The 57,671-nt window shown below is 55.1% G+C and carries 44 protein-coding genes, 1 tRNA gene and 1 other RNA gene (2 of these 46 cut by a window edge); 40 read left to right on the top strand and 6 right to left on the bottom strand.

Annotated features, from left to right (window positions below; genetic code table 11):
- From rapZ to ACFPQ4_RS14950, 4 genes are all read left to right on the top strand, one after another.
- Positions 1-222, top strand: the end of a protein-coding gene (gene rapZ / locus ACFPQ4_RS14965) for an RNase adapter RapZ (protein ID WP_378112674.1). The gene continues 669 nt to the left of window position 1, outside the view; 222 of the gene's 891 nt are visible here — the last part of the coding sequence; its start codon lies off the left edge, out of view; it ends in the stop codon at positions 220-222.
- 9 nt (positions 223-231) lie between these two features.
- Positions 232-1,221, top strand: coding sequence for a gluconeogenesis factor YvcK family protein (locus ACFPQ4_RS14960; RefSeq protein ID WP_378112673.1), 990 nt, complete (start codon positions 232-234; stop codon positions 1,219-1,221).
- 3 nt (positions 1,222-1,224) lie between these two features.
- Positions 1,225-2,160 (top strand): DNA-binding protein WhiA, encoded by a 936-nt coding sequence (gene whiA / locus ACFPQ4_RS14955; protein ID WP_378112672.1) that lies wholly within the window; start codon positions 1,225-1,227, stop codon positions 2,158-2,160.
- 100 nt (positions 2,161-2,260) lie between these two features.
- On the top strand, positions 2,261-2,530 hold the full coding sequence (locus tag ACFPQ4_RS14950; protein WP_027086334.1) for an HPr family phosphocarrier protein: 270 nt from the start codon (positions 2,261-2,263) through the stop codon (positions 2,528-2,530).
- Positions 2,531-2,690: 160 nt separating this feature from the next.
- Here the strand turns inward: ACFPQ4_RS14950 and sda are convergent, their stop codons facing one another.
- From sda to ACFPQ4_RS14935, 3 genes are all read right to left on the bottom strand, one after another.
- On the bottom strand, positions 2,691-2,948 hold the full coding sequence (gene sda, locus ACFPQ4_RS14945; RefSeq protein WP_378112671.1) for a sporulation histidine kinase inhibitor Sda: 258 nt from the start codon (positions 2,946-2,948) through the stop codon (positions 2,691-2,693).
- Positions 2,949-3,105: 157 nt separating this feature from the next.
- Positions 3,106-3,693 carry an ATP-dependent Clp endopeptidase proteolytic subunit ClpP gene (clpP, locus tag ACFPQ4_RS14940; protein ID WP_378112670.1) on the bottom strand — a complete coding sequence of 196 codons (588 nt, stop codon included), beginning with the start codon at positions 3,691-3,693 and terminating at the stop codon, positions 3,106-3,108.
- 154 nt (positions 3,694-3,847) lie between these two features.
- A tRNA-Arg gene (locus tag ACFPQ4_RS14935) sits at positions 3,848-3,922 on the bottom strand.
- Positions 3,923-4,183: 261 nt separating this feature from the next.
- On the opposite strand from ACFPQ4_RS14935, the gene ACFPQ4_RS14930 reads away from it, so the two are divergent.
- The 9 genes from ACFPQ4_RS14930 (at position 4,184) to ACFPQ4_RS14890 (ending at position 20,196) form a co-directional block, all read left to right on the top strand.
- Entirely contained in the window at positions 4,184-5,206 is a 1,023-nt protein-coding gene (locus ACFPQ4_RS14930) for a sugar-binding transcriptional regulator (RefSeq protein ID WP_378112669.1), read from the top strand.
- Positions 5,207-5,310: 104 nt separating this feature from the next.
- Entirely contained in the window at positions 5,311-6,315 is a 1,005-nt protein-coding gene (gene gap / locus ACFPQ4_RS14925; protein ID WP_378112668.1) for a type I glyceraldehyde-3-phosphate dehydrogenase, read from the top strand.
- Positions 6,316-6,443: 128 nt separating this feature from the next.
- Positions 6,444-7,625 (top strand): phosphoglycerate kinase, encoded by a 1,182-nt coding sequence (locus tag ACFPQ4_RS14920; RefSeq protein ID WP_378112667.1) that lies wholly within the window; start codon positions 6,444-6,446, stop codon positions 7,623-7,625.
- 12 nt (positions 7,626-7,637) lie between these two features.
- Positions 7,638-8,390: a triose-phosphate isomerase gene (gene tpiA, locus ACFPQ4_RS14915; RefSeq protein WP_378112666.1), complete on the top strand. Its 753-nt coding sequence runs from the start codon at positions 7,638-7,640 to the stop codon at positions 8,388-8,390.
- Between the two features lies 1 nt (position 8,391).
- Positions 8,392-9,924 (top strand): 2,3-bisphosphoglycerate-independent phosphoglycerate mutase, encoded by a 1,533-nt coding sequence (gpmI, locus tag ACFPQ4_RS14910; RefSeq protein WP_378112665.1) that lies wholly within the window; start codon positions 8,392-8,394, stop codon positions 9,922-9,924.
- Positions 9,925-10,111: 187 nt separating this feature from the next.
- Positions 10,112-11,404: a phosphopyruvate hydratase gene (gene eno / locus ACFPQ4_RS14905; RefSeq protein ID WP_378112664.1), complete on the top strand. Its 1,293-nt coding sequence runs from the start codon at positions 10,112-10,114 to the stop codon at positions 11,402-11,404.
- Positions 11,405-11,602: 198 nt separating this feature from the next.
- On the top strand, positions 11,603-14,716 hold the full coding sequence (locus tag ACFPQ4_RS14900; protein WP_378112663.1) for a hybrid sensor histidine kinase/response regulator: 3,114 nt from the start codon (positions 11,603-11,605) through the stop codon (positions 14,714-14,716).
- Positions 14,717-14,732: 16 nt separating this feature from the next.
- A complete protein-coding gene (locus ACFPQ4_RS14895; protein ID WP_378112662.1) occupies positions 14,733-15,863 on the top strand; it encodes a response regulator in 1,131 nt (376 codons plus the stop codon).
- A 136-nt stretch (positions 15,864-15,999) separates the two neighbouring features.
- Positions 16,000-20,196 (top strand): fibronectin type III domain-containing protein, encoded by a 4,197-nt coding sequence (locus ACFPQ4_RS14890; protein WP_378112661.1) that lies wholly within the window; start codon positions 16,000-16,002, stop codon positions 20,194-20,196.
- Positions 20,197-20,248: 52 nt separating this feature from the next.
- Here the strand turns inward: ACFPQ4_RS14890 and ACFPQ4_RS14885 are convergent, their stop codons facing one another.
- On the bottom strand, positions 20,249-21,283 hold the full coding sequence (locus ACFPQ4_RS14885) for an LCP family protein (protein ID WP_378112660.1): 1,035 nt from the start codon (positions 21,281-21,283) through the stop codon (positions 20,249-20,251).
- 211 nt (positions 21,284-21,494) lie between these two features.
- Between ACFPQ4_RS14885 and ACFPQ4_RS14880 the strand changes: the two genes are divergently transcribed.
- From ACFPQ4_RS14880 to ACFPQ4_RS14795, 18 genes are all read left to right on the top strand, one after another.
- Positions 21,495-22,259 (top strand): sugar phosphate isomerase/epimerase family protein, encoded by a 765-nt coding sequence (locus ACFPQ4_RS14880; RefSeq protein ID WP_378112659.1) that lies wholly within the window; start codon positions 21,495-21,497, stop codon positions 22,257-22,259.
- A 180-nt stretch (positions 22,260-22,439) separates the two neighbouring features.
- The gene (gene secG, locus ACFPQ4_RS14875; protein ID WP_378112658.1) at positions 22,440-22,679 is read left to right on the top strand and encodes a preprotein translocase subunit SecG; all 240 of its coding nucleotides are present in this window, start codon (positions 22,440-22,442) and stop codon (positions 22,677-22,679) included.
- 142 nt (positions 22,680-22,821) lie between these two features.
- Complete coding sequence (locus ACFPQ4_RS14870) at positions 22,822-23,577, top strand: IclR family transcriptional regulator (protein ID WP_378112657.1); 756 nt, start codon at positions 22,822-22,824, stop codon at positions 23,575-23,577.
- 136 nt (positions 23,578-23,713) lie between these two features.
- On the top strand, positions 23,714-24,487 hold the full coding sequence (locus tag ACFPQ4_RS14865; RefSeq protein WP_378112656.1) for an SDR family NAD(P)-dependent oxidoreductase: 774 nt from the start codon (positions 23,714-23,716) through the stop codon (positions 24,485-24,487).
- A 33-nt stretch (positions 24,488-24,520) separates the two neighbouring features.
- Positions 24,521-25,420 (top strand): fumarylacetoacetate hydrolase family protein, encoded by a 900-nt coding sequence (locus ACFPQ4_RS14860; protein WP_378112655.1) that lies wholly within the window; start codon positions 24,521-24,523, stop codon positions 25,418-25,420.
- 4 nt (positions 25,421-25,424) lie between these two features.
- Positions 25,425-26,840 (top strand): FAD-linked oxidase C-terminal domain-containing protein, encoded by a 1,416-nt coding sequence (locus ACFPQ4_RS14855; protein ID WP_378112654.1) that lies wholly within the window; start codon positions 25,425-25,427, stop codon positions 26,838-26,840.
- A 10-nt stretch (positions 26,841-26,850) separates the two neighbouring features.
- Positions 26,851-28,197, top strand: a complete 1,347-nt coding sequence (locus tag ACFPQ4_RS14850; RefSeq protein ID WP_378112699.1) for a (Fe-S)-binding protein — start codon at positions 26,851-26,853, stop codon at positions 28,195-28,197.
- Between the two features lie 45 nt (positions 28,198-28,242).
- Positions 28,243-29,046 carry an SDR family NAD(P)-dependent oxidoreductase gene (locus ACFPQ4_RS14845; protein ID WP_378112653.1) on the top strand — a complete coding sequence of 268 codons (804 nt, stop codon included), beginning with the start codon at positions 28,243-28,245 and terminating at the stop codon, positions 29,044-29,046.
- A gap of 18 nt (positions 29,047-29,064) precedes the next feature.
- Complete coding sequence (locus tag ACFPQ4_RS14840; protein ID WP_378112652.1) at positions 29,065-30,279, top strand: enolase C-terminal domain-like protein; 1,215 nt, start codon at positions 29,065-29,067, stop codon at positions 30,277-30,279.
- A gap of 26 nt (positions 30,280-30,305) precedes the next feature.
- Entirely contained in the window at positions 30,306-31,196 is an 891-nt protein-coding gene (locus ACFPQ4_RS14835) for an SMP-30/gluconolactonase/LRE family protein (protein ID WP_378112651.1), read from the top strand.
- Positions 31,189-32,244, top strand: coding sequence for a DUF4432 family protein (locus ACFPQ4_RS14830; protein WP_378112650.1), 1,056 nt, complete (start codon positions 31,189-31,191; stop codon positions 32,242-32,244). The genes ACFPQ4_RS14835 and ACFPQ4_RS14830 overlap by 8 nt, the downstream gene beginning before the upstream one ends.
- A gap of 325 nt (positions 32,245-32,569) precedes the next feature.
- Positions 32,570-33,406, top strand: a complete 837-nt coding sequence (locus tag ACFPQ4_RS14825; RefSeq protein ID WP_378112649.1) for a carbohydrate ABC transporter permease — start codon at positions 32,570-32,572, stop codon at positions 33,404-33,406.
- Between the two features lie 112 nt (positions 33,407-33,518).
- Positions 33,519-34,889, top strand: a complete 1,371-nt coding sequence (locus ACFPQ4_RS14820; RefSeq protein ID WP_378112648.1) for an ABC transporter substrate-binding protein — start codon at positions 33,519-33,521, stop codon at positions 34,887-34,889.
- A gap of 77 nt (positions 34,890-34,966) precedes the next feature.
- On the top strand, positions 34,967-35,872 hold the full coding sequence (locus ACFPQ4_RS14815) for a carbohydrate ABC transporter permease (RefSeq protein WP_378112647.1): 906 nt from the start codon (positions 34,967-34,969) through the stop codon (positions 35,870-35,872).
- A gap of 30 nt (positions 35,873-35,902) precedes the next feature.
- Entirely contained in the window at positions 35,903-38,257 is a 2,355-nt protein-coding gene (locus tag ACFPQ4_RS14810) for a discoidin domain-containing protein (protein ID WP_378112646.1), read from the top strand.
- Positions 38,258-38,271: 14 nt separating this feature from the next.
- Entirely contained in the window at positions 38,272-39,714 is a 1,443-nt protein-coding gene (locus tag ACFPQ4_RS14805) for a DUF4185 domain-containing protein (protein ID WP_378112645.1), read from the top strand.
- A gap of 49 nt (positions 39,715-39,763) precedes the next feature.
- Positions 39,764-40,717 (top strand): ROK family protein, encoded by a 954-nt coding sequence (locus ACFPQ4_RS14800; RefSeq protein WP_378112644.1) that lies wholly within the window; start codon positions 39,764-39,766, stop codon positions 40,715-40,717.
- Positions 40,718-40,738: 21 nt separating this feature from the next.
- Complete coding sequence (locus tag ACFPQ4_RS14795; RefSeq protein ID WP_378112643.1) at positions 40,739-43,327, top strand: glycoside hydrolase family 38 N-terminal domain-containing protein; 2,589 nt, start codon at positions 40,739-40,741, stop codon at positions 43,325-43,327.
- Positions 43,328-43,400: 73 nt separating this feature from the next.
- Here ACFPQ4_RS14795 and ACFPQ4_RS14790 read toward each other — a convergent pair whose 3' ends face one another.
- On the bottom strand, positions 43,401-44,300 hold the full coding sequence (locus ACFPQ4_RS14790; RefSeq protein WP_378112642.1) for a helix-turn-helix domain-containing protein: 900 nt from the start codon (positions 44,298-44,300) through the stop codon (positions 43,401-43,403).
- 157 nt (positions 44,301-44,457) lie between these two features.
- Between ACFPQ4_RS14790 and ACFPQ4_RS14785 the strand changes: the two genes are divergently transcribed.
- From ACFPQ4_RS14785 to ACFPQ4_RS14750, 9 genes are all read left to right on the top strand, one after another.
- Entirely contained in the window at positions 44,458-46,197 is a 1,740-nt protein-coding gene (locus ACFPQ4_RS14785) for a class I mannose-6-phosphate isomerase (RefSeq protein ID WP_378112641.1), read from the top strand.
- 24 nt (positions 46,198-46,221) lie between these two features.
- Positions 46,222-47,178, top strand: coding sequence for an ROK family protein (locus ACFPQ4_RS14780; RefSeq protein ID WP_378112640.1), 957 nt, complete (start codon positions 46,222-46,224; stop codon positions 47,176-47,178).
- Positions 47,179-47,183: 5 nt separating this feature from the next.
- Entirely contained in the window at positions 47,184-48,611 is a 1,428-nt protein-coding gene (locus tag ACFPQ4_RS14775; protein ID WP_378112639.1) for a sialate O-acetylesterase, read from the top strand.
- Between the two features lie 191 nt (positions 48,612-48,802).
- Complete coding sequence (gene rnr / locus ACFPQ4_RS14770; protein ID WP_378112698.1) at positions 48,803-51,853, top strand: ribonuclease R; 3,051 nt, start codon at positions 48,803-48,805, stop codon at positions 51,851-51,853.
- Between the two features lie 134 nt (positions 51,854-51,987).
- Positions 51,988-52,920, top strand: a complete 933-nt coding sequence (gene pyrB, locus ACFPQ4_RS14765) for an aspartate carbamoyltransferase (RefSeq protein ID WP_378112638.1) — start codon at positions 51,988-51,990, stop codon at positions 52,918-52,920.
- 103 nt (positions 52,921-53,023) lie between these two features.
- Positions 53,024-53,515 carry an SsrA-binding protein SmpB gene (gene smpB / locus ACFPQ4_RS14760; RefSeq protein WP_378112637.1) on the top strand — a complete coding sequence of 164 codons (492 nt, stop codon included), beginning with the start codon at positions 53,024-53,026 and terminating at the stop codon, positions 53,513-53,515.
- Between the two features lie 178 nt (positions 53,516-53,693).
- Positions 53,694-54,058: a transfer-messenger RNA gene (gene ssrA, locus ACFPQ4_RS14755) on the top strand.
- 374 nt (positions 54,059-54,432) lie between these two features.
- Positions 54,433-54,606 carry a hypothetical protein gene (locus ACFPQ4_RS24780; protein ID WP_465251454.1) on the top strand — a complete coding sequence of 58 codons (174 nt, stop codon included), beginning with the start codon at positions 54,433-54,435 and terminating at the stop codon, positions 54,604-54,606.
- 420 nt (positions 54,607-55,026) lie between these two features.
- The gene (locus ACFPQ4_RS14750; RefSeq protein ID WP_378112636.1) at positions 55,027-56,883 is read left to right on the top strand and encodes a DUF5050 domain-containing protein; all 1,857 of its coding nucleotides are present in this window, start codon (positions 55,027-55,029) and stop codon (positions 56,881-56,883) included.
- A gap of 492 nt (positions 56,884-57,375) precedes the next feature.
- On the opposite strand, the gene ACFPQ4_RS14745 is transcribed toward ACFPQ4_RS14750, so the two are convergent.
- Positions 57,376-57,671, bottom strand: partial view of a hypothetical protein gene (locus tag ACFPQ4_RS14745; protein ID WP_378112635.1) — the end only. Its footprint extends 565 nt past the window's final position; 296 of the gene's 861 nt are visible here — the last part of the coding sequence; the start codon falls outside the window, past its right edge; the stop codon is at positions 57,376-57,378.

Raw genomic sequence — 57,671 nt, 5'->3', positions numbered from 1 at the left:
GAGACGCAGACGTTTCTAGCAAAGCTGCTGGATATGCTGCAATATTTGATTCCGCTCTATCACAAGGAAGGCAAGAGTCAAGTCGTGATCGGTATCGGCTGTACGGGCGGCAAACATCGTTCCGTTGCGCTTGCGGAATATTTGGGGCGCAGACTAGGATCGAGCGAAACAGAGTTCGTACGAGTCAGCCATCGCGATGCAGATCGCGATCGCCAGAGTTGAGGTGGCGCGATGACTAGACATGCGAACCTTCCGCGCAAACCGCGGATTGTCGTCATCGGGGGCGGCACTGGATTGTCGGTCATGTTGCGCGGCTTAAAGCAGAAGCCGCTCGATATTACCGCGATCGTGACGGTCGCCGACGATGGCGGCAGCTCCGGCATTTTGCGGGAAGAGCTGCAGATTCCGCCACCCGGCGATATTCGTAACGTGCTGACCGCCCTAGCGGATACGGAGCCTTTGCTCGCGGAAGTACTCAAATATAGATTCAATAGCGGCACGGGGCTCGCCGGACATAGTCTGGGGAACCTGATTCTAGCCGCCATGACGGACATTACCGGAGACTTCGTGACGAGCGTGACGGAGCTTAGCCGCATCTTTGCCGTGCGGGGCCGCGTGCTTCCGGCGGCTAACCAGGCGATCGTACTGAAAGCCGAAATGGAAGACGGATCGATCGTAGTCGGCGAGTCGACCATACCGAAGTCGGGGCTGGCGATTCGCAAAGTGTTCATCGAGCCTGCCGAGGTCGAACCTTTGCCGGAGGCGGTAGAAGCGCTAGAGCAAGCGGATGCGATTCTGATCGGACCGGGGAGCCTCTATACGAGCATTATTCCGAACTTGATCGTGCCGAAGCTTGCGGAGGCTATCGTGAACTCCGACGCGGTTAAGCTGTTCGTCTGCAACGTAATGACGCAGCCGGGCGAGACCGACAACTATTCCGTCAGCGATCATTTGGTCGCGATTCATAAGCATATCGGGCATCATCTATTCGACTACGTCATCGTGAACGATGGCGAGATTCCTCCGCAAGTGCAAGACCGTTACGCTGAGAAAGGCTCGAAAGCGGTACATCTGGACTTGGAAGAGGTAACTCGCCGAGGCTACAAAGTCATTGCCGATAAGCTTGTGTTGTTCCGCACTTATTTGCGACATGATGCCGCTAGATTAAGTGATCATATCTATCATCTCGTGGAAGACTGGATGATGCGAAAGGATGAGTAAAGCATGTCATTTGCGGCGCAAACGAAAAAAGAGCTTACGATGGTCGTCGCCGATAGTTGCTGCGAGCGTGCCGAACTATCCGCGCTCATCCGGATGAACGGAACGGTGTCGTTAAACGGCAAACGCGTAGCGCTGGATATCGCTACAGAAAACGCGGCGATATCGCGCCGGATTTACACGTTGCTCAAGCGGCATTTTACCGTACCTACCGAACTGCTCGTCCGCAAGAAGATGCGGCTGAAGAAGAACAATGTGTACGTCGTTCGCATACCTGCCGGCGTTGAGGAGATTCTAAAGGAATTATCGATTACGACGGAAGGGTTCCAATTCCATCCGACTATCGAGAAGACTCTGATCAAGAAGCCGTGCTGCAAACGCGCGTACTTGCGAGGCGCCTTCTTGGCCGGAGGCTCCGTGAACAATCCGGAGGGTTCCTCGTACCACCTCGAGATCGCGTCCTTGTACGAAGATCATTGCCAGTCGCTCGTCGACTTGGCGAATAAATTCCAGCTCAACGCCAGATTCATCGAGCGGAAGAAAGGTTTCGTTCTCTATATCAAGGAAGGCGAGAAGATTATCGAATTCCTTAGCATCATCGGCGCTCACCAAGCGCTATTTAAATTCGAAGACGTCCGCATCATGAGGGACATGCGCAACTCGGTCAATCGGATCGTGAATTGCGAGACCGCCAACTTGAATAAGACGATCGGAGCCGCCGTACGGCAGATCGACAACATAAAGCTGTTGCAGAAAGAAGTCGGATTGCATAATTTGCCTGATAAATTGCGCGAAGTCGCGGAAATCCGCCTGCAGCATCCCGACATGAATTTGAAAGAAGTCGGGGATTTGCTCAAAGGCCAAGTGAGCAAGTCCGGCGTCAACCACCGATTGCGGAAATTGGATGAATGGGCTGAAAAAATCCGAAACGGCGGCGCATAAGCGTATAGCGTATTTGGTTTGTTCAATGTTATAATAGCAAAGAAACGATGCACGGGGTTCCGAAAAAGCGGGACGAACAAAGATAGGGGGTAGCCGTTCCATGACGAGACAGCCGGTGGTTGTTCGGCTAAAAACGGGGCTTCACGCCAGACCGGCGGCACTATTCGTGCAAGAAGCCAATAAATTCTCCTCTGATGTATTCGTGGAGAAGGATGACAAGAAAGTTAACGCCAAGAGCATTATGGGTATCATGAGTCTTGCGATCAGCTCGGGGACCGAGGTTGCTATCAGTGCGGAAGGTTCTGACGCAGAGCAAGCTGTAACCGCTTTAGTGCAGCTGGTAAGCAAGGAAGAGCTTGAGAATCAATAATATTACTTAGCAAAAAGCTCCCATTATGGGAGCTTTTTGCATCTTAATCCTAATATTGAACAAGGACGTAGCCGCTTCTTACATTAGCTGCGTCCTTGCTATTTGCGCACAACAAAAAACCGCCGTCCCCTAGGGGGCGGCGGTGCAGCGAGCGGTTCTCTTAAGCCTCTTGATAATCCAATTGACGTATGGATATGGCTTCTTCCAGCAACTCTATGAACTCGAGCGATAAATTCATCTTCTTGGCTTCCCGGTACACTTCCAGCAAGTGCTCATCCCGTAGCGGACGAAGCAAGGATGCTTTATCGCTTAACCGGCGTGCTGCGATCGTGTCGGTGGGTACGTGGCCGGGTTGTCGGAAATGCGTATTCGGCTCGATATGGCTGCTTACAACGTACGGATAGGACCGTTGATTCATGCAGGATCCCCCTCTTCCAGCGTTCCTAGGCGATGATAGAACTGGAGGGATATGGTATTCCCTCTTTGTGATAGCATACCATGGATCGTCCTTGTCGGAGAGGGGGCATTCAAAGATTTGAATTTGTCTTGACACAATCGCGTCGTTGTAGTATGGGTTATCCGCCGACTTTTTCGATTACTTTGTCGATGAGGCCGTATTCACGCGCCGTCTCCGCTTCCATGAAGTTATCGCGGTCGGTGTCTTTCTCGATGCGCTCGATCGGCTGACCGGTACGTTCGGAGAGAATTCCGTTAAGCTTGTCGCGCAGCTTCAAAATGCGACGAGCGCGAATTTCAATATCGCTGGCTTGGCCTTCGGCTCCGCCGAGTGGCTGATGGATCATGACTTCGCTGTTCGGCAAAGCGAAACGCTTGCCTTTGGCGCCGGCCGCGAGCAAGAACGCGCCCATCGAAGCAGCCATGCCTACGCAGATCGTGGACACGTCAGGTTTGATGAATTGCATCGTATCGTAGATGGCCATGCCGGAAGTGATGGATCCGCCGGGGCTATTAATGTAAAGGTGAATGTCTTTTTCCGGGTCTTCAGCTGCAAGGAACAGCAACTGGGCGATGATGGAGTTGGCGACTACGTCATTCACCTGCGTACCCAAAAATACGATACGATCCTTCAGCAGACGGGAATAAATATCATAGGCTCTTTCCCCGCGATTACTCTGTTCGACGACCATTGGAATGAAACTCATGTGTGACGTCCCTCCTCGTGATTGGGTTTATACATGATCATAGCGAAATCGGATGCAAAAGTCAAAGAACGTCAAAGAGGCGAAAACAAAAAACCGACCGTATGGAACGGTCGGTTATGCTGTATGCTATGGGTTGGCTTGCAAAAACGAAGATTGGCGCGCCCGTGAGGAATCGAACCTCAATCTCAGCCTTCGGAGGGCTGCGTCATATCCGTTGGACCACGGGCGCATGCTTTGATTTATAAAAGGAACCGATAGCCGCTTATGCGTGACAGCAAGAGTTATTATAGGTCATACAGGTATGAAAAGCAAGCGATTCACAATGAGTATATTTGTGCATTTCGTGGACATTGCTGTTGCAAGCGACCGCGATTTTCGATAATATAGAAGTGGGACTTAAATAGAAGTGGTGGGACAATTCGCGTCCAGCGAATCTGAATCGCATGAGTGCCGAGGATGACTGTCGGTTGCCGGGAGGAAACGCGGATACATGCGAAAAATCGTAGAAATACAAAAGAAGCTTATACCCGATATTCTTCAGACGATGGAGAAGCGGTACGACATTTTGCGGCACATCTTCGTGACGGGAACGATCGGCAGGCGAACGCTGGCTTCCAGCGTCGACTTAACGGAGCGCGTGCTGCGGTCGGAGCTTGAAGTGCTTCGTTCGCAAGGGCTTCTCGAGATCGGGACCGCCGGGATGGCGTTAAGCGATGCCGGACGGCAACTCGTCGAAGAGATGGAGCCGATCGTTAAAGAAATGTTCGGGCTATCGGATCTGGAAGAAGCGGTTCGACAAGCTTTCGGATTGAAGCGCGTGATCATAGTGCCGGGCGATTCCGACACCTCCGATCACATTAAACGCGAGATGGGGCGAGCGGGCAGCAGAGTGCTGCGCGAGAGCTTATCATCCGGCGATGTCGTCGCAGTGATGGGCGGCTCGACGATGGCTAGAATGGCTTCGCAATTCGCGGCGCCGGTCCAGCTTCGCGACAACTGGTTCGTACCCGCGCGCGGAGGGCTAGGCGAAAGCGTCGATTATCAAGCGAACACGATCGCCGCCGAACTCGCCAAACGTACGGGAGCTCGCTATAGGATGCTTCACGTACCGGATCATCTCAGCGAAGAAGCGTACCAGACGCTGATGCAAGAGCCCAACGTTCGCGAAGTCGTCGATATGATCCGCAGCGCAAGAATCGTCGTTCACGGAATCGGCGATGCGCTCACGATGGCACGCAGGCGCAAGCTGAACGACGGCACGAAGAATGAGCTGTTGAAGGACGGCGCGCTAGCGGAAGCGTTCGGTTACTACTTCGATCGCAACGGCAAAGTCGTGCATCGGATGGCGACGGCGGGCTTGCGGCTGGAAGATATCGAAGCGGCAGGCATCGTAATCGGCATCGCCGGCGGACGAAGCAAAGGCGAAGCGATCGCTTCGGTTATGAGGTTCGGTCACGACGACGTGCTGGTGACGGACGAAGCGGGCGCCGAAGAAGCGCTTAAGCACATTTGACGGTTGCAACCTTTTACAATGAAAGTGTAGAAATGTTGTCTCGGCGCCTCACGCGCTTGACATAGATCAAATTAAAGAATGGCTATTACAAGGAGGAAACCAAAATGGTAAAAATCGGTATTAATGGTTTTGGTCGTATCGGTCGTAACGTGTTCCGCGCTTCCCTGAACAACCCTAACGTTGAAGTCGTAGCAATCAACGACTTGACTGACGTAAGCACGCTGGCTCACCTGCTCAAGTATGACACTACGCATGGTCGTCTGGACGGAACCGTTGAAGTGGGCGAAGGCGCTCTTATCGTCAACGGCAAAACGATCAAAGTGTTCGCAGAGCGCGATCCTGGCAACCTCCCTTGGTCTTCCGTAGGCGCTGAAATCGTCGTTGAATCGACGGGTATTTTCACGGCTAAAGAAAAAGCCGAGCTTCACCTTAAAGGCGGCGCTAAAAAAGTCATCATCTCTGCTCCTGCAACGAACGAAGACATCACGATCGTACTTGGCGTTAACGAAGACAAATACGATGCTTCCGCTCACACGATCATCTCCAACGCATCTTGCACGACGAACTGCCTCGCGCCGTTCGCTAAAGTTATCAACGACCAATTCGGCATCGTAAAAGGCATGATGACGACGATCCATTCCTATACGAACGATCAAAGCGTTCTTGACCTTCCGCACAAAGATCTGCGCCGCGCTCGCGCTGCCGCTGAGAACATCATCCCTTCTTCGACGGGCGCTGCGAAAGCTGTTTCCCTCGTATTGCCTGAACTGAAAGGCAAGCTGAACGGTATGGCATTCCGCGTTCCTACGCCTAACGTATCCGTAACGGATCTCGTTGCTGAGCTGAAAGTTAGCGTAACGGTTGACGAAGTGAACGCAGCGTTGAAAGCTGCTGCTGACGGACCGCTTAAAGGCATCTTGAACTACTCCGACGAGCCGCTCGTATCGAGCGACTACAATAGCGATCCTGCTTCCTCCACGATCGACGCGCTGTCCACGATGGTCGTTGAAGGCAACATGGTTAAAGTCGTTTCCTGGTACGACAACGAGTGGGGCTACTCCAACCGTGTCGTTGACTTGGCTGCATTCATCGCTAGCAAAGGCCTGTAATTAAGCCATACGCAACCCCTCGGTCCCCCTCATGCAGGGGGATTTCGAGGGTGTTGCCCCCTGGACACCCTTGATGGGTGTCCTGCTTCATGGATAGGCATATAGAGCTGACCGAGGAGGAATCGTACTTGAATAAGAAAAGCGTAAGAGATGTTGAGGTAGCAGGCAAAAAGGTACTGGTGCGCGTTGATTTTAACGTGCCGCTTGAAAATGGTGCTATTACGGACGACACGCGGATTCGCGAGACGCTCCCAACGATTCGCTACTTGATCGAGAACGGCGCGAAAGTCATTTTGGCGAGCCACCTTGGCCGTCCGAAGGGCGAAGCGGTCGATAGCCTGCGCTTGACGCCTGTTGCGGCTCGTTTGTCCGAGTTGCTCGGCAAGCCGGTTGCTAAAGCCGACGAAGTCGTAGGCGCAGCGGTTAAAGCGCAAGCGGACGCGCTTCAAGCCGGCGACGTGTTGCTGCTCGAGAACGTACGTTTCGAGGCAGGCGAAGAGAGCAACGATCCGGCGCTTGCCAAAGCGTTGGCCGAGCTTGCCGACCTGTACGTGAACGACGCGTTCGGCGCGGCACACCGCGCTCACGCTTCGACCGAAGGCGTAGCGCATTTCCTCCCGGCCGTATCCGGCTTGCTGATGGAGAAAGAACTCGACGTACTCGGCAAGGCGCTTCATAATCCAGAGCGTCCTTTCACCGCGATCGTCGGCGGCTCCAAAGTTAAAGACAAGATCGATGTCATCAACAAAATGATCGAAATCGCCGACAACATCTTGATCGGCGGCGGTCTGTCCTATACGTTCTTCAAAGCGCAAGGCCACGAAATCGGCCTGTCGCTGTGCGATAACTCCAAGCTTGACCTCGTGCTTGAATTCATGGAGAAAGCGAAGAAGCTCGGCAAAAACTTCCTTTTGCCTGTCGATATCGTCATCTCGGAAGATTTCAAAGCAGCAGTCAACGCTAGAGTCGTCGGCATCGACGGCATTCCTGCTAACATGGAAGGCGTCGATATCGGACCGAAAACTCGCGAAATCTATGCGGACGTTATTAAAAACTCCAAGCTGGTCGTATGGAACGGACCGATGGGCGTATTCGAGGTCGAAGATCTTTCCCACGGTACCCGTGCGGTCGCACAAGCTTGCGCGACGACCGATGCTTATACGGTCATCGGCGGCGGAGATTCCGCTGCAGCGGCAGAGAAATTCAAGCTAGCCGATAAAATGGATCATATTTCGACGGGCGGCGGCGCATCGCTGGAGTTCATGGAAGGCAAAGCTCTTCCAGGCGTAGTCGCGCTGAACGACAAATAGGAGTTGGATACGATGAGAACACCGATTATTGCGGGCAACTGGAAAATGTTCAAAACCGTTTCCGAAGCGACTTCCTTCGTCGCCGAAGTGAAAGGCAAAGCGGAAGTAGCTGGCGTGGAGAGTGTAATTTGCGCTCCGTTCACGGCACTGCCAGCGCTTGCCTTGGCGGTTAAAGGCACGAGCATCAAGATCGGCGCGCAAAACCTGCATTTCGAAGATAACGGAGCCTACACGGGCGAGATCAGCGGCGTAATGCTGAAAGATCTCGGCGTGGATTACGTTATTATCGGACACTCGGAGCGTCGCCAATATTTCGCGGAAACGGACGAGACCGTGAACAAGAAAGTCCATGCGGCGTTCAAGCACGGTCTTACGCCGATCATCTGCGTCGGCGAGAAGCTAGAGGAGCGCGAAGCGGGACAGACGAAAGAAGTATGCCGCGTGCAGACGGAAGGCGCGCTTGTCGGCCTGTCGGCTGAACAAGTCGCTGCTTCGGTTATCGCTTACGAACCGATCTGGGCGATCGGAACGGGCAAATCTTCGACCGCGGACGACGCGAACGAAGTTACGGCTTATATCCGCGATGTAGTGTCCGGGTTGTACGGCGCTGAAGTGGCAAGCAAAGTCCGCATCCAATACGGCGGCAGCGTTAAGCCGAATACGGTAGCGGAATACATGAGCAAGTCCGACATCGACGGCGCCCTAGTGGGCGGCGCGAGCCTTGAGCCGGCGTCCTACGTGGCGCTAGTCGAAGGGGCGAAGTAAGATGTCCGCTCCTAAACCGGTTGCGCTCATTATTCTCGACGGTTTCGGTCTTCGCCAAGAGACGCACGGCAACGCCGTCGCTCAGGCGAACAAGCCTAACTACGATCGTTATTGGAACACCTACCCGCATACGACGCTTACCGCTTGCGGCGAAGCTGTCGGTTTGCCGGAGGGACAGATGGGCAACTCCGAAGTCGGCCATCTGAATATCGGCGCGGGACGTATCGTCTACCAAGACTTGACACGGATTTCCAAGTCGATTCGCGATAAAGACTTTTACGAGAACGAGACGTTGCTTGGCGCGGTTCGTCACGCTAAGACGAATGGCAAGAAGCTTCATCTGTACGGACTGCTGTCGAACGGCGGCGTTCATAGCCACATCGACCATCTGTTCGCATTGCTTGATCTGGCGAAAAAGGAAGAACTGAACGAAGTATACATTCATGCGTTCCTAGACGGACGCGATGTTGCTCCGGACAGCGGATTAGGCTTCCTCCAACAGTTGCTAGACAAGATCAAAGAAGTCGGCATCGGTACGCTGGCTACCGTGCAAGGACGTTATTACGCGATGGATCGCGACAAACGTTGGGATCGCGTCGAGAAGGCGTACCGTTCCATGGTATACGGCGACGGCCCTACGGCAACCGACGCGATCGCCGCGGTAAAGGAATCTTACGAGAACAAGGTATACGACGAGTTCTTCGTGCCGACAGTAATCGTGGGCGCGGACGGCAAACCGAATGCGCTTGTGGAATCCGAAGACGCGGTTATCTTCTTCAACTTCCGTCCTGACCGCGCCATTCAGCTGTCCAACGTATTCACGAACGAAGACTTCCGCGGTTTCGATCGCGGACCAGGCGTTCCTCGCAACTTGTACTTCGTCTGCATGACGCTGTTCGCGGAGACGGTCGGCGGGCTCGTGGCTTACAAGCCGAAAGAGCTCGACAACACGTTCGGCGAGGTGCTCGTCCAACAAGGCAAGAAGCAATTGCGCATTGCCGAGACGGAAAAGTATCCGCACGTTACGTTCTTCTTCAGCGGCGGACGCGATCACGTGCTCGACGGCGAGACTCGCATTCTTATCAATTCACCGAAGGTAGCGACTTACGACCTTCAGCCGGAGATGAGCGCGTACGAAGTTGCCGAAGCCGCGGTTAAAGAGATCGAAGCCGACAACCACGACGCGATAATCCTTAACTTCGCTAACGTCGACATGGTTGGTCACTCCGGCATGCTGGAGCCGACGATCAAAGCGGTCGAAGCGACCGACGATTGCCTCGGCAAAGTCGTCGACGCGATCATCGCCAAAGGCGGCGTAGCCGTCATTATCGCCGACCACGGCAACGGCGACATGGTCATCGACGACGACGGCCGTCCGTTCACGGCGCATACGACTAACCCGGTGCCATGCATCGTGACGCAAGCCGGTCACGGCCTACGCGACGGCGGCATCTTGGCGGACGTGGCACCAACGCTACTTAAGCTGATGCAGCTGCCACAGCCGAAGGAAATGACGGGTCAATCTTTGGTGTAATCTCGACGCAATTGGTTGCCCTAGGACAGTAGAAAAAAACACTCGGAAGAGTTTACGTCCGCCTTTCGAGTCCCTTTGCCACCTTAAATATCAATCAGGCAAAGGGGCGAGAACAGCGGCTGGAGAGTGTTTTTATTCGGATGGCCGACTGCGCAACCTCAACAAATATTAAGGAGTGTTTCCTCCAATGACGATCATTACTGATGTTTACGCACGCGAAGTCCTCGACTCCCGCGGCAACCCGACAGTCGAAGTAGAAGTGCGCCTCGAATCCGGCGCTCTCGGCCGTTCGATCGTTCCATCCGGTGCATCCACCGGCGCATACGAAGCCGTTGAGCTTCGCGATGGCGACAAGGGCCGTTACCTTGGCAAAGGCGTTCTGAAAGCAGTCGAGAACGTTAACTCCATCATTGCTCCTGAAATCATCGGCTACGACGCGCTTGATCAAGTCGAAATCGACAACAAAATGATCGCGCTCGACGGCACGCCGAACAAAGCTAAGCTGGGCGCTAACGCGATCCTCGCGGTATCCATCGCCGTTGCTCGCGCTGCTGCAGAAGCTCTTGACGTGCCTTTGTACACGTACCTGGGCGGTTTCAACTCCAAGAAGCTTCCGGTTCCGATGATGAACATCATCAACGGCGGCGCTCACGCGGACAACAACGTAGACGTGCAAGAGTTCATGGTATTGCCAGTCGGCGCACCTACGTTCGCTGAAGCTCTTCGCACGGGCGCTGAAATTTTCCACGCTCTGAAATCCGTACTTAAAGATAAAGGCCTGAACACGGCTGTAGGCGACGAAGGCGGCTTTGCTCCTAACTTCGCTTCCAACGAAGAAGCGCTTTCGACGATTATCGTCGCTATCGAAAAAGCCGGCTACAAGCCAGGCGTAGACGTATTCCTCGGTATGGACGTTGCTTCCACCGAGTTTTTCAAAGACGGCAAATACCACCTCGAAGGCGAAGGCAAGTCCTACACGCCTGCCGAGTTCGTTGACCTGCTCGCTAGCTGGGCCGACAAATATCCGATCATCACGATCGAAGACGGTTGCTCCGAAGACGACTGGGAAGGTTGGAAGCTGCTTACCGAGAAATTGGGCGGCAAAATCCAATTGGTCGGCGACGATCTGTTCGTAACGAACACCGAGCGTCTGTCCAAAGGTATCGAAGACGGCATCGGTAACTCCATCCTCGTTAAAGTTAACCAAATCGGTTCCTTGACCGAGACGTTCGACGCGATCGAGATGGCTCAACGCGCTGGCTACACGGCCGTTATCTCCCACCGTTCCGGCGAATCCGAAGACAGCACGATCGCCGACATCGCGGTTGCTACGAACGCGGGTCAAATCAAGACGGGTGCTCCTTCTCGTTCCGACCGCGTAGCGAAGTACAACCAATTGCTCCGCATCGAGGACAAGCTCGGCTCGACGGCATCTTATGCAGGCAAAAAAGCGTTCTACAACCTCAAAAACTTCAAGTAATCCGGCAACATCCTATACGGCACCACGACCGGGAAAACCGGAAGAACAAAGACCGGACCGCAGCGATCGACGCGCGGTTCGGTCTTTTTATTTTGTCATGCGGCTTGTCGAATTTCGTGCCATAATGGCGTTGAGAGTAATTTGGGAGCGGGACCGGCTAATCTGGCGGAAGCGGATTTAGCGGCGGGAGGTACTAGGGTGGATGTATTCGGAAAAACGCGAACGGGTATAAGATGGGGATTGCGGGCGACGGGCTTCGCGCTCATTCCGCTGTTATCCATCTTACTCCTATGGCTCATTAATACGTACACGGTGCCGGACGGTACAGCGCCGAAGGCGAAGCAAGGCGAGGTCGATCTCGGCGATTGGACGTTCGAGGCGCGGCATACGGTCAATCTGGATGGGGAGTGGACGTTCTATCCAGAGAAGCTGTACGAGCCGGAAGATTTTCGGGACGGAAGGGCGCCTCAGTCGTCCGCTCCCTATGCGACGATTCCGAACGCATGGTACGGGAGCGTGCCTGTGGATGAAGCGAGCCAGGCTCGTTACGGCACCTACCGGCTGATCGTCCGGGTAAGCGAAGATGACCGAAGCTACGGCATTCGGATACCGAATGTGAATTCCGCGCACCGCCTCTACATCAACGGCCACTTTGCTGGAAACGGAGGGCGCCCGGCAGAAAACCTAGAAGCCTACCAGGCAGAAAATAAGCCTTATTTGACGTTCGCGCGGGCGGACAATGGCGTGCTCGATATCGTGCTGCAAGTAGCGAATCTAGATTCAACGAACAAAGGCGGCTTCGAGGACGTACAGCTCGGGAGTCAGGCCGACATGCTGCTCATCGAGCGGATCCACTTCGGGGCGGAATTCTCGGCGATATTCATGCTGCTACTCTTCGCTGGTTATCACTTGACGATCTACGTGCTCCGGATGAAGGACAAGACCTACTTGTACAGCGCCTTGTATTTCCTCACGATGCTTACGCTCATCGTAACGGGAGGCGAGAAGCTGACGCTTCAGCTCGTGCCTGGACTTCCTTACTGGGCATCGATGAAGCTGTATGATCTGGGCGGCTTTTCGAATATTATGCTTCTCGGCGCATTCTTGCACCATCTGGACGGCAAGCTGCTAAGCCGCAAGCTTCTGTATGCGCTGCTTGCCCCGATTGCCGTCTATTTGGCAGCCGTTATCGTTTTCCCTTATCCGGATTACCGCGTACTTGGCAATATTCCATGGCATTACGTCATGCTGGTCGTTATTTTCTATTCGTACCGGGTAGTTCGATTGTTCGCGAGACGTGAAGGGCAGCTAAGCAGAAACGAGTCGATGCTGCTGATGGGAATGATGGCGTCGATAACGATGATTCTCGTGTTCGGACTGCTGTATTCCCTTAGCCTCGTGCAGACCGATATCGGGCGGCGCATCTCGTTCCTCGCGGTGCTTGCATTCACGAATGCGCTGCTCGCGCTGCGGCTGGCGAACGCCACGAACCGGACCGAACAGCTGACCGAGCAGCTCGTGCTGCGGGACAAGCTCAAGGATGAGTTTCTGGCGAACACGTCGCATGAGCTTAAGACGCCGCTGCACGGCATTCAGAACATCGCTTCCTACTTGCTGGACGAGAAGGCGGGAACGCTTACCGAGCGCCAGCGGAGCGAGCTGTCACTGATCCAAGATACATCGACGAAGCTTACCGCGCTCGTGAACGACTTGACGGACGTCGTCCGGATGAAGCACGGGGATTTGTGGCTTCAGAAGACGCCGCTTGACTTGCGAGTCGCCGCGCAGACGGCGTTCCAAGTGCTCGAGTTCGAGCTGGCGGGTAAAGAGGTCGAATGGGAGAACCGGATTCCGCCGGGGACTTTCGCGCTTGCGGACGAGAACCGGGTGCGGCAAGTGCTGTACAACCTTATTCACAATGCCATTAAACATACGAAGCAAGGCCGTATCGAGATCGGGGGTAGCGTATCGGGTGACTTCACGACCCTTTACATAGAAGATACCGGCATAGGGATACCGAGGGAAAAACACGATGCGGTGTTCGGCTATTTCGAGCAGGCGGACGCGCTTCCGAGCGACGGTTATACCGGCATGGGGCTCGGTTTGTACATTAGCAGACAGCTCATCGACAGAATGGGCGGGCGTATCTGGGTCGATCGTTCCGAACCGGGGCTAGGCACGCGGATGGCGTTCGTCCTACCGTCCGCCGACGGTCGGGGCGAGCTTGTTCTGGCGGATTCGCTCGTTGCGGCGGCAACGGAAATCGATGGCCAACCGCGGGCTAACGACCGGTTGGACATCGTTGCGCACGATCGCGAGCATACGGTGCTCGTCGTGGACGACGAAGCGGCCAACGTGAGAATATTGCTCAATCTGCTCGGCGACGAGTATAACGTGCTGACAGCGCTATCTGCCAAAGAGGCGCTGCGGAAGTTGGACGAGAATCCTGCAATCGACTTATTGGTTCTCGACGTGATGATGCCGGAAATGTCGGGAATCGACTTATGTCGCGCGGTTCGGGAGTCGCGTTCGGTAATCGAGCTGCCGGTCTTGTTCGCGACGGTGAAGGATTCGTTGCACGACATCGAGCTATGCTTCCGGGCGGGTGGCAACGACTTCATCGCCAAGCCGTTCGATCCGAAGACGCTCGCGGCCCGGGTTCGCACGCTGCTCTCGATGAAGTCGTCGATGGAGCAGGCCGTCAGGCACGAGATGGCGTTTCTGCAGGCGCAGATCAAGCCTCATTTTTTGTATAACGCGATCAGCAGCATCATCGCTTTTTGCTACACGGACGGGGAAAAGGCTGCTTATTTGCTCTCCATGCTGAGCCGGTATTTGCGCATGGTGTTCGAGCGGGACGGGCGGACGTCTTACGTGCCGCTGGGACAAGAGCTGGAACTTATCCAAGCTTACGTGGAGATCGAGAAGGCGCGATTCGGGGACCGGCTCGCATTCCGGTTGGAAACCGATCCTGGGCTAGCGGATTACAAGATCCCCGCGCTGACGATTCAGCCTTTCGTCGAGAATGCGATTCGCCACGGGCTGTTCGAGAAGGAAGGGGAAGGCACGGTTACGCTGACGATCGCAGACGGCAACGGATATTTGCGGTTCGACGTCTCCGACGACGGCGTCGGAATGCCGGATGACGCGGTGTACTTGCTGCGCTACGGGGAACGCCCCGAAGGATCGGGGATCGGGATGACGAACGTCCGTAGACGTCTGGCTACGATTCCGGGGGCGAGCTTAACGATCGATTCCGCGCTGGAGCGAGGCACTAGAGTGACGGTCTATTTGCCGAAATCGACCGGATGAACAAGGGGGAATAGCGATGCTTCGCGTCATGATCGTGGAAGACGAACGACCGATTCTCGGGCTGATGGAGCTGCTTGTCGGACGCCATCCGATGCTGGAGGCGGTAGGTGCGTATACGAGTCCGCTAATTGCGCTGGAGCGGTTCGGCGAGCTTAAGCCGGACGCGGTGTTCCTCGACGTGGAGATGCCGCGGTTAGGAGGTATCGAGCTGGCTGAGAAGCTGAAGGCGATGGACGAAGAAGTGCAGATCGTCTTCACGACGGCGTATCCGAATTATGCGGTGGAGGCGTTCCGCGTGAGCGCCGTCGATTATTTGCTGAAGCCGGTAACGCCGGATGCGTTGGAGCGGGTCGCCGCGCGTCTCGCGAAAAACCAAGCGTTACGTTCGGCGATACGGTCGGCGCCCGTTCCTGGAGAGCGAGCGCCGGTACGATGCCTCGGCACATTCGAGACGAGAGGCCTGGACGGACAATTGATGAGTTGGCCGACACGCAAGACGGAGGAGCTGTTCGCGTACTTGATCGCTTACCCTGACCGGCTGGCGGGCAAATGGCAGCTTGCCGACCTGTTGTGGCCGGAAATGGACGAAGAACGGGCGCTTCATAACGTTCACAACACCGTATACCGGTTGAAGAAAGCGTTGAAGGAAGCCGGACTCGCGGTCGATGTGACGCATACGAACGAAGGATATCGGATGCAGACGCCTAAGGGATTCTCGGATTTGGAACGATTGAGAGACGTCAAAGGAAGGCTGGCGGCCATCTCGGATGAGCGGGATGCGGCGGAAGCGACGGAGGCGTTCGGCTCGTACGCTGGGGAACTGTTCGGCGGCAAAGATTACCCTTGGAGCGTCGGCGTCGCGGCGGAAGCGGCCTCGCATCATGGAGCGCTGGCGCGGATGCTGGCGGCATGGCATCGCGAGCAAGGCGGAGGACTCGACGCCGCGAAAGAAGTGCTGCGCGCCTATCTCGGGCTTGCTCCGCTCGACGAAGAGATGAACGCGGCGTTGCTGCGGCTGTACGCTGACGGCGGCGAGGCGGGAATGTTCAGACGCCATTACGAGGGTTACTCGAAGCTGTTGGCCGACGAGCTTGGGATCGCGCCTGCGGCGGAGCTGCGGGAGTTGGCGGCGAGGCTGTCATTATAACGGGTTTGTAAGGGACGAAGCGGATCATACCCGCGTCGTCCCTTTGTCGTTTTTTGTGAGTATTTTGGGAGGAAGGGGAAGTAAGCTTGTCCGAGAAATGTCAAATCGTGCAAGCGTATAGGAGATGAAGTAAAGCATGAGAAGGAAATGGATGAAATTCGCGCGGACGGCGCTTGCGTTGACCGTTGCGTGGCAGGCGGCCGCGGCTTGGGTTGGAACGGACCGGGCGGAGGCGGCGCGAACCGGGCAATGGACATGGGAGTCGGTCGGGTCGGGGGCGGTGGAAAGCAGCCAGGCGTTGACATTCGATCTCGCCGTTCACGATAACGAGCCGTATTTGTTCTATAGTGTTGGCAGCGGCGGAGGCATGGGAAGAGTGAAAGCTTGGAATGGGTCGAGTTGGGCGACGATCGGCGGCGATTTCGTGTCTTCGGACGATATCGGCAGCGCGTCGATCGATATCGGGCAGAACGGACAAATTTACGTGGCTTATACGAATCGAAACGGCTATCCCTATTCGGCTGTCGTTCGCAAGCTTGACGGCGAGAGTTGGGCCGAACTGGGAGGCGGCGGGTCGTTGTCCGCTCCGGAAGGCGCGGGATATACCGGGGTCGCCGCAGGTCCCGGCGGTAATCCGTTCATGTACTATCAGGAGATGCTAGGCTCGCAGCAGACGTTCGTCCGCCAGTTCGACGGGACGGCTTGGACGACGGCCGCGGCGGTGTCGGGCATCAATAGCAATTTACCGGAATTGACGACCAATCCGTCAGGTCAACCCGCGATGATTTTCGCGGATGGCTCCACCGGCTATTATATGGCGAAAGCCATTATATACGACGGCTCGGCGTGGCAAACGTTAGGCAATGATCAATTCTCGGGCGTCTCGGCGCAATACGCTACGCTGAGATTCGCTTCCGACGGGACCGCATATGCGGCGTTCTATACCGGCAACGCGCCCGATAACGGGGTCGCTTATCTCTATAAGCTAGTGGCCGGAACATGGCAACCGCTCGCGCAATGGGACATGCACGGGCTGAAGAAGGCCGCCCTAGCGATCGATCCGCTCACGGATGCTCCGTTCGTGGCGTACGTCGACCGGAACGGGATAGCCCAAGTTAAGCAGTGGAACGGCGCGGCTTTGGCCGATACGGCCCCGTTGGACGGACTGGTCGTTAACCCGGACGGCCTAGATATGGCATTCGGGGATGATGGCAAGGCTTACTTGGCGTTTGTGGACGGGCTGGGCCAACCTAACGTCGTCCGGTATGCGCTAGAGACAACGCCGCCTGCGCTGGTGTCCATCACGCCAGAAGCCGGGGCGACGAACGCTAGCGCAAGCGCGATGCTGACGGCGACATTCAACGAATCGATCAAGAAAGTTCCGGGACATGTCATCGAAATTTGCGCGACGGCATCGACGGATTGCCAGCAAGTCGATGCCGGAAGCGCGAACGTGTTGACGGCAGGGGCTATTGCGAGCATCGACATGCCGGTCGATTTGCGAGGGCTTACGAGTTACCGGGCCGTCGCGGAAGCGGGGGCTTTCGCAGATCTGAACGGTAACCCGGCGCCGGAAATCGAGTGGACGTTCACGACCGCCGCAACGGTGCCGGACGCGCCGGAGGTGATCGATGTCATCCCGGACGACGGGCAAGCGTTCGTGTTATTCAATGCGCCGGATAACGGGGGCAGCGAAATTCTTTATTATACGGTTACTGCTCACCCCGTGTCAGGCGGAAGCGATATTGTTCAAGATACGACGGACATGGTCTATACGATGACGGGGTTGACGAATGGGGTATCGTATACGATCTCGGTAACCGCCATGAATAGCATCGGGAGATCTGCGACATCGGAATTTAGGACAGTCGTACCGTTCACGGTGCCTGGCGCGCCGACGATTACGAGGATCGAGAGCGGGATCACGGATACAAAGGTTTATTTCACGCCGCCTGCCAGCGATGGGGGAAGACTGATTACTTCATACTCCGTTGAAGCGCTTCAAGAAGGCGTTGCGAAAAAAAGCACCTCGGGCAGCACCTCTCCTATCATCGTTAGCGGTCTCGTGAGAGGAGAGACGTATTCGTTCAGGGTGAAGGCACTTAACGTCAAGGGGGACTCCGGGTGGTCGGCTGCGGTTACGGGTACTCAGCTTACAGTACCGGGCGCCCCGACGAACGTAACGGCGATCGGCGGCAATGCACAAGCTACGGTAACATTTACGCCTCCCGTCAGCGACGGGGGTAGTCCGATCACGGGTTACAGGGTCGATTCGATTCCGTACAACCCGTTTGAGTATCCGGTATCGGAGATCGTGGGTGCCGACAAGACTTCCGCAGTCTTGACCGGGTTAAGGCCTGGAGCCATGTATCATTTTAAAGTGGTTACGCTTAACGGTATTGGCGAGTCCAGCGAGGCGCAGACGACCCTATGGACGACATTGGCGAAAGAGCCCGCAGTACCGTTCAACCTCGTCGCGTCGGCCTGGAATGCAAAGGCGACTGTATCTTTCGATGAACCGGACAACGGCGGGAATACCATTACGAACTATCGAGTGACGGCATGGATTGATGACGTTGAGGCCGGGTGGGCCGAGGGTTCATCCAGTCCGATCGAGGTGACAGGGCTCGAGAACGGCACGACTTATACGTTCACCGTAGAAGCCTATAATGAAAACGGCTGGTCGGCGGCGTCGAGTCCGTCCGCGGCCGTGACGCCAAGCGCGGTGCCAGGCGTTCCGACTAATGTTACGGCAACCGCCGGTGACGGAACTGCGACGGTGACTTTCACGGCTCCGGCGAATAACGGAGGCAGTCCGATCACCGGGTACACGGTAATGGCGAGCCCGGGAGGCGCGCAATTGCACCTTGAAGCAGATAAGCGCGAAGCACAGTTCACGGGGTTAACGAACGGAACGGCTTACACGTTCACGGTAGTGGCGACCAACTTAAGAGGGAATTCTGCAGCGTCGAGTCCATCCGCGGCGGTGACGCCACACGGATCTACGCCCCCGATAACGAGCGGCTCAGGATCTACGGAATTATCGTTCTCCTATAAGGTTATAGTGAGTGCGGGTGACGTGTCGCTCGGCGATCTTGAAGTGATAAGCGTCGCAAACACGGATGGCGGATACGAGGAGCAGTTAAGCTTGTCCGCGGCGTTCGTACAGCAGGCTGTGGACAAGCTGAGCAAGACGGGGTTGTCACAATTGACGCTTACGATCCCAGGGGGCAACGGACATCCGCCGTTGACCGTGAGTATGCCGGCCGAGGCTGCGCAGGCTTTGGCCGATGCAGGGGTGAGCTTATCGATTGCGACGACGGCAGCCGAAGTACGCGTCCCGGCCGACTCGCTTCGTAGTTGGGGTCGGGAACTGGTGCTGAGCATCGCTTCCGTTAGCGATGCGGACCAATCCTCAAAGCTGAGCGAGCAGGCAAGCGGCGAGTCTTCGGTACGCGATGTGGCTGGCAACGGTAAAGTTACCGTGATCGGCGCTCCCGTTACGATCGAGACGAATTTGCGCGGAGAAGGACGCGGGATTACGCTATTGCTTCCGTTCGACGGCGCAGCTCCAAGCGAAGAACAGCTCCGGAATATCGGCGTCTACATCGTGCACGAAGACGGCACGAAGGAGTTGGTCAAAGGACGGACAGCCTCGTATGGCAACCCGGAGAGGCCTGCGTACGCATTCGATGTCGCCAAATTCAGCACGTTCGCGATCGTAAATGTCGAAGGCTGGGATACATTCGCGCAACGGGACTCCGCGAAGCCTTACATGAGCGGGTTTGCGAACAACATGTTCCAACCTGATAAGGAACTGACGCGCGCGGAGCTCGCGACGATTCTATCTAGACTTTACGCGAACAAGCTACAGGCTACCACCCAGGCCGCCGCGCCGATCACGTTCAAAGACGTGCCAGCGTCGCATTGGGCGAAGAACGCGATCGAAGCAGCAGCGAAGCTCGGGCTGATGAAGGGAATGCCGGACGGAAGCTTCCAGCCGGACAAGCCGATGACAAGGGCAGAGATGGCGACGATCGTCGCAAGCTTGCTGACCGCATCCTCAGGCAGCGCGAACGCCGCCCCCTCCGCCGATATCGCCGGACATTGGGCCGAAGCTTCCATACTGAAGGCGAAGGCAGCCGGCATCATGACCGGCTTCAAGGACGGCTCGTTCCGTCCGGACAAGGCGCTCAGCCGCGCCGAGGCGGTAACGATCATTAACCGGCTCATCGGCCGCAAGCCATCTACGGCAAGCGCACCTCTCTACAAGGACGTTTCTGCGACGTACTGGGCTTATGGAGACATCCAAGCCGCGGCCGGCGCGCAATAACGCGACAATAACGACAAACCATCAGGGACGCGTCGTCCCTGATGGTTTTATTTTACGAAGTCAGCTGTTCTTGCACGTAAGTCTTGAGCTTATCCGGTTCGATGACAAGTACGGCCATATTATCGATCGTCGCGTCTTGGAAAGCGCCGTCCTGAGGCAATTGAATGCCGGCGACGTTACCCGTGTCGAGCTTCATGCCGAGACGCGCCAGCTTCATCAGATCGCCCGGCGGAATGTCGGTCTCGATGTAGGGGGCGATGCTGTCCAACAATTGCGGTAGCTTGATCAGCGACGTCGTCTTCTTCATCTCGTCGGCGATCGCGGTTAGAAACTTGCGTTGTCGGTCGGAGCGCCCGAAATCGGATTTGATGTCGCTGCGAAACCGAACATATTCGAGTGCGGTCAAACCGTCAAAATGCTGCATGCCGGGCTCAAGCGCGATATTGTATCTGGGATCGTCGCGCGTGTCGGGATGCACCATTTTTTTGTCCACCTCGAAATCAATGCCTCCAAGCGCGTCTATCAAAGAGATAAAGCCTTCGAAGTCCGTATACACATAATGATGGATCGGCAAGCCGACGAGATCGCTGACCGTATTCATCGCCAGGCGCGGTCCGCCGAATGCGATAGCCGCATTCAAACGGTTCGAGCCGTGATTCGGTATGGCGGTATACGTGTCCCGAAGCAACGAAAACAGATGAATGTCTTTGGCGACCGGATCGATGGAAGCGATCATCATCGTGTCGGAGCGCGGATAGGAGTCGACTTTGACGCCTCGGGCATCTCCGCCGAGCAGCAGGATGTTAATGCGCTCGGTTCCGTCCCACTCCGGCGGAGCCGGAATCGGTACGGGCGGACCGCCGCCGATCGGCGCCGTGTCCATCGTCGGAATGTCTTTCGAATTGTTATAGATCGTCTCCGCGAACGAGCGGACCGAATAATAATAGTAAGCAATGACAAGCCCGGCCGCGAGTACGACGCTAAGGCTGGTATAGAGAATAATGCGACGGGTTTTGAGCGAGATACGCTTGCGCATACGCGCGGTAGGCGCAGGTTGTTCAGAAGGCGGCTGTTGATCGGGATTCACGGGACCCATCCTTTCCAATGAGCGTTCAGCTAAATATACGATGCAAAGCGTCAGAAAGTTTTTCCAACACTCGAAAAAGGTTTGCCGCTTGTCCGAAACGCTCCAAAATGGCATATAAAGATAGCAAAAAGCTCGCTCGTGAGGATGAATGCATTCGCCTATAATGTAGAAGAGTAAGGACGCGATTAATTCGAGTAGGATGGTGCAGACAATGAGCAAACCGCAATTAGGCATTCAGTTATACTCCGTACGCGACCGCAGCGAGAAGGATTTCCTTGGGACGATCCGGGAAATCGCAGACATTGGATATAAGAACGTAGAGCTTGCAGGCTTGTACGGGCATTCCACGACGGAAGTTCGCAAGGTGCTTGCGGATTGCGGCCTTAACGTAACATCGGCGCACATGGGGCTGACGATCAACGACGCTGCGATCTGGGACAACCTGAAGAAGTCCGTGGAAACCGCTCAAGAGCTCGGTTTTAAAAGATTCGTCGTGCCTTATTATCCGCTCGGCGGCAACCCGACGGCGGAAGACGTGACGAAGTTCATCGATACGATCGAGCAAGCGGCTGACATCGTGACGGCGGCGGGTCTTGAGTTCGGCTACCATAACCACGATTTTGAGTTTAAGCCCGTCGAAGGCAAGCTCGTTATCGACCATTTGTTAGAACGCGTACCGGCATCGAAGCTGTTCGCCGAGTTCGACCTCGGATGGGTGAAGGTCGCGGGCCAAGACCCTGCGGCTTACATCAACAAATACGCGGGCAGATTGCCGCTCGTCCATGCGAAAGACTTCAAAGCGGACGGTGTAGATACGGAAATCGGACGCGGAACGGTAAACTGGGATTCGGCGCTGGCGGCATGCGAGACGGCCGGCGTGGAATACGTCATCATCGAACAAGAGCGTTACGACGTATCGTCTCTAGAGAGCGCCAAGCTTAATTTCGCCTGGTTCAAAGAGCGCGGCTGGGTATAAGCTTAGTTACAGGGGAGAAGCTCGGCTTAGGCCGGGCTTTTTTTGCGTTAGGAGTTGGCTTTCTGGAGATGTCATAAATACCGAAAATTTGACAGGTTGTCAATAGGCCAGGAACTGTGATAAAATAAGAATACTGTTTTTGTATAGGTCACCCAGTGAGGTGCCAAGGGGGTGTAAGCGGTGGACGTATTTTTCAAAATTCTACTGATTGTCTTTTCGCTAGGTTTGATTGCTGTCGTTCTTCTGCAACGCGGTAAGAGCGCAGGTCTTTCCGGCGCCATCTCCGGCGGTGCTGAGCACTTGTTCGGTAAACAGAAAGCTCGCGGACTAGACCTTTTCCTGCAACGCGTAACGGTAGGTCTGGCAATCGGGTTCTTTATCCTTTCTTTGGTAGTTGCTTACGTCGTTGGACAAGGTTAATGATCTAAAGCGGATAAGCGGGAAGCGTATGCTTCCTGCTTTTTTTGTTGCCTTCCACGAGTTGTGCGCAGGGTAGCGTATGCTATAATATAGCGAAAAATCGGCTGAATCATGATCTTGTCTAGGCGGAGGCGGTGTTACCTTGGAACGGAAGTATTGGGTGCCTGGATTGGAGCGGGCGCATGCCGTGCTGCAGGCGGTCGTCAAAAGCCCGTCCAAGCTACGACTCACGGATTTGACGAACGAGACGGGCATTAACAAGAGCACGATGTTTTCTTTGCTGCACACGATGGAATCGCTGGATTGGCTGAAAAGGGAAAGCAACGATACTTACGCGATCGGCACCGCTTTCGGATGGTTGGGCAACGCGTACTTTTCCGGTTTCAGCTTGGCGGATCAATTCAAGGAATGGGCGGACGAAACCGCAAGCCGTCTTGGGGAAACGGTTCAGATGGCCATATTGGACCGCGGCGAAATCGTCTACATCGCCAAGAAGGAGGCGACGTCCCCCGTTCGGCTCGTATCGGAGCCGGGCATGAGAATGCCGGCGCATGCGACCGCGATGGGGAAGTTGCTGTTGTCCCAATATCCGGACGACATCGTGCGGGAGCTACTCCAAGACCGCGCGATGGTAAAGCTCACGCCGAACACCCTGGTCTCGGTCGAACGTCTTGTCGAGCAATTGGCGGAAATTCGTCGCACCGGTATCTCGTTCGATTTGGAGGAAGCCGTCCTCGGCATTTGCTGTACGGCCGCGCCGGTATTCGACCGGGACGGGAAGATAACGGCTGCCGTCAGCGTATCCATGCTGACGCGCAATTGGGAGCGCAAAAAGAGCGAAGCTTGCGAGCAAATCCAGAAGCTGGGAAAGAAACTATCGTTCGATCATCGTATATAATTAAACGCTAAGAAGCCTTGGAAAAGGCTTCTTTTTCTAATTGACGCAAATAGGATTGGCGTGTAAACTGATGCCGAAGTTTAATATATTCAACTAAGTTTATAATAATAAACTAAAATGACGAGGTTGTGATCAGATGAGGCTCAAAGGATTAACCGCGCTAATTACAGGCGCCGGGTCGGGAATCGGCCGTACGAGCGCGTTGCTGTTCGCCGCTGAAGGCGCGGAAGTGATCGTTAATGACGTGAATGCGGACAATGGCGAGGAAACGGCTGCGCAAATCCGCGCGCGGGGAGGTTCGGCGGTTTTCGTTCAAGGCGACGTAACCGATCCGGTATCGGTACAGCGGCTCGTAAGCGAGGCATTGGCCCATTACGGGAAAATCGACGTTCTGTTCAACAATGCGGGCATTAGCGGCATAGGCGCGATTCATGAGATCGAGCCGGAGCAGTGGGATCGGATTGCCGACGTGAATATCAAGGGCGTCTACTTAATGAATAAATACGTGCTGCCTCACATGATGGAACGTAAAAGGGGTAGCATCATCAACATGTCGTCGTGCGTTGCGGAAATCGGATTGGCGCGCAGAGCTTCCTATGCCGCGACGAAAGGCGCCGTGCTCGCCATGACGAAGGCAATGCAGGTCGATTACGCCGCCTACGGAATCCGGGTTAATGCCCTGCTTCCGGGCACGATCTTCACCCCGTTCGTAGAAAACTATTTGAAATCGTCTTATGACGATCCGACCGCCGCGATCGAGGCAATCAAGTCGAGACAAGTAAGCGGAGAACTGGGACAGCCGGAAGACGTCGCCAACGCCGCATTGTATCTAGCGTCGGACGAATCGAAATTCATGATGGGCTCGCCGCTTTACATCGACGGCGGCGCAACGTTTTGCAAGAACGCATAATTCGCGCGAGATTAGAAGGGAGAATCGAGTGAAATGAAATTATTATCGATCAATAGCGGAGATCACCTTAGCTTAGGCGTGAAAATCGACGACCAGTGGGTGCTGGACGTGAGAGAAGCGTTAGAGACCGTGCCTGCACCGGGCATTCCCGTCGACACGACGGAGCTCATCCGAGGCGGCGCCGAGGCGCTGGAACGGCTGCGACTGTATGTCGAGCGGGTAAGCGAAGACCGGACGCCCTCCTATTTCAAGCAAGAATCGGATATCAGCTTCGGCGCTTGCGTCAGCGAACCGAGCAAAATTATTTGCATCGGCCTTAACTATCGGAAACATGCCGAAGAATCGAATGCGGCGATCCCGACGACGCCCGTCGTGTTCAGCAAATTTTCCAATACGTTGGCGGGTCACGGCGAGCCGATCCCGTTGCCGGTCAAAGTGTCGAGCGAGGTCGATTATGAAGTGGAGTTGGCCATCGTGATCGGACGGAAGACGAAGGAAGTGGCCGTGGAAGACGCGCTGGGCCATGTGTTCGGATACAGCTGCGCGAACGACATATCCGCGCGCGATTTGCAGATGCGTACGTCGCAGTGGCTGCTCGGCAAAACCTGCGATAAGTTCACGCCGCTCGGGCCTTACTTGGTTACGGCGGACGAAATACCGGATCCGAACCAGTTGTCGCTGCAAACGACCGTTAACGGAGAGATCCGCCAACGCTCGAACACGTCCGATATGATTTTCCGTTGCGACGAAATCATCAGCTACTTGTCCCAGCACATGACGCTGCTTCCGGGCGACGTCATTCTGACGGGAACGCCGGAAGGCGTCGTGCTCGGACAGCCGGCGGATCGCCGCGTATACTTGCGCGAAGGCGATGCGGTCGTCATTGAAATCGAAGGACTCGGACGCTTGTCGAACCGGATGATTAACGGTTGATCGTATGCTGAATCCAACTCTGGTCGAACAATTGCGTCAGATCGTGGGGGCGGCTCACTATAGAGACGATCGCGAGGCGCTCGTTACACATTCATACGACGGTACGCCGATGCTTCAAGCTTTGCCCGATGGCGTCGTGTATCCGGCGAATACGGAGCAAGTCGCGGCGATTATGAAATTGCTCGCCGCGCACCGCGTACCCGTAATTACGCGAGGGTCCGGTTCCAACCTGTGCGGCGGAACCGTTCCTTTGCAAGGCGGAGTCGTGATGGTTACGCATCGCATGAACCGCATGCTCGAGATCGACTTGGAGAATTTGACGGCTACCGTACAGCCGGGCATGATAACGGCCGAATTCATCTCGCACGTCGAATCGCTAGGCCTATTCTATCCGCCTGATCCGAGCAGCATGCGCATCTCGACGATCGGAGGCAATATCGCGGAATGCTCGGGCGGCCTTCGCGGCCTGAAGTACGGAACGACGAAGGACTACGTCCTCGGCTTGGAAGCGGTGCTCGCGAACGGGGAAATTATCCGTACGGGCGGCAAGCTGATGAAAGACGTGGCGGGATACGATCTTACGAAGCTGCTCGTCGGTTCCGAAGGCACGCTGGCCATAGTGACGGAGGCGACCTTAAAGTTAGTCCCGCCTCCGAAGACCAAGAAAACGATGCTTGCGATGTATCGTGATTTGTATGGGGCCGCGCGAACCGTATCCAAAATTATTGAATCGCGAATCATTCCGGCTACGCTGGAGTTTATGGATAACCCGACGATCCGCGTCGTCGACGATTTCGCCAAGCTTGGATTGCCGCATGACATGGAAGCGATACTGCTGATCGAACAAGACGGCGAGCCGGAGACGGTAGAACGCGATATCGCGCTTATTCGGAGCATATGCGAAGCGGAAAGCGCGGATCGCATCGAAGTCGCCGCCGATCGGGAAGAAGCGGAGAAGCTGCTCACAGCGAGACGGAGCGCTTTTACCGCTTTGGCGCGGCTGCGGCCGACGACGATATTGGAAGACGCCACCGTGCCCCGGTCGAAGATCGCGGACATGGTATTGCGAATTAACGAAATAGCGAAAAAACATAATGTAGCGATCGCGACGTTCGGCCATGCCGGAGACGGGAATTTGCATCCTACGGCAACTACGGATGCCCGCGATCCGGAAGAAATCCACCGGGTGGAGCAAGCGTTCGAGGATATATTCGAGGCGGCCATCGCGCTTGGCGGGACGATTACGGGTGAACACGGCGTCGGCGTCGTCAAGGCGCCTTACCTCGAGTGGAAGGTCGGTGCCGCGGGTATGGAGATCATGCGAGGGATCAAACAAGCTTTCGACCCCGACAATCTGCTTAATCCCGGCAAAGTGTTCGCGAAAGAAACGCGTAAAAGGGTGGTCATCGATCGTGGATAGCGCTAGCGTTATGAAAAAACCGAATATCACGCACGACAACCCCCTATCGCGTACGCTGCTCGCTAAGCTGGATTACGACCAGCTGACGAATTGCATGCGCTGCGGATTTTGCTTGCCTGCCTGTCCGACCTTTAAGGAGACGGGCGTAGAGCCGGAATCTCCGCGCGGCCGGATCGCGCTCATGAAAGCGGCCGTCGACGGCCTCATGACGCCGGACCAAGCGTTCCGCGACCAGATGAGCCATTGCCTCGGCTGCCGGGCTTGCGAACCGGCCTGTCCGGCCGACGTTAAATATGGCCAATTGATCGAGCAGACCAGAGACGCCATCGAGGATCACGCCGAACATAGCGTACCGGTCAAAGGGCTGCGCAAGCTGATGTTCAACGGCTTATTCCCGCACCGCAACCGATTGAAATGGGTCGGGAGAGCGCTATCGGCGTACCGGAAGTCGGGCTTGCAGCGCCTCGCGAGAGGGACGGGCGTCATGAAGCTGTTTCCGAAGCACATTCGGGAGATGGAGCGGATTTTGCCCGCCGCGACCGGTCGGGGCGTCGTCGAGCAGCTCGGCACCTTCTATCCCGCGCAAGGCGTTCCTATCGCGCGCGTCGCGTTGTTCCGAGGCTGCGTGATGGACGTGCTCTTCGCGGGCACGAACGTGAATACGGTAAAGCTGCTGTCCGCGGCGGGCTTCGAGGTCGTTATTCCGAACGATCAGACTTGCTGCGGCGCTTTGCATGCGCATAGCGGGGAGTTGGAAAGCGCGAGAGGATTGGCGAGAACTAACGTTGGGATATTCCGCAAGCTTGACGTCGATTATATCGTTACGAATGCCGGCGGTTGCGGCGCGGCGCTCGTCGAATATGATCATCTGCTTAGCGAGGATGCGAGCGCGCGGACGGACGCGAATTGGTTCGCGGGCCGGGTCATCGACGTTAGCGAGTTGCTCGCGACGAAGGGCAGGCTGCCTGCGTTCGCCGACGAAGCGGCGACGGCGGCGGATCCGGTCGTCATCACGTATCAGGATTCTTGCCATTTGCGCAACGTTATGAAAAGCGGTTCCGCGCCAAGGAAGCTGATGAAGCAGGTCGCGAACGTCGCCTTTAAGGAAATGAAAGAAGCGGACCGCTGCTGCGGTTCTGCGGGTATATATAACGTTACTCAGCCGGAGATGGCCGGGCAGCTGCTCGATCATAAAATGGTGCACGCCGAAGCGACGCAAGCGGAATACCTGCTCACGAGCAATCCTGGCTGCTTGCTTCAGATGAAGCTGGGAGCGGAGCGGCATGGCGTGTCCGACCGGATGAAGGTAATGCACGTGGTCGATTTTCTGTATGAAAGATCGGCTAAGAACGGTTAAGGAATCGCTTGCTAACTAAACGAGGCGAAGACAAGGGGGAGCCTAGTGGTACAACGAGTTGACGATTTCACGGGCAAGTCGGCGGTCGTAACCGGGGGGAGCCAAGGCATCGGACTCGCAGCCGCGAGAAGACTCGCGCAAGGCGGGGCAAGCGTAGTCATTTGTTCGCCGAACGAGCGAGACGAGCAGGTTGCAGCCGAATTGCGAGCAGCCGGGCTAATTGCGGATTTTAAACGCGCTGATGTCCGCCATGCCGAAGATATGCGAGAGCTCATGGATTTTGCGGCTTCGCGTCATGGCGGGATCGATATCTTGGCGAACTGCGCTGGCGTTCAGCGTTACGGAGACGTGACGCAAACGCCGGAAGAGGTGTGGGACGAGGTGCTCGGCGTTAATCTGAAGGGGATTTATTTGGCTAGCCAATACGCGATCCCGGAGATGCGCAAGCGCGGCGGCGGGGCGATCGTTAACATCTCCTCCGTGCAAGCATACGCTTCGCAAAAAGGAGTAGCCGCGTACACCGCGAGCAAGGGGGGCATCAATGCCCTGACGCGGGCGATGGCGCTCGATCACGCTTCGGACAATATTCGCGTTAACGTCGTCTGTCCGGCTTCCGTCGATACGCCGATGCTGCGCGGGTCGGCCGACCTATTCAAGGGCGAAGGCACGCAACAGCAAACCCTGGACAGCTGGGGGAAAATGCATCCGCTCGGACGGGTGGCGAAAGGCGAGGAAGTCGCTGAATTAATTGCTTTTCTAGCGAGCGACAAGGCGGCTTTCATTACGGGCGGCGATTACAAAATCGACGGCGGTATGCTGGCGGCGCTCGGCGTTCATTTACCGGAATAACACGGGGGGACCATACGAATGAAAATTACGGACATCAGAGCGACGACGGTAACCGTGCCGCTAGAGGCGCCTCTGCGCCATAGCAACGGCGCGCATTGGGGCAGATTCGTCAGAACGATCGTGGAAGTCGATACCGACGAAGGGTTGACCGGCTTGGGAGAGATGGGCGGCGGCGGCGAGAGCGCCGAGCTGGCGTTCGCCGGACTGAAGCGGTACTTGATCGGACACGATCCGTTTCAGCTGGAGGAGCTTCGCTACAAAATTTGCAATCCGACTGCATCGTTGTACAATAACCGCACCCAGCTGCATGCGGCGATCGAATTCGCCTGTCTGGATTTGATGGGCAAAAAGCTGGGCGTTCCCGTCTATAAGCTGCTCGGCGGCAAAGTCCGCGACCGTGTGCCATTCGCGAGTTATTTGTTCTTCCGGCTGCCTAACGAGAAGGGCGAAGGCGAAATCCGTACCGTCGAGCAATTGATCGCGCATACGCGCGCATTGAAGGCAGAGCACGGGTTCACGACGCACAAGCTGAAAGGCGGCGTATTCCATCCGGATTACGAGCTGGAGTGCTACCGCGCGCTGGCCGAAGCTTTTCCCGAGGATCGGCTACGTTACGACCCTAACGCCGCGCTTAGCGTGGAACAATCGATCCGATTCGGACAAGCGATCGAGGGGCTGAACAACGACTATTTCGAGGATCCGACCTGGGGGCTTAACGGTATGCGCCGCGTGCGTTCGATGGTCAGAATTCCGACCGCGACGAATACGGTCGTCGTCAACTTCGAGCAGCTGGCTGCGAACGTGTTGGATCCGGCGATCGACGTTATCTTGCTGGACACCACTTTCTGGGGCGGTATCCGGCCTTGCATCAAGGCGGCGGGCGTGTGCGAAACGTTCCAGACGGGCATTGCGGTTCATTCTTCCGGCGAGCTCGGCATCCAGCTGTCGACGATGCTGCATCTCGGCGCCGTCGTTCCGAATCTTGCGCTCGCGGCGGACGCGCATTATCATCAACTGACCGACGATATTATAGAGGGCGGGAAGATGACGTACGAAGGCGGCTCGATTCGCGTTCCGGAAGGGCCGGGCCTCGGCGTTACGCTTAATCGGGACAAGCTGGCGGAGTACGCGGAGCTGTATAAGAAGCTGGGCGGGTATCCATACGACCGCGATCCGTCCAGACCTGAATGGTTCCCTCTCGTGCCGAACGACCGATGGGCGGATCATCGCTAATTCCATACAACGAAAGGGGAAGGCGCATGGCAACGATAAATTCATTGAGGCATCCGTCCTGGAACGGCCAACCGGCATTGCTTCCCGAAGATAGAGGGATCATCTTCTTCGATGGGATCTTCACGGATCCGCAGCTGAACCATCCTGAATGCCTAGCCTTCGACGCGGCGGGCAACATCTGGTGCGGAGGCGAACGCGGAGAAATTTTCCGCATCGCGGCGGACGGCTCCGACATCGCGTTAATGGCTTCGACCGACGGCTTTACGCTCGGTCTTGCATTCGATGCGGACGGAAAACTGTATTCGTGCGATCTCAAGCATGGCGCCGTATTCCGATACGATCCGTCGAACGGGACGTTGGCGAAGTTCGCCGATGGCGACGGAAGAGGCAACCGCATCCGCATTCCGAACGTTCCCGTCGTAGACGCGCGCAACGGCTGGCTGTATGTATCGGATAGCTATGATCCGAAGCAGCCGGGACCCGGCATCTGGCGATTCGATCTCGCGACCGGGGAGGGCGGCCTCTGGTACGAGGAGCCGCTGCATTTCGCGAACGGGTTGGCGCTGTCGGCGAATGGCGATGCATTATACGTCGCGGAGACGTTCGGGCGCACGATCAGCCGAATTCCGATTAAGCCGGACGGTTCGCCGGGCGCGAAGGAAGCCGTATGCCAGGTGGACGCGCTGCCGGATGGATTGACGCTGGATGAACGCGGCGTTCTGTATATTTCGTGCTATGAGCCTTCTCTGATTTACCGATACACGGACGCGCAAGGGCTGCAGCTGCTTTATTACGATCCGGAAGCCCATACGCTGTGCCACCCGACCAACTGCGCCGTTCGCGGGAACGATCTGTACGCCGCTAACCTCGGGCGCTGGCATATTACCCGAATCGAGGGGGCGGCGGCCGTTGAATAAGTATCGCCCGCAGCGCAACTATGGATGCCGCATTCACGATCAGTACTCGTACTTCGGGATGCGCGCGATCGTGCTGGAAAACGATTTGGTGCGCATTTCCTTGCTCTTGGATAAAGGCACGGAAATTTACGAGTTCGTATATAAGCCGCTCGATCTCGATCTGATGTGGCTGACGGCCAACGGCGTGCAAAATCCGAACGAGTATTTGTCGACCTCGGCCGATCCGATCGCGGCATTCATCGATTATTATCCGGGAGGCTGGCAGGAGGTTTTCCCGAACGGGGGACCGACCAGCGCCTATCTTGGCGCTCAGTTCGGGCAGCACGGCGAAGTGGCGCACATGCCTTGGGATTATGAGATCGTCGAGGATTCGGAACAACGGATCTCCGTAAGGTTTATCGTCCGCACGAAGAAGGTTCCATTCCGCCTGTCGAAGGTGCTGTCGCTCTCGAAGGGGAGCGCGACGTTGTCAATCGAGGAAGAGCTGACGAATCTTAGCGGCGAACCGCTGCATTATATGTGGGGCCAGCATCTCGTATTCGGCAAGCCTTTTCTCGACGAACAATGCCGGATCGAAATGCCGGACCGGGTCGAAATCCTTACGGAGGCGCCCGATGCCGCTGCCGTGCCGGGAGGAAGAGTCGAACGCGCTTCGGCGAAGTACGCATGGCCTTACGCGACAGGCATCAGCAGCGGCGACAACGTCGATCTATCCGCGCTGCCGCCCGTCGGAACCCCGACGGACATCGTGTATTTAACGAATTTCCCGCCTTGCGCATGGTATCGGGTATCCAATCCTACGCTAGGCGCTGCCGTCAAAGTCGAATGGGATGCGGACAAGCTTCCTTATCTGTGGTACTGGCAGGAATTCGGCGCCACCAAAGGCTATCCTTGGTACGGCAGGCATTACAATATTGGGCTTGAGCCGTTCTCCAGCTATCCGACCCACGGATTGGAAGCGGCGATTCGCAACGGGTCGGCGGCAGCGATCGGCCCCTTCGAGACGCAAAGCTTCCGAATGGCCGTGACTCCCGGCAAATCCGAATAATACGCTCGCCGGTAATGGAATAGCGACGCTTAGACTCCTGCAGGATGCGGCAGGGGTCTTTTTTTTGTGCATGCAGTGAATGGAGCGCAACCCAATTAATTAGAATAAGCCTCGTGCCAAGTGTGGATATTTTACGGGGTACCGCATGCGAACCGCGCCTGGTCAACGTCGACTAGCCGAGCGGATTAATGTATGGGGGCGTCCGAGCATGTCTCTAAATTATAAAAACGCGTCACGTTATCCAAAAGACGATAACCCGCTAAAAGCTCTAAACTAATAATGTAATTGAAAACGGATACAACCAGAAATCGAGGTGGTAGTAACCATGGCATTGAAACGCAATGAATGGCAAGTTCGCATTATCGTATACGTGTTGCTGCTCGCGGGTTGCTTCGTATTCCTTATGCCCCTAGCATGGCTGCTATCGACATCTCTTAAGGCAGACGCCGGAATATTCGATATGCCGCCGAAATGGATCCCGGATCCGCTCCAATGGGACAATTATTCGAAAGCCGTCCATACGTTTCCGTTCTTCCGATATACGATGAACACCGTGTTCGTCACGCTGATGTCGATGATCGGGGCGCTGTTGTCCTCTTCCTTTATCTCGTATGCATTCGCTAGGTTGCGCTGGCCGGGCAGAGACGCATGGTTCATCGTTATGCTGTCCACGATGATGCTGCCGACGCAGATTACGATGATTCCGCTGTTTATCCTGTTCAAGGAGCTCGGATGGATCGATACTTACTTGCCGCTGATCGTCCCGTTCTTCTTCGGAAGCGCCTTTTACATCTTCCTCATGAGGCAGTTCTTCATGACGATTCCCAAAGAGCTAAGCGAAGCGGCCAAGATCGACGGTTGCAGCGAAGTGTACATTTGGTGGCGCATCTTCATGCCGCTGTCCAAACCGGCACTCGCAACGCTCGGTATTTTCACCTTTACGCTGACGTGGAACGACTTCCTTGGACCGCTCATCTATTTGAACGATCCGGATAAATTCACGCTGGCTCTCGGGCTTCGCGGTTTCCAACAGCAGTTCGGCACGAGATGGAACGTTATGATGGCGGCTTCGGTGCTCGTCATGCTGCCGACGCTCGCCCTGTTCTTCTCTTTCCAAAAGTACTTTATCGAAGGCGTCACGCTTACCGGCGTTAAAGGTTAAGGCAATCAATTACTAGAGAGGGGTGATGCGGCGCTAACCAGCTAGCGGCATCACGAGAAGAACTGGATACAGCAAATTAATCAGCATTCAAATTCGGGAGGTCAAATCGATTATGAAAAAAACAACAAGCCTTTCCCTCATGCTATCCGTTATCTTGCTTTCCTCCGCGCTCGCGGGTTGCTCTAGTAAGAGCAACAATGACAGCACCGGAACAGTTTCTCCATCCCCAAGCGCAACAGCGGCGCAGTCGTCCGCGGCAGCGAGCACTACGCCAGACGCGGAACCGGTCACAATTGCTTATTGGCACATCTATACGGATGGTCCGATGAAAGATTTGACGGACAAGCTGCTCGCCGATTTCCATACGCAGCATCCGAACATCACGGTCGAACAGCTCGGCATTAACTTCTTCGACTACTGGACGAAGCTATCCACGTCCATGGCTGGGGGAAGCGGCCCGGACTTGGCGTTGAACGATACGAGCACGTTGCCGACGCGCGCCAAAGCCGGCGCCATTCTAAGCGTGGACGACTACATCGCCAAATCCGGCTTGAATACGGGAGATTACTTCCCGCTGCTCGTCGACAAGATGAAAGTAGACGGCAAAATGTACGGCATGCCGAACGACACGGACGTGCGCGTGTTGTACTACAACAAGAAGATGTTCACCGAGGCCGGTCTCGATCCGAACAAACCGCCTGCAACGTGGGACGAGCTTGAGCAATATGCCGACAAGCTCACGAAGTGGAACGACAAGAAGATGCTAGATGTCATCGGCTTCTCCCCGGCGATCGGCAACCTGCACTTGTGGACGCTGGCATGGGCGAACGGCGGCGACTTCTGGGACGACCAAGGCAAGCCGACGTTCAACAAGCCAGAGAACGTAGCCGCGCTCGCATGGGAGAAGAAAATTCAAGACAAATACGGCGTGAAAGCGATGGCTGCCTTTAACTCACAAGCTAGCGCGCTCGGCTTCAGCCCGTTCATCGCAGGCAAAGCGGCTATGGTCGTCGACGTTAACAACCTGTACCAAGACATCAAGACGCGCGCTCCGGACATGGATTTCGGCGTAGCTCCGATTCCTAACAACGGCACGCCGGCAAGCTGGTCCGCGGGCTTCGACCTGGAGCTAACGAACAACAAAGACGACAAACGCGCCGCTGCGGCTTGGGAACTTATGAAATACATGACGAGCCCTGAAGTGCAAGTACAAATCCACGAAGTTTCCGGCTCTCTCGTCTCCAATATGAAGGCGGCTCAAGATCCGAAATTCATGGCAGATCCGAATTGGAAACTGATCGTAGACCAAATGCAAGTGTCCCACTTCATCGAGTACATCGAAGCAATGCCGTCTTGGCACGGAAGCCTCGACCCGGTTGAGCAAGCTGTACTGAACTCCGGTAAAGATCCGCAACAAACGCTTGACGATGCGCAAAAAGCCGCGGAAGACGCGCTAGCGAACTTCGGCAAGACGCAAAAGTAAGCTGTAACTTAAGGCTAGAAGCATCCGCCCTCCCTACGGGCAGATGCTTCTAACCGCAATGAAGGGGGCCATTCGCCGTGCGCCAAAGACGACCGATGAAAATGAGTACCCGGGAAGCGCTTAACGGCTATTTATTTTTCTCTCCCGGCTTGATCGGATTTCTCGTATTCATGGCTTTTCCGATTTCCTATTCGCTTTATCTCAGCTTCACCTCGTATAACATGTTCAGCTCGCCGAGATGGATCGGCCTGCTCAATTACCGCATAATTTTTACGCAAGACCCGTTGTTTTTCAAAAGCTTGTACAACACGCTCTATTACGTAGTGATCAGCGTTCCGCTCAATACGATCGTAGGTATTCTAATCGCGGTTCTTATGAATCAGAAAATAAAAGGCATGCGCCTTTTCCGCACCATTTTCTTCTTGCCGAGCGTCGTATCCGGCGTCGCGGTAGCGTTACTCTGGCAATGGATACTCGACGGCAACTTCGGATTGCTGAACACGTTCCTATCCCACTTCGGCATTATCGGCCCAGGCTGGTTGACCGACGAGCACTGGTCTAAGCTTTCGTTGATTCTCATGAACCTGTGGGCGGTCGGCGGGAGCATGATCGTATACTTGGCCGGCTTGCAGGGCGTACCGCGCAGCTTATATGAAGCGGCGACCGTGGACGGAGCCGGACGTATCCGGCAGTTCTGGACGATTACGATTCCGATGCTGTCGCCGACGATCTTCTTTAACGTGATCATGGGTATTCTAGGCGGCTTCCAAGTGTTCCTACAAGCGTACATCATGACGGGCGGCGGCCCGAACAACTCGACGTTGTTCTATGCGTTCCACTTGTACAACAAAGCATTCAAAGATTTGCAGATGGGCTATGCTTCCGCGCTCGCATGGGTGCTGCTGCTCATTTCGATGGCGTTGACGCTAGTCGTGTTCGTGACGAGCAAGCGCTGGGTGTATTACGAAGGCGAGCAAAAATAAGCGGTCGAAGACCGGAAAAGGGGATTCCGGATGCAGAAACGATTAGGTTGGCCTGCCCGGTTAGCTATATCCGCAGCGGTCGTGGCGGTCGCCTCCGTCGTGGCAATCCGGACGCTCGGCTCCGAAGAAGAAGAGCATGCGGCCGCGGCTAATTACGGAGCCATTCTTGAAGCGGCGGTCGAGGCAAGCGATACGCAGCCGGAATGCAATGCGGCTTCCGTCGCGAATCGGGCGGGCATGTCCGGCTCCGAAGCCAAAGCGGACACTCATGGCAACGATGCCAAGACGATGTGGTGCGCTTCCCCTGCGGAAGGGCAATCGGCAAGCATCGTCTTAGACCTCGGACGGGTAGAGCCGCTCGGAGAGATGTGGGTGTGGAATTACAATGCACAGCCGGAAAACGGCTTAAAGGATATTAAGATTTATATGTCGACCGACGGACAAACGTGGGACGAATGGAAAGGCGACGGGTATCCGTTCCGACTGGCGAAAGCGGACGGCTCGGATACGCTGCGCGCGACTAACCTCGAAGATGGAGGAGCGCAGGCTCCCGTTCGGTTCGAAGGGGCGCCCGCGCGATACGTCAAACTCGTCGCAGACGACAAGGCGGGCAAAGGGAATTGGTCCGAATCCGGCGAGCGGACGTTCGGACTGAGCGAGGTTAGATTGTATCGCTATTCCCGGGAAGTCGTGTATAAGGGACAGATCGATCCGCTCGCCGCAACGGAGTTCCCTGCCGACGAAGCCGGATTATCGCATCCCGAGAACGTGATCAACCATTATGGCATGAATGGCGTCTCGGACTCTAAAGACGTGCATGGCAATGACGCGAACACGATGTGGTTGACCGCATCGGACCCGAAGGCCGCGCCTTCGTTGACCGTGGACCTCGGAGGTACTTATCCTCTTGGCGAAATGCGCGTCTGGAATTACAACGGCGCCGGAGCGGACGGCAGCGACATGTCGGACCGCGGCATGCGTGATGTCTCGATTATGTATTCGATCGACGGCCATTCGTGGGCCGAGCTGAAGGGCGAAGGGTATCCGTATCGATTCGCGCGAGCAGACGGAAGCGGGAAGCTGAAAGCAACGAATCTGGATGGTAACGATGGCGTTGCGGTCACATTCGGCGGAGCGCAAGCAAGGTACGTCAAGCTCGAGCCTATCGGAGGCGCCGGCGAAGGAAACTGGGGCGCGGCCGACGGGCAAGGACGGCTGTATTACGGGCTTAGCGAGCTGCGGTTCTACAGCGATGCGGGCATCGCGGCGGAACCCGCGCCGGAATGGACAGGCTTGTTCAGCCGGTTCGAAGCCTGGACGGGAGCGGACGGCATCTTCTCCATCCCGTTGGACGGCTACGATCAGCCGGGCAAGCTCGGAGAGTCGTCACGCACGCTGTTCGAGTTCAGCGATACGTTCGCCGGCCGGGTAAACGGAGTGTCGGGTATCCGAGAGTCGGGCGGCATCGTGAACAACTCCATAGGCTTGCTTACCGGTTCGAAGCCGGATCCGACGGCTATTCGTTTCGACGTGGCGCCGAAATCGGCAGACTTGTCCCTGTTCACCCCGCACACGCCTCTGTCGCAGACGTTGCCGGGAAGCTGGTACTGGCTGCAGGACGGCTTAGCGAAAGACGGCGAGTTGTACGCGTTTCCTATTCTGATGGCGAACGATCCGTCGCAGCCCGCGGGTTTCCAATTTGCGATCAAGGGCGTCTCGATGATCAAGGTTCCGCTAGGCGAGGACGGCCCGGATTACGGCAAGCAAACGCAGGTGGACGCGCCGCTCTACGCGGAACTGCCCGCTGGAAAGGAAATCGTGTTCGGAGCGGGCATTACCGATAACACGGTAGCGTCTGGCGCTCCGAATCCGGACGGATTCTTATACGTCTACGGCTATATCAACGATAAGAACAACGGCAAGAAGCAAATGTTGGTTGCGAGGACAACGCCGGACAAGCTCGAATCGTTCGCGGACTGGCGCTTCTGGAACGGAAGCGATTGGTCGCCGCGAATCGAAGAGTCGGCGCCTTTGCTGGACGGCGTATCTCCGGAGCTTAGCGTAACTCCGATGACGCAAGGGCGATGGAAAGGCAAGTATCTCGTCGTATGCGAGCAGGATTCGGTCAGCGGCAAAGTCGCCTATTCGGCCGGGGACTCCCCGTTCGGCCCGTTCGAACAACTTACGCCGCTCTACTATACGGCCGAGAAAGAAGACGGTCACGGCATTATTACTTACAATGCGAAAGCACACCCGCATTTATCGCAGCAAGGTGAGCTGCTCGTTTCGTACAACGTCAACACGACCGACGCGATGGCTTCCTCGGCGAACGCGAACATTTACCGTCCGCGCTGGCTGAGAATCAGGGAAATCGTTCCGGAATAGAGGAGAAGATCAGCTTGAAGGATACAGCGACAACAGCGGCGGATAGGCCGCATAGCAAAGGTGATCGTATTCCCGCTCGTCGTATCGACGGAGACGGAACAAGCAATGCGAGATTCGATTTCGAGGGGACTTACGCGGTTGCAAGCATCGTTCTGAACGGTAAGATTGTCGGCGATGATTGTGCGAACGATTCACAGTGGGAGTATTCGCTTAACGGCAAAGACTGGAAACCCGCGATCGCTGGCGGATCCTGCGGCGAACAAGCGCGATACGTCCGGGTGTCTGGGCCGGTTGCTGCCTTACCCGATACGGACATTCAATTTATCGCCGATTCGGGCTTTGCGGTCGAACCGGCGGACGAATGGACGAACCTGTTTCACAAGAAGCAGTCTTGGAGCGGCAGCGACGGCATTTATTCTATCCCTGTTAACGGCGTCGAGGCTCATGGAACCGCGGCACGCACGACGACGGTATTCGTATTCGGCGACACATTCGTCGGCAACGTGGATGAACGCACGGATGCGCGCGATCCTTCTACGGCGATGTTGAACAATACGCTGGGCATAATGGACGGCGCGGAGCCGGACCCGGAGAAGCTTCGGTTTGTATGGAGAGAAGGCGAGAACGGCGATCCGCTAAGCGCGATCGTTCCGACGACGCCGAAAGCGACGAGCCATCACGATACGTATTATTGGCTTCAGGACGGCGCTTCCATCGGTGGTCATTATCATGGGTTTCCGTTGATTATCGGTCACGATCCGGACGGTCCGGAAGGGTTCCAGTTCGCGGTGCACGGCATAACGCATGTGACCGCGCCGCTTACGGCGGCCGGACCGGATTTGTCGCGGGTCAAACAGACGGATACGCCGTTGTACTTCAAGTCCGCCGGCGGCCACACGACTTATTTCGGAGCTGCGATCATGCCGAATACGGCGGAGGCCGGCGTGCCTCAACCCGACGGATACGTCTATATTTACGGATTGCAACATAACGGTATCCATCAGCTGGTCGCGGCGCGCGTCCTTCCGGAGGACTTGGCCGACATCGGGCAATGGACCTATTGGAACGGCGGCGAGTGGACGGACCGCAAAGAAGATTGCGCTCCGATCGCGCCGGAAGTGTCATGCGAATTGAGCGTATCCCGGATGACCGGCGGCTCGCTGGACGGTAAATACGTCGTCCTTTGCCAGCTTGGCGGAACAACGGGAAATCGTCTAGCCATCTATTCCGGGGATAGCCCGGTCGGTCCTTTCGGAGCAAGCACGCCTCTCTATTATTGTCCGGAATCCGAAGAAGGCCGCGGCATTTACACTTACAACGCCAAAGGCCATCCACATTTGTCTGCCCCTGGCGAGCTGCTCATCAGCTATAACGTGAATACGACAAGCATGGAAGCGAACATGGCTTACGGAAGCATCTATCGTCCTAGATTCGTACGCTTAAGGCAAATTCCGTGAGACCCAGCAGCTTTAACTACCGACATAGCCGAGCAGGGAGAAGATAAGCATGAACAGTTACGCGATCGTCTTCGACGTCGGCGGACTTTATATCAAAACCGCGGTACTGAACGGCGGAGGCCAAGTCGTACCGGATACGTATATGATCTACCCTTCCAAATCCAAGGCTTCGATGTTAGAGATATTAACGCATATCGTCGATTTGGCGAGACGTCAGGCGAGCCGGATCATCGATAAGGAATACCGGATCGAAGGCATCGGATTCGCTTTTCCCGGACCGTTCGATTATGACAACGGAATCAGCTATATTCAAGGCGTCGATAAGTTCGAGAGCATTTACGGCGTAAATCTGCGTCGTGAATTGATGGCGAGGCTCGAAAGGGATCCCATCTTCGCCCGTCGGATGACGGAGGATTTCCAGATCGTATTCGAGAACGACGCGAATTTATTCGCGCTAGGGGAATACGCGATCGGCAAAGCCGGCAAATACGACAAATCGCTATGCGTCACGATAGGTACCGGCGCGGGCTCCGCGTTCCTCGACAACGGGGAACTGGTCAAGAGCCGCGGCGACGTTCCAGAGAACGGTTGGATCTACAACCGACCGTTCCGCGCGTCGATCGTCGACGACTATATTTCCAAACGGGGCATCGTTCGCCTCATTAAGGAAGCGGGCTTCGAGATCGCAGAGCTCGACGTGAAGCTTGCGGCAGAGCTCGCGAAGGCGGGCGACGAACAGGCGATCGGCGTATTCCGACGGTTCGGAGAGTCCGTAGCGGAAATGCTCGTGCCGTTCATACAGGATTTCCGGCCGGATGCCGTCGTCATCGGCGGTCAAATCGTGAAGAGCCAAGAATTATTCATCGATAGCATTCAGGAAGCGCTGCAACCTTATAACGTCGTGTTGGAAGTGACCGACGAGACTTCCGTCAGCACGTTCGCGGGTGTGTCCCGCTTGCTCGAACAGAAGAAATACGCGAAATCTCAGGCGCGCGAAGCCTAGACCGGGAAACGAGGCGATCTCATGTCTAACATAAAAGAAATTCTCGTCTATCATCATAGCCATTTGGATGTCGGCTACACGCATCCTCAACCCGTGTTATGGGAGCTGCAAAATACGTATATAGACCAAGCGATCGACTTGTGCGAGGCGACTTCCGGCGAAGCGCCTGACAATCGCTTCTATTGGACTTGCGAGGCAACCTCCCCGGTCCTGAACTGGCTCGAGCAAGCCGACGAACGGCAAGTCGCCAGATTCGAAAAGCTCGTGCGCAGCGGTCAAATATGCTTGACGGCGACTTACATGCACAGCACACCGCTCTGTTCCGCGGAGGAGATCGCCCGTTCCCTGTATCCGGTTAAGGCGTTGCGCGAACGGTTCGGCGTTCCTATCCGGACGGCGATCAACCATGATATTAACGGCCAGCCGTGGATGTTCGGTCAGCTTATGATCGATGCCGGCGTCGAGCTGTACACGACGGGCATCAACACCCACTTCGGAGGCATTCCGATTCCTCGCCCTCAAGCGTTCCATTGGGAAGCGCCGAATAAGAAGAAGTTGCTGACGTTCCATGGCGAGCATTACTCTCTGTTCACGCAGTTCGGAGAGCTCTGGGACGAAGATATGGGCAAAATGCAGGCTGGACTTCAACGCTATATGGACCATCTGGCCAAGCAAAACTACGGTTACGACTTCATCTATTTGTCGGCGACGAATAGCCCGATGCTCGACAATACGCCGCCCGACCAGCACCTGCTCGCCATGATCCGCAAATGGAACGAGGATAACCTTGGACCGAAAATACGTATGGTCACGCCGGAGATGCTGCTTGAGCGTCTGAAGAGGTTGCCTTCCGAGCAAGTGCCAACGTACGCCGGGGATTGGACCGACTTCTGGAACTTCGGAGCCGCGAGCTCTGCGGACGAAACGCGGCTTAGCCGCCGGACGAAGACGAGCCTGCAAAGCGCGGAGTTCGTGGCTGCATTCCGCGGGCCTCTGTCTCAGCGGGAAGCGAAAGCTTACGGCGAGGCGTGGGAGCAAGTCCAACTATACGACGAGCATACTTGGGGAGCGAATATCTCGATTTCGCAGCCGAACGCGCAATATACGAAGGTACTATGGGGACATAAAGCGCACTATGCCTTCTTGGCAAACAGCTTAAGCGGCTATTTGCTTAACCGCGAGCTAGAGACGTTGTCCGGCAACCCGCTGCAATCCGGTCCGCCGGAAGGCGTGCTGCTCGTTAATCCGTCGGGCTTCCCGCAATCGGTCGACGTTCGAGCTGGGGACGATTGGTTCCACGGAGGCCGCCATACGTCTGCAGCCCGGTTCCACCTCCACAAAAACAACGGAGATACGGATTGGACGATGCCGTCCAGAGGTACGGTGGAGCTGAAACCGTTCAGCTACAAAATCGTCCCGCTCGCGAATTCGACGGCCAAAGCCGCGGATGCGGATATCCGTATCGAAGACGGGTTGATCGACACGCCTTTCTATACGCTAACTTACGATGGGAATACGGGCAGACTGCTCGGACTCGTCGATAAGAAGACAAGCTGGCAAATGATCGATACGTCTAGCGAGTGGACGTTGTTCCAATACGTCCGCGAGACGCCGAATCCGTTGCACCAAAGAAGTCACCGGGAGTCGTTGTTCCATCGGGACGTCGATAGCTGTAACTACAGCATCAGCTGCTGGAAGCGGGATTGGACGGCTGATCGCCGCGGGGCGGAGAAGCTCATCTCGTTGCAAGCGGATCGTCACGACAGCGGCGTTACGTTGTCGCTCGTCTGGCAAGCGCCAGGCGTCGAAAGATTGGAACAACGTATTACGTTGTTCGGAAACAAGCCGGGCATCGAAATGATCGCCGTACTCGACAAGAAGGACGAGAAAGCGCCGGAGTCGATTTACTTCGCGCTTCCGCTCAAGCTGTCAGCCGGATGGGAAGCGGTGTACGATAGTGCGGATGCTCTCGTGCGTCTGGACAAGGATCAGCTGCCGGGCGTTTCCCGCGACTGGGTAACCGTTGACCGCGCGGTATCTGTGTTCGACGGTAAGCATGGCGTGACGCTCGCTTGCCCTGACGCGCCGCTCGTGCAAATCGGTGACTTCAACTTCGGCAAAGAGAGCAAGGAAATTCCGCGGAACGAAAATCCGCTGCTGCTCGCGTGGCCTTTGAACAACTATTGGGATACGAACTTCAAAGCGACCCAGCCGGGTCAGCTGACGTTGAAATACGTGCTCTATCCGTTCGGCAATTTCGATCCGATCGAGATGATCGGCCGCGGCGCAGAGGCATCCTTGCCGGTGCAAATGTTCCCTGCCATCCATTGCAAAGCGGAGAAAGAAGGCACGTTACTTGAAGTGTCGGGTCACGGCGTCGTAACTTCTTACGTCAAACCGGCGGAGAACGGCGATGGCTTGATCGTCCGCCTGCACAATCCGACCGCATTGGAGACGACTTTCTCCATCGGACTGCCGGGAGTCGCGCTCAAGGGCGCTTCGAGCGCCAATCTGCTCGAGGAATCGATCGAGGAGCTGGACGTGTCCGGCGGACAAGCCCTCGGACGCTTAGCATCAGGCGAATGGGCGACAATTCGGATTCGCGCTTAAAGACTAATAGAATGAATGAAAGCCCGTCGGCGGAATTCGCCGACGGGCTTTTGGCAATGAGGGGACGACAAGATCAGAATATATCCGTCTGCTCTTTAAGGCGTTTAATGAATTGCCCGGGCGGCTCGCCCATCTCGGATTTGAACACGGTCGTGAAGTAGTGCACCGTATCGAAGCCGGTTTCTTCCGCTACGGTTTTGATGGATAGGTCGGTGGACGAAAGGAGCACGACGGCTTGCCGGATGCGCTCTTGGCGCACGTAGTTCGAATAGGACTGGCCAAGCTCCTCCGCGAATAACCGGGACAGGTGTCGCGAGGAAACGTGCAAGTTGTCCGCCACGGAGGATAGCGATAGTTCTTGGGACAAGTTATCGCGAATGAATAGCTTCGCGCGATGGACGAGCGTCGACGACGAAGCCGACGATGCGGCTTGCTTCGAGCGGGTGCGCTCGTCCGCGAACGCGCCCTCGAAAGCGGCGAGCAGCGCACCGGACAAGCCGACAATGCCGTCTTGAATGAAATGCGAGCCTGCCACGGCTTGCTTAAGCAACGCTTGCCAGAGGATGACGGAGGGATGCTGCGCGGCGCGCTCGATCAAGAACGACTCGGACTTTTCAAGGCTGCTGTAACGGACTATGGCTTCTTCCGAGGATTCCGAATGAATAAGCTCGAACGCGACGAACAGAATGTTCAAGCCGTCGTCGCTGAGGATCTGATGTTTCAAGTTAGGCCTCGACATAAACAGCGTACCGTTCGTTAACGGAACCGTGCGTGACCCTTCCTCGTACTGGCCTTCGCCTTCGGCGACGTAACAAATTTCGAAAAACGAATGCTTGTGCAAATGGTTCGTATAAAGGCGCTTCTCGCCGCCCCAATAATGGACGTAAAAGGACAGCTCGCGTCCCCGTACATTAGCGGCGTGGCGGTTAAGTAAGGCATTGCCGGCATCTAGCTCTTGTTGTGAGAAATCCATGTTGTGCACCACCCGATAAGAATACCCTCATCTTATTATAGCTCGGTCCGGGTGTCCACTTTTTATAAATCTCCGTCTTCGAGTTGAAAAGACTAAGGGGCTGTCTTTTTCTATACTGAAGGTAACTAATACAATCGCCCAAAAGGAGAGATTTGCCTTGCCTTCTTACGATAAGGAACCGACTATTCGCATTAACGGACGGAACGACGAGGTTTGGCACGGATATTCCGCGATCGCGGGGGAACTGTGCGATCGGATTGGGCAACGGGAAAAAACGGTCGTCGTCGTCGAGACTTATCCAGGCGTCCGGATCGAAGAAATCGTGGCGGGACTCGGTTCGCTTGAACCGGTTTTGATCATTCGCTCGGAGGAGGCGGCGCTAGAGCCCGCGCGAATGAACGAGCTGCTCGAGCGTTATTTGACGGATGACCGCGTATTTGGCTATCTCGCCCCGTTCACGATCGGCGAATGGTACGATCAGGCGCTGCTGGAACAAATGAAGCGCAACGTTAACGGCGTGGAGCAAGGGGTAGTTATCGTAATCGGCTTCGGCGCTTCGCTGCTCGGTCGCGGCGATGTTAACGTATACGCGGACCTAGCGCGCTGGGAAATTCAGCTCCGATACCGCACCGGGGAATTCGGCAACTGGCGGGCGGACAACAATGGCGAAGAGATTTTGCGGAAATACAAGCGCGGTTATTTCATTGAATGGCGCGCGGCGGACAGGCTGAAGCGCGAGACGTTGCCTACGGCCGACTATTATTTGGATACGCATCGGAAAGACGATCCTCGAATGCTCACGCGCGAAGCGCTATTCGACGGCTTGAATCAGACGTCGCGCCGGCCGTTCCGCCTCGTTCCTTATTTCGATCCCGGAGTATGGGGCGGTCATTGGCTGGAGGAGCATATCGGACTGGAGCCGGTTAAGCATCCCTATGCTTGGGGCTTCGACGGCGTACCGGAAGAGAATAGCCTCTACTTCCTGTACGGCGATACGAGAATAGAGCTTCCTTCGATCAACCTGGTATTCTTCGAGCCGCAAGCGCTGCTGGGCGACAAAGTGTACGCGCGCTTCGGCGCCGAATTCCCGATCCGCTTCGACTTTCTCGATACGATCGGCGGCCAGCATTTGAGCTTGCAGGTGCATCCGAAGACGGACTATATCAAAAATCAATTCGGAATGTCTTATACGCAAGACGAAAGCTACTACATTCTCGACGCCAAAGAAGGCGCGACCGTGTACTTGGGGTGCAAGGACGATACGGCTCCCGAGGAAATGATCGCCGATCTGGAACAAGCCCAACAAGGCGGCTTCTCGTTCCCGGCGGATAAATACATCAATCAATTTCCGGCGCGCAAGCACGATCACTTCCTTATTCCGGCTGGAACGGTTCATTGCTCCGGGATGGATGCGATGGTGCTGGAAATTAGCGCTACTCCTTATATTTTCACGTTCAAGCTATGGGATTGGGACCGACTCGGGCTAGACGGCAAACCCCGTCCCGTTCATCTGGAGCACGGTAAAAAGAATATCGATTGGAGCCGCCGTACCGGGTGGGTCGAACGTAACTTGGTCGACCGGAAGGAACCGGTCACGGGAGGGATAGGCTGGACCGAAGAACGGACAGGGCTTCACGAGCTCGAATTTATCGAGACGAGACGCCACTGGTTTACGGACAAAGTACCCCACCACACGGAAGGGGGCTTCCATATGCTGAATCTGGTCGAAGGGGAAGAGGCGGTCGTGGAAAGTCCCGACAACGCATTCGAGCCGTTCGTAATCCGTTACGCGGAGACGTTCATCGTACCGGCGGCGGTAGGCGCCTATACGATCCGACCAATCGGAGAGGGCGAGCAGAAGAAGCTGGGAACGATCAAAGCGTATGTCAGAACCTAACGATCGTCGAAAGGAGGTTTCTTCATGAATGTCACGATCGATTTTGGCGGAACGAACATTAAAGTCGGGCTAGTACAGGATGGAAAGCTTCTGGCGAAGTCGAGCATTCCCGCGTGGTCCGATTCGGGATTGCTCGCCCGTCTGTCCGATTCGGCACGCTCCGTACGGGAGCTGCTGGCCGAAGTCGGCGCCGAGCTGTCGCAATGCGTCGGCATTGGAATAGCATTGCCGGGAATCGTGGATTCACGCCGCAAGACGCTGACCTCGATTAACGAGAAATATACGGACGCGATCGGTTTCGATTTCTCCCGTTGGGCGAAGGAAGAGTTCGGATTGCCGATCGCCGTGGAGAACGACGCTCGGGCGGCTCTCATCGGGGAAGCCGCCTATGGGGCCGCGCAAGGCGAGAAGGATGCCGTGCTTATCATATTCGGAACCGGCATCGGAACGGCTGCATTAATGGACGGACAGGTGCTGCGAGGACGTCATCATCAAGCCGGTATTCTCGGCGGCCATCTGTCGACGGATCTAGAAGGAGAACCGTGCGCCTGCGGGAACGTAGGCTGCGTGGAAGCGCAGGCTAGCCATTGGGCGATTCCGATTCGGGCCTCCAAGCTGCCCGGCTTCGCCAATAGCAGCTTGGCGAATGACCGGGAGTGGGGCTATGAAGCGGTAATCAAGGCAAGCGCGGACGGAGACGTATTCGCTTCCGAGCTGCTGGAGGATTTGATTCGTCATTGGAGCGCGGGAATCGTCAATCTCGTGCATGCCTACGATCCTGAAGTCGTTCTGCTGAGCGGTGGATTGATGAAGTCCTCCGAGCTGCTGCTCCCTCGCTTGCAAGAGCGAGTCGGCGCGCTAGCATGGACGCCTTGGGGCAAGCCGCGGTTCGCCGTCGCCGAAGACCCTGAAATATCGGCGCTTCTCGGCATGTCCTTCATGGCCGAGCAGGCAGCGGCCGTATCCGGAGCGGAGGGATGAACCTAGTGGAGAACAAGATCGACGGGATCGTGATCGAGCAAGGCCCTGCCGCATGGACCGTCCTGCAACATAAGAACGGCTTCGCCTCGATGACGCTTCAAGGGAACTGGCATCTAAGCAAGGAATATGATCCGGCACGGCTGCAAGCGTTCGCTCGCGTCGTGCTTGAGGCGAGCGGGGAAGTCGTCGTTGCTTGGCAGCCTTGCGAGATGGCCCCGGGGCAACAATGGCGCATTGCGCTTAATGTGCCGGTAGGCGGGTTGTACCGCATCGAGACTTGCCTGCGCATGCGCAAGGACGATCCCGCGATGGAATGGCCGGTTCGCGGAGACATGATCCACCATGTCGGCGTCGGCGACATTTGGGTTATCGCCGGCCAGAGCAACGCCGCCGGTTACGGCCGCGGCGAATACGACGACGCGCCGGAGATGGGCGTTCATATGCTGCGGCTGAACGGACGATGGGATTTGGCGACGCATCCGCTGAACGATCCGACGGATACGATGTTTCCGGCGAACCGTGAGTGGTCGAATCCGGCGCATTCGCCTTTTCTCAAGTTCGGCAAGCTGTTGAAGCGTTCGTTAGGTTATCCGATCGGTCTGCTGCCGGCAGCGCTAGGCGGATCCCATCTGCGCAGTTGGAATCCGGAGGAGAGCGGCGAGTTGTACCGGAATATGCAGGCTATCGTGCGACATGCGGGGGGATCCGTACGCGGGGTTGTCTGGTATCAAGGCTGCTCGGACGCGAACGTGCCGGAGAGCGGTGAAGCCGAGACGTATTACGATAGATTCGAAACGTTCACTAACCGGCTCAGAGAAGATCTTGGCGATTCTGCGTTGCCCATTCTGACCGTTCAGCTCAATCGCCTAATCGGGTGGGAAACGTCCGACGCGCTCGATCGATGCTGGGGGAAAGTGCGGGACGCGCAGCGGCGGGCGGCGATAAACATTCCCGGCGTCGGAATCGTACCCTCCATTGATTGCCGCGTCTGCGACAACATCCATAACGGACCTATTGCTAATCGCACGATCGGCGAACGGCTCGCGGACGTCGCGTTGAAAGCGGTGTACGGCACTTCTGCCCGGCACGGTCTCGCGCCGAATGCCATTAAGGCGCATGTTGCTGTCGCGTCGGAATCCGGAGATGGCGGTAGAGCGGAAATCGCAGTCCTGTTCGAAGACGTGAAAGGCCATTTGCTCTCGCATACGAAGGAAGACGCGTTCGCAGTAGAAGACGCGTTCGGACGGATCGCCGTACAGGCATGGCGGATCGAAGGGCCGAGCGAAGTTCGACTCGTTGTAGATCGATTGCCGCAAGGCGACGCGTTCGTGCATGGAGCCTTCGAGACGAATCCTGCGTATTACGTCCCGTTCGACGACGCGACGGGTTGGCCGATGCTTTCATTTTACGGATTGAGAATAGAAGGAAATTAACGTAAGCCCCGGGTGATCCTAGCCTGGGGTTTTTGGCTTGAAGACATGCTCCTTGCAGGACAATTTTTCCATTCTTCTTGTTAATAAGGTGGCAAAACGTTTATGCTTGTTGGAGGACAAGGGGCGTTCATCCGATTGCCGATGTCACAAACTGCGTATACTATACTGAGGACGAGGTGATACGGATGCCTATGTGTACGGAGCAGGAACTGCTCGATTTTATGCGCGAAACCGCGTATAAGCCGATGACGTACCAAGAGCTAGAGAAGCATTTTGGCATATCGGACGCAGTGGAATTCAAAAGTTTTCTGCGTATGTTAACTGATATGGAACAAGATGGAAAAGTTATTATGACACGCCAAGACCGCTATGGCGTGCCCGAGAGAATGAACTTGTTGCGGGGACGGATTCAGGCGCATCCTAAAGGATTCGCATTCCTCATTCCCGACGAGAAGGAACATCCCGATCTGTACATTCACGCGAACGATATGAAAGGGACGATGAACGGCGATATCGTGTTGGCGCGGGTTAGCGCGAAAAACGTAACCAACGGCAAGCTCGAGGGCGAGATCGTCCGCATCGTGAAGCGCGCGGTGACGCAGGTCGTCGGCGTGTTCAACCACCACGAGAGCTTCGGATTCGTCGTGCCGGACGACAAACGGATCCAGAAAGATATTTTCATTCGCGCGGAAAATTTCAAAGGCGCCGTGACCGGGCAGAAGGTCGTAGCGAGCGTAATCCGTTATCCGGAAGGGCGTTCTGCGGCCGAAGGCGAAATTATCGAAATTTTAGGACATAAAGATGATCCGGGCGTCGATATTCTAAGCATTATTCGTAAGCATGGACTTCCGGAGAGCTTCCCGGAGGAGACGATGGAAGAAGCGGAGGCTGCGCCGGACGCGATTACCGAGGAAGAGATCCAACGGCAAGGCCGCCGGGATTTGCGCAATAAAGTCATCGTGACGATCGACGGCGAAGACGCCAAGGATTTGGACGATGCGGTTAACGTGGAGTTGCTGGAAAACGGCAACTTCCTGCTTGGCGTGCATATCGCGGACGTGAGCTATTACGTACGCGAGAAGTCGAAGCTGGACGAAGAAGCGTACAATCGCGGATGCAGCGTCTACTTGGTCGATCGGGTCATTCCGATGCTGCCGCACCGGCTGTCCAATGGCATCTGTTCGTTGAATCCCAAAGTGGATCGGCTCACGATGTCGTGCGAGATGGAATTCGAACCGAAGACGATGCGCCGGGTGCGTCACGAGGTGTTCACGAGCGTCATTAGGACGACGGAGCGCATGACCTATACGAACGTTCGTAAAATATTGAACGAAGAGGATCCCGAGGTTACGGAAAAGTATGCGGGATTGGTCGATACGTTTAAGCAGATGCGCGAGCTGGCGATGGCTTTGCGCGGACAGCGGATGCGCCGCGGCGCGATCGACTTCGACTTCCAGGAGTCGAAGGTTATCGTGGACGCGGAGGGCAAGCCGGTCGATATCGTGAAGCGCGAGCGTTCGATCGCGGAGCAGATCATCGAGGAATTCATGCTGGCGGCGAACGAGACGGTAGCGGAGCATTTCCACTGGCTGAAAGTGCCGTTCATCTATCGGATTCACGAAGATCCGGACGGCGAGAAGCTGATGCACTTCATGCAGTTCGCGGGCAATTTCGGCTACGCGGTGAAGGGCAAGGGGAACACCGTTCATCCGCGGGCGCTTCAGACGTTATTGGAAGAGATTCGCGGATCGAAGGAAGAAACGGTCATCAGCACGATGATGCTTCGGTCTATGAAGCAGGCGAAGTACGATTCCGAGAGCTTGGGACACTTTGGCTTGGCGGCGGAGTTCTATACGCACTTCACGTCGCCGATCCGGCGCTATCCGGATCTGGTGGTGCATCGCGTTATGCGCGAGGTGCTGGAGAACGGCGGCATGCTGCCGGAAGGCCGGTTCGAGGCGCTGGCGGCGCGGATGAGCGATATCGCGTTGCAGTCTTCGGAACGCGAGCGCGTGGCGGTCGAGGCGGAGCGGGATACGGAGAAGCTGAAGAAAGCAGAGTTCATGCTCGATAAGATCGGCGAGGAATTTACCGGCATGATCAGTGGCGTGACAAGCTTCGGGATGTTCATCGAGCTCGAAAATACGGTGGAAGGGCTTATTCGTCTGAGCGATCTGACGGACGACTATTATCACTTTCACGAGTTGCATATGGCGCTCATCGGAGAGCGCACGTCGAAGGTGTACCGGATCGGCGACGAGGTGAAAATCCGCGTAGGCCGCGTGAATATGGACGACCATACAATCGACTTCGAGATGGTCGACATGAAGTCGCGAAGCGGCAGCCGCGTTAGCTTGGTAGATGCGCGCGGGCAAGGCGCCGGCGGCGGTTTCAAGAAGAAGAATCGCGGAGCGGGCGGCTTCGGGGCTGCAGGGTTCGGCGGCCGCGGAGGGCGCGGCGACGATAGAGGCGGCGGAGGCCGCGGACGTGGCGGCGAGCAGCGCGGAGGCGGTAAGCCGGGAGCAGGCGGAGCTGGACGCGGCGGCAAGCCTGGCGAGGCGGGCGGCGGTCGCGGAGGTAAAGCGGCGTTCGGCAGCAAGCCGGGTGTTGGAGGCAACGCTGCTGGGGGGAAAGTCGGTAAGGGCGGCTTGGGCGGCATTGCCGGTGCTAGCGCGGGTGCAGGCGGCGGTGGCGGCGGAAAGCCCGCATTCGAGGGTAGACCGCCTAAAGGCGGCAAAAACCGCGGAGCCAACAATGGCGGCGGAGATTCCGCCGGTAATCGCGATATTCTCGGCGGCGACGGCGGGAGCGGCAAGTTCTGGAGCAATGACGGGCCGATAGAGGTTAAAGCCGCGCAGGCTCACGGCCAGGAGGAGCGGATTCGCCGCAATCCTGCCGCCGCGGCTGCGGCAGTCGTAGCGCCGGACGCGCAACCGACGAAACGCAGAGGCGGCAAGAAGATCGACATGTGGGGACTCCCCGTGTCCGGTATTTATGCGCGCGACGGGGATGACGGCGGCGATGGCGGGGACGGCGGCAAACCGCAAGGATCTCGCAGAGGCGGCGGACGCGGCGGCAAACCGGGCGGCGGTAAGCCAGGTGGCGGTGGCCAAGGCGGCCAGGGTCGCAAAGGCGGAGCTGGCAGGAGCGGCGCTTCGAGCGCGGTTCAACCGCAGTCGCCGGAAGCGGGAGCAGTAGCGGGAGCGGATAAACCGAAGAGACGCAAGAAACCGACCGAATAAAGAAGATGGAGGCCACCTGGCGGGCAACAATGCCGGGTGGTTTCTTATGAGCGAACAGGGTCTTCAGATCCATTAGACAAAATGCGACGTATCTTATAGGATATTAAATAGTGCAAACGGGGAGGCGGATAGGAATGAAGGAGCTTTATCATGTGTTAGGGGCCAAGCAGTTCGCGAAGGACGAGCTGGAGCAACTGTTCGATGCAGCGCAAGAGATGGAACAAGTCGTTGCGCGCGGCGGAGATCGGCGTTATGAGGGCAAGATCATGACGACGCTGTTCTTCGAGGCCAGCACGCGGACGCGGCTAAGCTTCGAATCGGCGATGCATCGGCTGGGCGGAGGCGTTATCGGCACAGAGAACGCGGCGCAATTCTCGTCCGCGATCAAAGGCGAGACGCTGGAAGATACGATCCGCATCGTAAGCGGCTATAGCGACGTTATCGTAATGCGACATACGGATATCGGCGCGGCTAAGCGGGCGGCCAAAGTAGCCGACATTCCGGTCATCAACGCGGGAGACGGCGCGGGAGAGCATCCTACGCAAGCGCTGCTTGATGCCTATACGATTCGCAAAGAGTTCGGACGGATCGACGGGCTGAAGATCGCCATGGTGGGAGATCTCGCTTACGGACGGACGGTTCACTCTTTGAGCTATATTTTGGCTAACTATCAGGAAGTCATGATCTACTACATCTCTCCGGATAACGTGCGCATCCCGGATAACGTGAAGAAGTACATGGAAGAGAAGGGCATCCGCTATGAGGAGACGAGCGATCTGGATTCGGTAGCGGGAACGATCGACGTGCTGTATCAGACTCGGATTCAGAAGGAGCGATTCCCTTCGGTCGAGGAATACGAGAAGGCGTCCGGTAAGTATATCGTGGACAGCGAGCTCATGAGCCGGTTGAAGCAAGAAGCGATTGTGCTGCATCCGTTGCCTCGCGCGGGCGAAATCGCGGAAGAGGTCGACAGCGACCCTCGAGCGGCGTATTTCCGCCAAGCGGTAAACGGGCTGTACATTCGGATGGCTCTGATCGACAAATGCTTCGGAGGCGCCGGGAAGTAACATTTTGCGCGGAGCGGCGGCGATTGAAAGGGATCTTCGGCGCGTGATATAATGAATGTCCGAACGTCGTCGCTCGCGCAAGATTCATAGGAGGTGGAGGAAAGTGGCGAAGAAGAAAGATTTTTTTGACAAACCGCTCGCTCAGAATAAGAAAGCTTCCCACGATTACTTCATCGAAGAAGCGATCGAAGCGGGGATGGTGCTTACGGGCACGGAGATCAAGTCTCTCCGTACGGGCCGCTCCAACCTGAACGATGCGTTCGCAACGATCCGTAACGGCGAGATGTTCCTGCATAATATGCATATCGCTCCGTTCGCTCAGGGCAATATTCACAATCCGGCCGATCCGACGCGCGCGCGCAAGCTGTTGCTGCACAAGGCTCAGATCAAGAAGATGCTCGCCACGGTGAAGCGGGAAGGCTACACGCTCGTACCGCTTAAAGTGTACATCAAGAACGGTTACGCGAAGCTGCTCATCGGCGTCGGCCGAGGCAAGAAGCAGTTCGACAAGCGCGAGACCGCGGCTAAGCGCGACGTGGAGCGAGATATTCAGCGCATCCTGCGGGAAAAGCAGAAGGTTAGCTTCCCGAAATAAATTCGGCGGGATGGCATTGGTGGCACGTTGCACCAACGTTGGCAGTAATACTTTAGGTAATACCGCGATAAGCGTGCTATAATAAACAAGTAAGTTAAGTCGCAAGCGTGTTAAGTTACCGTAACGGGTAACGCTTAAGGAAGTCCCATCGCTCTGGCGATGAGACATTCCGCTATCCGGGGCCGTTTATGGATTCGACGGGGATAGTTCGAGCATGTGTAGCGGGTAGTAGGGCTGCGGCTACTTTAACAACGCGGAAAGCCTATTAAACGGCAAACAACAACCAACTCTAGCTTTAGCTGCCTAAGAAACAGCTACTAGGCTTCTACTCTCCATCGCCCATGTGGCGGGATAGGGGCTCAACTTTAGTGGGATACGCTGTCTAGTCTCCGCCTGGGGCTAGCTGAAGAAGACAATCAGGCTGACCCAACGAGAAGCCGGTTCCGGGGCGTCTCTCGGGTGACATCAAATCTGGGACTACACCCGTAGAAGCATATGTGGCGTTGTCTTCGGACAGGGGTTCGACTCCCCTCGGCTCCACCATAAAAACTCTGACCGCACGAGGTCAGAGTTTTTTTGTTATGGTGGAAAGCCGAGGGGCGTCGCCCCGATCCGAAGGAGGATAGGGGGTTCGATCGCGCGGAAGACTGCTATGCAGTCTGAGCACGCAATTCAATTCTACCGCTAAGTTTGTCATCGTCGAATAAGCTTCGTCAGCCACTTCAATAAAGAATTGAATACTCCCCAGCGGCGCCGCCATAGAAAAAGCGACACAAGCCCCGCCATGAAATGAGGCGGGGGCGTTTGGGGAGCGAACGGAAGCTAAGTAGATCTATTAGTTTAAGAATCTACTTTTGAAACGGAATACAGCTCTTGATGATGCGATGAATTGAGCTATAGTGCCCGTTAGGAGCTTAATGATAATTACTATGGTGAAAACGCCAGAAGCAACGATTAACGATGTTCTTCTAATTAATTCCAGTGTCAGGGATACTCTTCGGGACATTACCAGTAAGGAAATGGTACTTCAGACAAAATTGGAGACGATTTTGGGAACTCCAATTTCCATAGGTCCTACAAAGACGAATTGAAGAATACATCCGTTTTTACAACGAAGATAGGGAAACTAAACAAGCTGACTCCTGTTGAATACAGGAATCAGCGACTTATAGTCTTGTTACTTCAGAAACTGAAGTCCAGGTGTCTTGTGACAAAATAGTTGTTCATTAACGAGCTAGACTTCCCAATGTTTTTGCCACACTCATCTAACTTCTGACAATAAAAACATTTTATTTTTAACGTATCTAACATGTGAGAGTGACTTTATTAAATCTATGTGTTACATAGTAATGTGCTGTGCTGCTATTCGCACCCACAACCCAAAAGATTATCGGGACTGATGTGAGAGCACGCATCAGCTGCATTTTTAAGGTGATTTTTATACTTTAGCATCCTAGCGAATGTTATTATTTAATAGAATTAACATCATGCCGTTACTGGAGGATTCCCTAATGCATAAACAACGACGTATAAAAACGAAGCTAATTCTGCTTATGATTTCCTGTTTTCTTTTCCTGGGGAACTTGCAAATTGCTTCAGCTGAAACGAAAGCTAATACACTGAATGACTCGCATTTGCTGATTTTTAGTTCGCTCGCGTATGTCCACTTCAATTCAACAGATATAGGAAAGAGCATCCAGGATTTGAAACAATTAAAGGAAGTACATGATGGCGTATTAAGTGATTTGGCATCCGTTAAAGCGACATCTCTAATAGACGAACTTAAAAACTGGAAGTTAGTCAAAACTTTTGATGACCCCGACCAATCTGGAATTGGATTTTCAATTTTTAGAAATGAAAGTACCAATGAGTTGGTTATCGCCTATAGAGGGACTGCCTTAAAAGAAGTAGGCGATATTATGGCGGACATAAATATTCTTCTTGAACCAGGAAACCTAGACTCGCAACAAGAAAAAATGGGCGCGCTTAACATTGCGGCTGTTATCGCTGCATATCCAACGTCCAAAATATATATTACCGGTCATTCACTTGGCGGATACTTGGCGCAAGTAATGACGGTGCTTATCAAAGAGAGAAAATTGGAATCGGACCTTGTACTTCCAAAGATAAAGGAAGGCGAGAATGTAGAAGGTATAAATGAGTTGCAGCAAAAAGTCTTAGAGTTGAAGGATGCTTTAGTCAAAATACCTTATGATTCAAATATAGTTCGTACCGTCACATTCAATGCTCCAGGTTCATCTCAATCTTCGTTGAGGCCTAATTATGGTTATAAGACTTACGGTTCATTAGTAACAAACCATGTTATTCTTAGTGATCAGATCGGTAACCTGTTTACTCATTTAGGATCTGTCGTATATCATTTGCCTATGTTAAAAGAAGTAGTACCGTTTAAAGCACACTCCCTTACTCGCTTCTACAAAAATGGTAGAATTATCACCTCGAAAACGTCAGATACCCTTTCAACAGAGGGCACTTTCGCACCTGCAAGTAGTGAGGTTGAATATAAAGATCAGATATTTTTCATTAAAGATGTTACAAAAGAGGCCATTTACTCCAGACCAATTAATAGTGCTAATGCGAAAAAACTAGATACAGTCAGCTCGCCGAGGTTTAGCGTATATGAAGACTGGTTGTATTATGAGAAAAATCACTCGCTTTGGAAAATGAAAACAGATGGATCTAAGAAACAGATGATACTAACTCCAAATAAAAAAAATAATTATTTGTGGCCACTTTCATATACAGTTGGTGATGGGCAGATATTTATCAATGGATTGCCTGGATGCAAGGGCACAGATGGTTGTGGAGGTATTAGCAAGTTATACCAAATGGATACCTCCGGAACGCATCTCAAGCAAATCGGTAATGATTCCCCGGATAGCTCTATGTACATGAAGGATGGTAAACTTTTTTACTTAACAACACAAACAAATACCAAAACATATCCGGAGACTGTTAAAACTTATGATTATAAATCCAAAAAGCCAGCAATTAAAACGTTGTTCACGTTAGACTACCTTAGAGGTTTCCATATTCTCGATGACTCGATTATCTACAAAAAAGATGAAACTATTTATAAACGAGATCTAAATGGAAAGAACGAACAAACCCTTTTTAAAGTCGGCAGCGTGAGCGAGAGCATACTCGAAGTTTATAAAGATCGAATTATAACATTTGACCACTTCTACAGTGATAGGGTCCATGTCTATTCTCTGAATGGAAAAGAACTTAAAAGTGTATTACTTTTTAATTTTTCTTTCATGGCACTCAATACTGCCGACAAGATCATTTACACTAGACTTAAATACGACGGTTATTTTGAAGCAGATATATCCATTACCAAATAAGGGTGTTTATTAACGAGAGCACGGGTGCACCTACTTGATGGGTTGTGACCGTGCTTTTAACACAATTTCCTAAAATTCGTATTTTCCAAACCTGAAGTAAGGATCAACCTAATTGTGAAATTAAACGACTATATAGTAAATAGAACAACTTTATTGTTTCGGTAACACCAGGGGGTGATTTCTATTAGAATCACCATTAATTAGTTTGATGTCTCGCAATCCATGGTTTTCCAACAGGAGAATATTTTCCAAAATATTTGGCCCTCCAGTTGCGCCACGCCTCGGTTCTTACATCTAACGGTTAATTCACGTCTTAACAAATGCTTCGTACTTGTATTAATTAACTAGTTGAACTATCCTGCCCCTTAACGCAAAAACGACCGCCGCGGCAGCTTTTAAAGTGTCGTGTCCCTAGCCCAATCACTTCCCAAAACCAGGACAAATCCATCTTGTTCCTTAACAGCCGGGTCTTCGAGGATCTTCTTACCTATTTCACAGTATAGAGAGCCGATCAACACGGCATATCGTGCACTCCTGATATATCGATAAACTGCCAGTAATACAAATCTTAGTCCCAATTTTCAATTGATCAACATAATCTCTAAAGGGATGTTCTTCGAATTCAATAGCATAGCCATCTTCAGATTCAACTGTAATTAACCAATTATAACCGAATCGGTTATAGGAAGATTGCGATGGCACCTTTGAAATGCCGGTGATGACGCTGTTGAACGAAATAGCACTACAATACTTCATTCCCTCTGCGATTATATCGCTTACCGTTTCGA

The organism is Cohnella yongneupensis, assembly GCF_042655785.1.
Taxonomy (GTDB): Bacteria; Bacillota; Bacilli; order Paenibacillales; family Paenibacillaceae; genus Cohnella; species Cohnella yongneupensis.
This window is presented reverse-complemented; position numbering and strand designations above follow the sequence as displayed.

Bases quoted from the DNA above. Each gene is read 5' to 3' on its own strand.
- ACFPQ4_RS14865 (WP_378112656.1), top strand. From the start codon at position 23,714: ATGAGGCTCAAAGGATTAACCGCGCTAATTACAGGCGCCGGGTCGGGA.
- ACFPQ4_RS14810 (WP_378112646.1), top strand. From the start codon at position 35,903: ATGCAGAAACGATTAGGTTGGCCTGCCCGGTTAGCTATATCCGCAGCG.
- ACFPQ4_RS14795 (WP_378112643.1), top strand. From the start codon at position 40,739: ATGTCTAACATAAAAGAAATTCTCGTCTATCATCATAGCCATTTGGAT.
- ACFPQ4_RS14855 (WP_378112654.1), top strand. From the start codon at position 25,425: ATGCTGAATCCAACTCTGGTCGAACAATTGCGTCAGATCGTGGGGGCG.
- sda (WP_378112671.1), bottom strand. From the start codon at position 2,948: ATGAATCAACGGTCCTATCCGTACGTTGTAAGCAGCCATATCGAGCCG.
- ACFPQ4_RS14960 (WP_378112673.1), top strand. From the start codon at position 232: ATGACTAGACATGCGAACCTTCCGCGCAAACCGCGGATTGTCGTCATC.
- ACFPQ4_RS14780 (WP_378112640.1), top strand. From the start codon at position 46,222: ATGAATGTCACGATCGATTTTGGCGGAACGAACATTAAAGTCGGGCTA.
- ACFPQ4_RS24780 (WP_465251454.1), top strand. From the start codon at position 54,433: ATGATAATTACTATGGTGAAAACGCCAGAAGCAACGATTAACGATGTT.
- ACFPQ4_RS14890 (WP_378112661.1), top strand. From the start codon at position 16,000: ATGAGAAGGAAATGGATGAAATTCGCGCGGACGGCGCTTGCGTTGACC.
- ACFPQ4_RS14950 (WP_027086334.1), top strand. From the start codon at position 2,261: ATGACGAGACAGCCGGTGGTTGTTCGGCTAAAAACGGGGCTTCACGCC.
- ACFPQ4_RS14860 (WP_378112655.1), top strand. From the start codon at position 24,521: ATGAAATTATTATCGATCAATAGCGGAGATCACCTTAGCTTAGGCGTG.
- ACFPQ4_RS14880 (WP_378112659.1), top strand. From the start codon at position 21,495: ATGAGCAAACCGCAATTAGGCATTCAGTTATACTCCGTACGCGACCGC.
- pyrB (WP_378112638.1), top strand. From the start codon at position 51,988: ATGAAGGAGCTTTATCATGTGTTAGGGGCCAAGCAGTTCGCGAAGGAC.
- ACFPQ4_RS14850 (WP_378112699.1), top strand. From the start codon at position 26,851: ATGAAAAAACCGAATATCACGCACGACAACCCCCTATCGCGTACGCTG.
- ACFPQ4_RS14790 (WP_378112642.1), bottom strand. From the start codon at position 44,300: ATGGATTTCTCACAACAAGAGCTAGATGCCGGCAATGCCTTACTTAAC.
- tpiA (WP_378112666.1), top strand. From the start codon at position 7,638: ATGAGAACACCGATTATTGCGGGCAACTGGAAAATGTTCAAAACCGTT.
- ACFPQ4_RS14840 (WP_378112652.1), top strand. From the start codon at position 29,065: ATGAAAATTACGGACATCAGAGCGACGACGGTAACCGTGCCGCTAGAG.
- clpP (WP_378112670.1), bottom strand. From the start codon at position 3,693: ATGAGTTTCATTCCAATGGTCGTCGAACAGAGTAATCGCGGGGAAAGA.
- ACFPQ4_RS14835 (WP_378112651.1), top strand. From the start codon at position 30,306: ATGGCAACGATAAATTCATTGAGGCATCCGTCCTGGAACGGCCAACCG.
- ACFPQ4_RS14750 (WP_378112636.1), top strand. From the start codon at position 55,027: ATGCATAAACAACGACGTATAAAAACGAAGCTAATTCTGCTTATGATT.
- whiA (WP_378112672.1), top strand. From the start codon at position 1,225: ATGTCATTTGCGGCGCAAACGAAAAAAGAGCTTACGATGGTCGTCGCC.
- ACFPQ4_RS14825 (WP_378112649.1), top strand. From the start codon at position 32,570: ATGGCATTGAAACGCAATGAATGGCAAGTTCGCATTATCGTATACGTG.
- rnr (WP_378112698.1), top strand. From the start codon at position 48,803: ATGTGTACGGAGCAGGAACTGCTCGATTTTATGCGCGAAACCGCGTAT.
- ACFPQ4_RS14800 (WP_378112644.1), top strand. From the start codon at position 39,764: ATGAACAGTTACGCGATCGTCTTCGACGTCGGCGGACTTTATATCAAA.
- gpmI (WP_378112665.1), top strand. From the start codon at position 8,392: ATGTCCGCTCCTAAACCGGTTGCGCTCATTATTCTCGACGGTTTCGGT.
- gap (WP_378112668.1), top strand. From the start codon at position 5,311: ATGGTAAAAATCGGTATTAATGGTTTTGGTCGTATCGGTCGTAACGTG.
- eno (WP_378112664.1), top strand. From the start codon at position 10,112: ATGACGATCATTACTGATGTTTACGCACGCGAAGTCCTCGACTCCCGC.
- ACFPQ4_RS14820 (WP_378112648.1), top strand. From the start codon at position 33,519: ATGAAAAAAACAACAAGCCTTTCCCTCATGCTATCCGTTATCTTGCTT.
- ACFPQ4_RS14895 (WP_378112662.1), top strand. From the start codon at position 14,733: ATGCTTCGCGTCATGATCGTGGAAGACGAACGACCGATTCTCGGGCTG.
- ACFPQ4_RS14930 (WP_378112669.1), top strand. From the start codon at position 4,184: ATGCGAAAAATCGTAGAAATACAAAAGAAGCTTATACCCGATATTCTT.